The following is a 57,671-nucleotide window of genomic DNA, read 5'->3' as shown; positions in this document are numbered from 1 at the left end:
TAAAGTATTGGTCAGTGAGAAATCGGCAAGATTGGTGGCGCTCCAGGACGGAAATATCCAGCATATGCTTAACAATACAAATAGAGACTTAACCAACGAAAATCTTGCCATTACACGACCACTACTGACTTTTAGTATTGAATAAGTCTACCCGATATCCACAGATTTAACAGATCGTTTACGCCAAACTGGTAACTTAATTCTGAAGGATGCTGAATCTGCCACATGGCAATATCCGCTTTAGCACCGACTTTTAACACCCCTCTATCAGATAAACCCAATGCTTTAGCGGCGTGTCTAGTCACACCCAGCAATGATTCTTCTGGCGTCATTCTAAACAATGTGCACGCCATATTCAGCATCAAACGTAATGAGCAAAGCGGCGCGGTGCCTGGGTTAAAATCACTGGCAATGGCAATCGGTACTTTATGCTCACGCAATAAGTCAATTGGCGGATGCTGAGTTTCTCTTAGGAAGTAAAACGCTCCTGGTAAAATCACCGCAACCGTGCCCGATTTGGCCATAGCCATCACACCGCGCTCATCTAAATATTCGATATGATCTGCCGATAAACCACCAAACTCCGCAACTAACTCACTGCCGTGTTGGTTTGATAACTGCTCAGCATGACACTTCACTTTTAGACCTAATTCGGTAGCACGCTCAAACACACGTTTTGTTTGTGCATGACTAAAGCCGACATTTTCACAAAAAACATCCACTGCATCAGCTAAGCCTTGTTCTGCAACCAACGGGAGCATTTCATTGCATACTAGATCAATATACCCATCGCTATCTCCTTTGTACTCTGGAGGTAAAGCATGCGCACCGAGGAAAGTACTCTGGATCTGGATTGGATGATGCTCATTGAGTACTTGATTCACTTCAAGTAATTTAATTTCGCTGTCTGTATCTAAACCGTAACCAGATTTACTTTCAACTGTAGTTACCCCTTCCTTTAACAGTGCATTTAAACGTGACTTAGCAACCACAAACAACTCTTCTTTTGAAGCCTGACGAGTCGCTTTCACTGTTGTTGCAATGCCACCGCCCTGCTCTGCGATTTGCTGATAAGATACCCCATTCAAACGCTGCTCAAACTCTTGTGCACGAGAACCTGCAAATAAAATATGAGTGTGGCAATCAATCAGACCCGGCGTCAGCCACGCCCCTTTTGCAGATGTCACAGGGGTCGCTAAGACGTCAAACTCTGGCATTTCAGATGTTTTACCAAGCCAAATTATCGTATCGCCTTTTAACATGATCGCCGCATTTTCAATTACGCCATATGCGCCTGCGATCTGCTCATCCATTGTGGCAATATTTGCATCAGTTATTACTAAATCTACTTCAATCACTGTCTACACTCAGTTGGAGAAAATTAATACAAGTTTAGCAAGAATACTTGTATATACAAGATGACTATGCCACCTTTATGACTAACCTTTTATTACACGGTAGCAGACAGTGACTGAACAACCTAAATTTGCCCAGATCAAACAGCATATTATTGAGCAGATCCGAGCTGGAGTGTGGCTAGAACATCAACGCGTTCCTTCTGAAAATGAGCTATCTGATCAATTTAAGGTTAGCCGCATGACCGCGCGACGTGCACTGAGTGAGCTCACCGAAGTCGGCATACTCACCCGTAGCCAGGGCTTAGGTACTTTTGTCGCCAGTTTTAAATCGCAGTCTTCACTGTTAGAAATACGCAATATTGCAGACGAAGTCGCGGATCGCGGTGGTGACTATACGTGCGTGGTGCTCTCCCTAGAGTCAATCTCTGCGATTGCCCCGATAGCCATTGCACTTGGGGTTGAAATTGACAGTCAAGTGTATCGAAGTGTGATTGTCCATCACGAAAACGATGACCCTCTGCAGGTGGAAGAGCGCTTTGTCAATCCGGCTTTAGCGCCTGAGTACTTGCAACAAGACTTTACAACATTAACTCCGCACGAATACTTAACGCAAGTTGCACCATTGACCGAAGCGAGACATACAGTTGAAGCAATTATGCCCAATGCGGAAATATGCCAATGGCTAAATATGTTTAATGAAGAACCTTGCTTGCAAGTCATAAGACGGACTTGGTCATCTCAAGGTATCGTCAGTTTTGCTCGACTGATCTCTCCAGGCAGCAAGTACCGCCTCGGAGGTCACCTCACATTCAAAAAATAAAACGCTGCAGCTTAAATATCGTGACGATATTCAAAGCCCAATTCAGTGATTAGCGTGCCATCTATTACCCTTGCCACAGACTCGTCACTCGCAAAACTAGGGGGCTCACTGCCATATTGCGTACAATGCTTCTGATAATAATCTTGTTTAGTCGGATGCGCAGGGTGACATATATTGTAGACAGGCTTTGCTGACTGCCAATTGGATAGGATACCCAATAGCCCATTAACCACATCTTGCTGATCTACCATGTTAACCAGCGCCTGCGAGGAACTTGATAAGTGTTTACCTGAAATGAACCTGCCAGGCTCTCTACTTGGACCGACCAAGCCAGCTAAACGCGCCACTTTACCGTTTTGTTCGCGAACCATTTGCTCAGCAGTTTGCAATATCTGCTGACGTGTCGTGTCTTTTGGTGCCAGTGGCGATTGCTCATCAAAATGACCTGAGTCAGAGCCATAAACCGCAGTTGAAGAACATAGTAAAAAGCCTCGACACTTCAACGATGCTGCTGTTTCCAGCGCCAAGCGCAATGTTTCTAGGTACAAGGTTTCACTTTGACGCATGCGTGGTGGTATGGCACACACCCAATACGCCTCATCAAGTGTAATAGAATGATGAAGTACTGAGTCAGTCACGCAAAATGCTTTGATATCATCGTCTACATGCACTTCTCGGCGTGTCGCTTGAACCTGCCAACCGCTCGCTTTTGCATCACGAACCAGTGCGCCCCCGAGCCAACCCGCACCTAAAACGACTAACTTATTATTCATCATATTTTCTTAATTTTACCTAAATCAGGTCATAATGTTAGTACAGCATAATAAAAAATACCATCAACATTTCCTCAGCTTTTGGTTATAAAATAGTAACTGCAATATGATGATTCTTTACTATTTTTTTATTTTTTTAGGAACGATATGATGAAACCACTTATCTCATCTTGCACGTACCTTGCCCAAATTAGCTAGATATATCAAATGAGATATGGTTTATTACGTTAGCGCTGTCCCAATAAAAAGAATACGTCATGTTTGAAAACTTATCTCTTCGTAAAAAAATTCTCATACTGATCGGTGGCACTATTTCGGTGTTATTGATGCTGGCTTCCACTTATTTTGTTAATCATATCGCAACAATTTCACGTCAAGGTATTGAGCGTGAAGCACAGAGTTATATTTACTCTGAGAAATTATCCATGGAGTCATTTTTTGCTCAGTACGGCAGGGTTGTAGAAACCTTTGTCACCAACCCTCATAACGTCAATTGGTTTGATAACTATTCAGTTAGGGAGCAAAGTCTGACTGGCGATAAAGGGTATGACGAAGTCAATGAAGACTTTCAGCGCATCAGTAAAAGCGATGAAAACATCTTATCCGCATTTATGGCATCTGCCCGCACTGGTGAGTATTTCAAAGAAAATGAGCGTACATCAAACTTTTCTGATGGACGCCCTTATTACGCGTACAAGCGGCCGTGGTGGCAAGACGCGCTAAATCACGGCAAGCTTTATGTTGGTGCTCTATCTGTTGATATTAATACAGGGGATGTCTCTGCGGTTGTGCAACAGCCGGTTTATAACAAGCAAGGTGAACTCGTCGCTGTTGGCGGCGTTGATTTACAAATCAATAAAATCAATGAGATGGTCGAAGACATTCAGTTTGATGGTGAGGGCTACGGCTTCCTGCTTGATAACGAGCTCAAAGTAGTACATTTATCAAAGCGCACTGGACACAACCTATCTACCACTGATGCTGGGCCTCGCGGTAAAGAAGGCTTATCGGGACTTGAGCAGCAATTTCAAGATACACAGGGGTTTACTGAGTTAACGCGCTTAATTGACCGCCAAGACGCTGGCAATGCCACGGTTACACTTCAAGGGCAAGACTATTATGTTGTCTTTAACAGCGTAAAATTGGATACACCGGTACTAGATTGGCATGTGGGTATCCTTGTTCCGGTAAGCTTAATTGACGAGCCAGTCAATGAAGCAGTAATGAGTACAGTGACTGCGGTCATCGTGATCCTATCTATTATTGTCGCTATGATTTTACTTGCTGCGCAAATGATCACGCGTCCAATCATTACTTTAACAGACACCATGCGCGACATAGCCTCTGGCGAAGGAGACTTAACTCGACGCATTAATATTCAGAGCAAAGATGAAGTTGGTCAACTGGCCATGTACATGAACACCTTCATCGATAAATTACGTGCCATGATGATCGATACCGCAGCACAAGCAGAGCAGCTTAGTGGCGCCTCAGCACAGCTACGTGACGTATCTAACAATACCAATGACGAGATACAGCAAGAAAAAGAGCAGGTTGATAGCGTCTCTGCAGCGGTGACGGAAATGGCGGCAACGGTAACTGAAATCTCTCGTAATGCACATGAAACTAATCGAGCTTCAGACTTAGTACAAAGCATGACCAACGATGGTGCCCACCGCTCTAGTCAAGCTCAAGAAGTGATGACAGAACTCGCGAGTCATATTGGCGAGGCTGCCAAAGTAGTTGCAGGCTTAGAGCAAGAAACCAGTAATATCGGTGCGGTCATTGATGTGATTAATGGTATTGCCGAGCAAACTAATTTGTTGGCTTTAAATGCTGCAATTGAAGCAGCCCGTGCTGGCGAACAAGGCCGAGGATTCGCCGTGGTTGCAGATGAAGTCAGAAGCCTAGCGAGCCGTACACAAGAATCGACAGATGATATACGCAACATGATCTCTCGCTTACAGCAAATTGCACAACAAGCCTCAACCATGATGCAACAAGGCCAAGAGCGAGCGCAAAGTTCAGTAGAACAAACTCAAGAAGTCCTAGATGCATTGCATAATATCACCGAGTCGGTTAACACTGTACAAGACCAAAGCCACCAAATCGCGACCTCAACAGAGGAGCAAACGGTAGTAGCTGAAGATATAAACAATAGCCTCAACTCGATTAATGACTTGGTGAATAGCACAGCAAACCACGCACACCTATTAGCAGACGAAGCAAGGGATCTGAACGACCTTGCCAAAGCACTTAATGCTACGGTTAATCAGTTTAAACTATAACCAAATAAGGTACGGTGCATAAATCGCACCGTACTTTCCATACTTAAATTTTTTTCATGTTGCTTCCCCTTAATTACGTTCAAATAACATACATAATTGGGAAATTATCCCGACAAAAACAATTAAACCCATTACTTTTCAGTAATTAATAAATTAAGAACGATTGTTGATCACAATCAAACAATTTCACCATCAAGCCTTTACTTGGGTATTTTTTTTCTTCAAATTAATAATAAAATCTTAGAAAACCAAGTATATTAATGACAAGCACGAATAGATTTTGTGCAATTTAACTCATAGCTCAATGTAGCTTGTAGGGTGTTATATGATAAAAAACTGGCGGCTAAGCCAACAATTAAACAGCGCGTTTGGCGTTATGATATTGATGATAATCGTATTATCCATCACCGCGTTTTGGAGTTTGAGTAGTGGGTATAACAACTTCGTTGAATATCGAACTACGGCCAGAGACAGTAATTTGGCAGGACGAATTCAAGCAAACTTGCTAGAGGTAAGATTACAAGCGATAAAGTATCTAAAGCATCAAAGTGATGCCAATATAGCTCAATTTGACCAGCGCTTTGAGCTTCTTGAAACCCTGCTCGATAAGGCACAATCTCAGTATACCAACTCCTCCCAACTAAACATCATCACCGATAGCCAAAAACAAATGGAAAAATATGAAGCCAGTTTTAGGCAGGTGATCAGCTTATACGAGCGTCGCCACCAAATCGTCAATGATACGCTCAACAAGTATGGGCCAGAGCTTGACGGAAAGCTGCGCATTATGATGGACAACGCTCAATCTATTGAGGAGGTGAATAAGATCAGCGCACTAAGAAGCCATTTACAGCAAGGGCGCTTATCCACAAACCAATTTTTAGTCGCCAATGCTGAGCGTGACTATCAATTGGCCAAAGATACATTGAGCACTTTAAATAGCCAAGCTACGCAGTTTTTGAGGACATCTCAAACCAACCAGTTTCAAGGGTTTATCACACCGCTTCAGGCATACCAAGCAGGTTTAGAAGAAGTCTACCAAGTGATCATAAAGCGTAATACAGAAATCACCCAAGTACTTGATAAGATAGGGCCTCACGTTGCCACTAAAGTTGAGGACATCAAACTCGATATCAAAGCTTCTCAAGATGAGCTTGGGCCGGTTGTGCAGGCAGCCAGTGCCAATGCCAAGTTTATTGTGATCACGCTTGCCATTCTGATCATCGTCTGTGGTGTCTTTTTCAGTTGGTTCATTAGCAAAATCATCAAACAACCGATAGGTGGCGAACCACGTGAAATTGAGGCAATGGCGAGAAAAATTGCAGCGGGCGATCTTACCGTTCGGTTTGAGCAGCACGAAAACAGTAGCGGGATTTATCAAGCGATGTCAGAAATGGTCTCAAACCTCAGAGCCTTTATTGAACAGATCCATCAATCTACTGACACACTCACTGCCACTGCACACAACATGAGTGCCATCACAACGCAAGCCATGCAAGGTGCAGAGCAGCAAATGGCACAGTTAGAAAATACCGATAGAGCGATGGATGAGATGGCACAAACGGTAGCCGACATAACCCAAAGCACGCAATCTGCAGCTGATACCGCCACAACCGCAGAGGAGTCCTCACAACACGGGTTGAATGCAGTTGCGCAAACCACCACGTCAATCACAACGCTGAAAGCCGATATTGACAACGTCAGCCAAACAATTTCGAAACTGGCTGAAGAAACGCAGTCTGTTGGTTCTATTTTAGATGTGATCCGTGGTATTGCCGACCAAACCAACTTGCTTGCACTCAATGCTGCAATTGAAGCCGCTAGAGCAGGTGAACAGGGTCGAGGTTTTGCCGTTGTTGCTGATGAAGTAAGAAGCCTTGCCAGTCGCACACAGCAGAGTACCGAAGAGATCCAAGCGATGATTTCACGCTTGCAACAAGAGGCGCAACGCTCTGTTGAGCTGATGGGCAGCAATGTTGAAAATGCAGAAACCACCGCAGATCAAATTCACCAAGCTGGAGAAACGTTGCAACAGGTATCTGACTCTGTCATCGCGATCCGGGATATGAGTATCCAAATTGCCAGCGCGACAGAACAACAAAATGCAGTAACACAGCAGGTTTCTCAAGGCGTTCGTGATGTCACAGGTACAGCGAAAGAAACTGCACAAGGCGCTGAAAAAGCATCAAATGACGCTACGTTATTGGCCTCTTTAGCCGACGATCTGTCTACTACTGCAAAACGTTATCAATTATAGCGAATAATGAAGCAGTGCAGCCTAGTTGCACTGCCTAATAAACGCCCTATTGCGTCAGATCAAACTCTGCTTTTTAGCTAACACCTATACTTGTATCGTATAATTTTATGTGAGTGCGATCGTGATTAAACTACCTCATTGGGAAGACTCCCTGATCCAGAAATACAATATTTCTGGCCCGAGATATACTTCTTACCCCACAGCTCTGTCATTAACCTCTGGGTATACACAAAGTGATTTAACCAACGCCATTGCCAGTTCTACTAATCGTGCATTGTCGCTGTATATTCATATCCCCTTTTGCCATCAGCTATGCTATTACTGTGGCTGTAATAAAATCATTACGCGTCATCAGTCTAAAGCCGATGTTTACCTTGACCATCTGCTTCAAGAAATTGCCGCACAAGCCCCTTTGTTTAAAGAATACCAAGTTGAACAGTTGCACTTAGGAGGCGGCACACCAACGTTTTTAACCCCTGAACAAATGACGCGGCTCATCGAAGCCCTTGAGCAACATTTTAACTTTACTCATACTGCACAGCGCGGTATTGAGATAGACCCACGCTCTTTGGCTGATGGCATGCTGGAGTCGCTCAAAGTACTTGGCTTCAATCGCGTATCTTTTGGCGTGCAAGACTTTAATGACCAAGTACAGGCTGCGGTGAATCGCCCACAGCAACTAGATGAAGTACTCACGGTCTTACAAAAGGCAAGAGCTCTCGGGTTTAAGTCCATCAATATGGATATGATATACGGCTTGCCATACCAAACTCCCGAGACCTACCAAGCAACCATAAAGCAACTTATCGAGTTGGCGCCAGATCGGGTTTCGCTCTTCAATTACGCCCATTTACCAGACAGGTTTGCAGCCCAGCGCAAGCTCAAAGAACATGATATGCCCACGCCAGAACAAAAGTTGGCCATCTTTAAAGCGACACTTGAGCGCATGACACAGGCAGGATACCAATATATTGGTATGGATCACTTTGCAAAACAAGATGATGAGCTTGCAATTGCACAGCGCGAAGATCAACTACACAGGAACTTTCAAGGCTATACCACCCATGGTAACTGCGATTTATTAGGGTTAGGCGTGTCATCCATCTCTCAGATAGGCAATGCCATATTACAGAATGAAAAAGATCTTAAACCATACTATCAAGCAATATCTGAGCAAAAAAATGCCATCATCAAAGGCATATCTTTACATCAAGATGACCTCATACGTGCCGCCGTTATCAAGCAGCTAATTTGTCATTTCGACTTAGATAAAACAGCTATCAATGCCCAGTTTAACATCAATTTTGATGAATACTTTGCACAGGCATTGCAAGCTCTGGCGCCTTTGGAAACAGATGGCTTGGTGAACAATGACCAAAATACCATCACGGTCACAGCCAAAGGCACCTTGTTCATTCGAATCATTTGCATGTGCTTTGATGCTTATTTACAGCAACAAATCAAAAATACCCGCTTTTCACGCGTGATATAAAAAGACACGGCCTACAGTAACTGTGGGCCCCTTTTCCAATTCATAGCCTTGCGTTCAACCGAAAACGCTTGCCCTCACAGTCGCACTGTTTCACACTGACAAAAAGTGCAATACAAGGAAAAGTATGCTCAAACCTAAACACTATTTTGTGCTGTCTGTGATCTTTGCAATCATTGCAATTGCGCCAATTCTCTGTGCACTATTAGCACAAGGTTTATCCAACTCACTGACGTGTGTTGTCAATGAGCGGGGTGATACACCTTGCATACTTTTTAATTATGATATCACAATGATATTGGTGAGTTTTTATGTCAGTGGCTGGATAGCACTGCTCACGATCCCTATTGCTGGCGGGATGTCAGGCTGGTGTTATCTGCATTATCTCAAGTTAAGCTTAATACGCTAACACAAGCTCATTTAAGGTATTTATCCAGTGATTGCTTTAGCATCACTTCATTATTAGAAAGCTCGCCCGGACAAGGCCGACCTGAAGAGGAAGGCAGATCTGCTTGTGCCATCTCCATCGAATCATCAAATAAATAACACTTGCCTTTCCATTTCACCAAACGTCTATTTTGATTGCGATAAATCACTTCGCTTTCACCGGATAAAAACTGTGTGTGTGCTTTTGGCGTACGCATTCTTACTGCTGGCGCGCCAGCCTGTTTATCAAACTGACGGGAGCCAAAAAAAGCTTCTTGCTCTTTTTGCTGTAGCTGTTCAATACCTTTATAGGGGTTAACCTTAATCACTTTTACTTTATTAGCTGTAGCAGTATTTTGCTCATGATCTGGCTCAAGTACGGGTGGTTCTTGCACGCTCTTAGGCTGCGCGGATGTTTGCTCAGCAGTGACTTCTTCAGCTTGCTCAGGCTCGTTTATTTCCTCTTCAATAGGTGGTTTATCCACTGCTTCGACCACTTCAGCGTCAACTACCTCTTCTTCTATCGCTGATTGGTCCGGATCATCCATTGTAACCACATAAACTTTAAGCGATTTCTCATTTTTTACTACAGGCACTGTCGGGGCGACTAAAAATAACAACCCTCCAATAACACCATGTATAGTCAAAGAGCCCAACACAGCCACTCGCGTAGAGTGCATTACATAATCCTTTAATCTTTAATGTCATTTATGTTTGGAGGTTTATTTTCTTGAAAAGTTCAAAGCAATAGATTGAAACTAAGTGGGTATAAATTCAAGTCTTAAAAAGAAAAAACCCCGGCTAGAGCCGGGGTTTCTATAAGTCCACTTAATTAAAATTAAGCTTTCTTAGGACGTTCAATCACGTCAACTAGCGTCCAAGATTTTTTCTTAGAGATTGGCGCACATTCGCGAATAGTCACGACGTCACCTGCTAGTGCTGTGTTGTTCTCATCATGTGCATGCAACTTAGTTGTACGCTTGATGAATTTACCGTAGATCGGGTGCTTAACCTGACGCTCGATAGCAACAACGATTGACTTATCCATTTTGTCGCTAACTACACGACCTTGAAGAGTACGGATTTGATCGCTCATTATGCACCTGCCTTCTGGTTGATAACCGTTTTAACACGCGCAATACTGCGACGCACTTTTCTCAGCTCGTGAGTTTGAGCTAGCTGACCAGTGCTCGCTTGCATGCGCAGGTTGAACTGCTCACGAAGAAGCTCTAGAAGTTCAGCTTTAAGCTCTTCTACGCTTTTGTCTTTCAATTCGCTAGCTTTCATTACATTACCGTCCGAGTTACAAATGTTGTTTTGAAAGGTAATTTACGAGCAGCTAGGTCGAATGCTTCACGAGCAAGCTCTTCAGGAACACCTTCCATCTCATAAAGTACTTTGCCTGGCTGGATTTCAGCAACCCAGTACTCAACAGAGCCTTTACCTTTACCCATACGAACTTCAAGCGGTTTTTCTGTAATCGGCTTATCTGGGAACACACGGATCCAGATTTTACCCTGACGCTTTACGTGACGTGTCATAGCACGACGAGCTGCTTCGATTTGACGAGCAGTCATACGGCCACGGCCAGTCGCTTTCAAGCCGAAAGAACCGAAGCTAACTTTGTTACCGCTAGTAGCAAGACCACGGTTGCGGCCTTTGTGTACCTTGCGGAATTTTGTACGTTTTGGCTGTAACATTAGTCGCTACCTCTTACTTAGCACTTTTCTTAGCTTTCTTCGGTGCACGTTTAGCTGGCTTCTCTTGCTCTTGTTTCAGTGGAAGACCACCGATAACTTCGCCTTTGAAGATCCAAACTTTAACACCGATGATGCCGTAAGTAGTCAAAGCTTCTGAAGTAGCGTAATCGATATCAGCACGTAGAGTGTGTAGAGGTACACGACCTTCACGGTACCACTCTGAACGTGCGATTTCAGCGCCGCCTAAACGACCGCTAACTTCAACCTTGATACCTTTAGCACCTAGACGCATTGCATTTTGAACTGCGCGCTTCATAGCACGACGGAACATAACACGACGCTCTAGCTGTGAAGAGATACCGTCAGCAACCAATTGTGCATCTAGCTCAGGCTTACGTACTTCTGCAATGTTAATTTGTGCAGGTACACCAGCAAGCTTAGTTACAGCTTGGCGAAGCTTTTCAACGTCTTCACCTTTTTTACCGATAACAACACCAGGACGAGCTGTGTGAATTGTTACACGGATAGATTTAGCTGGACGCTCGATAACGATTTTAGACACAGAAGCGTTTTTCAATTCCTTAGTAAGGTATTGACGCACTTTGTGATCGCCAAAAAGCTGCTCAGAGAAATCTTTTGTATTCGCGTACCAAGTAGATACCCAAGGCTTTGAGATACCTAGGCGAATACCAGTAGGATGAACTTTTTGTCCCATTACTTATATCTCCTAGCTATCTGAAACCACAACAGTGATGTGGCTTGAACGCTTAAGGATGCGGTCTGCGCGTCCTTTAGCACGTGGCATAATACGTTTCATTGTAGGACCTTCGTCTACAAAAACTTTAGCCACTTTAAGCTCATCAATGTCAGCACCTTCGTTGTGCTCCGCGTTCGCGATAGCAGACTCAAGTACTTTTTTAACCAATACAGCCGCTTTCTTTGGGCTATACGCTAGGATTTCTAGCGCGCGATCAACCGGAAGTCCGCGGATCTGATCAGCAACTAGACGTGCTTTTTGCGCCGAACCAGAGGCGAATTTGTGTTTAGCTAATGCTTCCATCATACCCTCCGATTAACGCTTCTTAGCTTTCTTATCCGCAGCGTGACCGCGGTAAGTACGTGTAGGTGCAAATTCACCTAGTTTGTGACCGATCATTTCGTCTGTAACGAATACAGGTACGTGCTGACGACCATTATGGACAGCGATGGTCAATCCGATCATGTTAGGGATGATCATTGAACGACGGCTCCAAGTCTTTATAGGCTTCTTGTCACCGCTTTCCAACGCCTTCTCTACCTTCTTCAGCAAGTGTAGGTCAATGAATGGACCCTTCTTGAGAGAACGTGGCATGGCAATTCCTCAACTATTACTTAGTACGACGACGTACGATAAATTTATCAGTACGCTTGTTCTTACGTGTCTTAGCACCCTTAGTAGGCTTACCCCATGGAGACACAGGGTGACGACCACCAGATGTACGACCTTCACCACCACCGTGTGGGTGGTCAATCGGGTTCATGGCAACACCACGAACTGTAGGACGGATACCACGCCAACGATTAGCACCAGCTTTACCTAGTGAACGTAGCATGTGTTCAGCGTTACCTACTTCACCGATAGTTGCGCGGCAATCCGCTTCAACTTTACGCATTTCACCTGAACGTAGACGTAGAGTCACGTACTGGCCTTCACGCGCTAGGATCTGTACATATGCACCAGCAGAACGTGCAATCTGAGCACCTTTACCAGGCTTAAGCTCAACATTGTGTACTGTAGTACCTACTGGGATGTTACGCATTGGTAATGTGTTACCAGCTTTGATTGGTGCATCAACACCAGACTGGATTGCATCACCTGCTTTAACACCTTTAGGTGCGATGATGTAACGACGCTCACCGTCTGCATATAATACAAGAGCGATGTTTGCGCTACGGTTTGGATCATACTCTAGACGCTCAACAACAGCTGGAATGCCATCTTTAGTGCGTTTAAAGTCGATTACACGATAGTGATGCTTGTGACCACCACCGATGTGACGAACCGTGATACGACCGTTGTTGTTACGACCACCTGATTTAGAGTTCTTCTCTAGTAGCGGAGCGTATGGCTTACCCTTGTGTAGATCAGGGTTAACCACTTTAACGACGTGACGACGACCCGCAGAAGTTGGTTTACACTTTTGAAGTGCCATAATTCTAACTCCCCTTATTACTCGGCGCCGCCGACAAAGTCTAGCTCGCTGCCTTCTTTAAGAGTAACGTAGGCTTTCTTCCAGTCTGAACGACGGCCGAAACGCATGCCTGTACGCTTTGTTTTACCCTTAACATTTAGAGTGCGAACACCAGTTACTTCTACTTCAAAAAGCTTTTCAACAGCTGCTTTAACTTCAGCTTTGTTTGCATCTTTTGCTACTTTGAACACAATAGTGTTGTTCGCTTCAGCAGAGATTGTGCTTTTCTCAGAGATGTGTGGAGCAAGAATTACTTTTAAAAGACGTTCTTCACTGATCATGCTAATGACTCCTCAAGTTGCTTCACAGCACCTGCAGTAATTAGAACCTTATCGAAAGCGATTAGGCTTACTGGGTCGATGCCAGCTACGTCACGAGTATCAACCTTGTACAGGTTACGCGATGAAAGGAATAGATTCTCATCTACTTCTTCAGTCACAATTAATACGTCTTTTAGCTCAAGCTCTTTAAGCTTAGCTACTAGTTCTTTAGTCTTAGGTGCTTCTAAACCGAAGTTTTCAACAACAATAAGACGCTCTTGACGAACTAGTTCAGATAAGATGCTCTTGATCGCACCGCGATACATCTTACGGTTAACTTTTTGGCTGTGATCTTGCGGCTTAGCTGCAAAGCTCACACCACCGCTGCGCCAGATTGGGCTGCGGATTGTACCAGCACGTGCACGGCCAGTACCTTTTTGGCGGAATGGTTTCTTACCACCACCACGTACTTCAGAACGCGTCTTCTGAGCTTTAGTACCTTGACGAGCACCTGCTGCGTAAGCAACAACTACTTGGTGTACTAATGCTTCGTTAAACTCACGTCCAAAAGTAGCTTCGGAAACTTCAAGCGCACCAGCGCCTTTAATTGCTAATTCCATCACTAAATCTCCAGGACTTATGCTTTAACAGCAGGTTTAACGATAACGTCGCCGCCGATAGCGCCAGGTACTGCACCTTTAACTAAAAGCAGGTTACGCTCAGCGTCAACACGAACTAGTTCAAGGTTCTGTGTCGTAGAACGAACATTACCCATTTGACCGGCCATTTTCTTACCTTTGAAAACTTTACCAGGAGACTGGTTTTGACCGATTGAACCAGGAGCACGGTGAGATAGAGAGTTACCGTGTGTAGCGTCTTGCATGCTGAAGTTCCAGCGCTTAACACCACCTTGGAAACCTTTACCTTTTGAAGTACCAGTAACGTCTACTTTTTTCACTTCAGTGAAAAGTTCAACAGTTAGTTCTGAACCTACTTCAAACTCACCTTCTCCGCCGTTAAGACGGAATTCCCACAGGCCACGACCCGCTTCAACGCCAGCTTTTGCGAAGTGACCCGCTGCTGGTTTGTTTACACGGCTTGCTTTTTTCTCGCCTGCAGTAACTTGAAGCGCGTTATAACCGTCTGTAGCGTCAGATTTGATCTGAGTTACACGGTTAGGAGTCGCTTCGATAACTGTCACAGGGATAGATACACCATCTTCAGTGAAGATACGTGTCATACCCACTTTACGACCGACTAGACCTAATGCCATTTTCCTAAAACCTCTCTAATCTTTCGATTAACCCAGGCTGATTTGAACATCAACACCAGCAGCAAGGTCTAGGCGCATTAGAGCGTCTACAGTCTTGTCAGTTGGTTCTACGATGTCGATCAGACGTTTATGGGTGCGGATTTCATACTGATCACGCGCGTCTTTGTTTACGTGCGGAGAGATCAATACAGTGAAACGCTCAAAACGTGTAGGTAGTGGGATTGGACCACGTACCTGAGCACCAGTGCGCTTCGCAGTTTCCACGATTTCCGCCGTTGATTGGTCAATCAAACGGTGGTCAAAAGCTTTTAGGCGAATACGAATGCGTTGATTTGACATTCTTAAACCTCAATTAAAAGAGCATTTAAAAAGAGCATAAAAAAACCGCCGAAACTATCTTAAAATACCTAAGAAGTCGGTTGTTCTTTTATTTCTACCATCGAACTCCAAATCGGAGTTCCTGTTTAATAGTCTGAAATCCAGACTTTCATTTATACTTTCAACGGCCAGAAGCCGAGAAAGTTCGCACATTATAATGATACTGGTGATAAATGCAACAATTAAATACAATAAATTTGTCGCATTGCGATATCTGGTTTTTTCGCCAAACTCAGCACTATAACGACACCTAGACCAAGCCCCTAATTAAAGTTCACTCAAAGGCTAACGTCCTAATAAATAACTGTGTTTAAACCGGCCTTGGCTATACTAAAACAACGTGTAGCGTGCTTTGGTTTCATATTGGTGGCACCTCAAACATCATAACTTGGCTGTAGGCGACACCACGCAAGGACTCACTGGACCATGGTCAGTCCAGTGAATCCTTGATATTCTATTACAAAAATTATTATTTGGTACTGTATATGCGCTTCATATCCCAAAGTCTCAACGCGCTAGCGCGCTGGACTAATTGGCTTTTAGTTAAAAGTAAACTGTTGCCAGAAAACCCTATCGAGCAATTTGGGCTTGATCCAAACCTGCCAACTTTTTATGTGACGAGATTAAACTCCCACTCTGATCTTGCAGCCATATATCGCATGTGCCAACAGCTTGGCCTACCAAGCCCGATGCAATCGCAAAAAATAGGCAATACCGAGGTTCCGCGTTTTATTGCTATGCAAAACCCAACCCCATTATTTGCTAAGTCAGCCAAACCGAGTAACGCACTGCAACTGAGCAAAGATATATTTCACGCGCTTAAAGTCAATCCTGAAAGCAAAGCACAAATACTGCCGGTCTCCGTATTTTGGGGTCGAGATCCGGGTAAAGAAAAGCCTGGGCTTGGGACACTATTGAGTCACTCATTGACTCCAAGTTGGCTTCGCAAGGGCTTAGTCATCTTGTTTTCAGGTCGTGATAGCCTTGTGCGCTTTTCCGCCCCCATTGCCGTTGAGCAATTGATGAATGACAAAGCCGATGTCGAAGAGTTACCACAAAAGTTGCTGCGGGTAGCTCGAGTGCATTTTCGTCGTCAGCAACTTGCCGCAACAGGGCCTAAACTGCCATCCAGAGAAGCCCTATTTAACTCTATTCTCGCTGCGCCTAATATCAAAAAAGCCATCGCTGAAGAAGCTAAGGCAAAAGGCTTGAGTCATCATGAAGCAAGGCTCAACGCTCAAGAGTTACTGGATGAGATAGCCGCAAATTACTCTGATGCCATGGTACGTGTGGCGGATCGCGTACTGACTTGGCTCTGGAACAAGTTATATAACGGCATTGAAGTCAAAAATGCCGATGAAGTCAGGTCGCTGGCAGACAAGGGACATGAAATCATTTACGTACCTTGTCATCGCTCTCATATGGATTACTTATTACTGACCTATGTCATTTACCATCAAGGCTTAGTACCGCCGCATATTGCTGCGGGTGTCAATCTAAACTTTTTCCCTGCAGGTGGTATTTTCCGCCGCTCGGGCGCGTTTTTTATTCGCCGCTCATTTGCTGGTAATAAGCTCTATTCTGCGGTTTTCAAAGAATATCTAAGCCAGCTATTTATCAAAGGCTACTCTGTTAAGTTTTACACAGAAGGCGGCCGCAGCCGCACAGGTCGATTATTACCACCCAAAACCGGCATGTTGGCCATGACCATGCAATCAATGCTAAGAGGTATAGACAGACCAATTTCAATTGTGCCTGTTTATATCGGTTATGAACATGTGATGGAGATAAATACCTATCTCAAAGAGCTTGCTGGTAACAACAAGAAAAATGAGTCTGTATTGGGTGTATTCAAAGCCATTAAGAACCTACGTAACTACGGACGAGGTTATTTAAACTTTGGCCAACCCATAAACCTCAATCAGTACTTAAATGAACACCAGCCTGACTGGCGCCAAGCTATCACAGCTGAAGACGCACCAAAACCACAATGGCTTAACAATCAAGTCGCCAATGTCGCCGACCAAATCATGACGAACATCAACGCCAGTGCCGCTTTGAATGTTATTAATGTGCTTGCGACCATCCTGCTCAGTAATGAGCAATTTGCACTGAGCAAACAAAAGCTTCTGGAGCAACTGCGCTTTTATTTAGCACTGCAAAAGCACGCTAAGTACAATGCACATATTACTCAGCCTGATGAAGATGCAGAAGCTCTGTTGGCCCATGCACTTAAACTCGATAAATTTGAAGTACTACAAGATGGGTTAGGTGACATCATCACCATCAAAGAGAAAGAACGTACACTATTCAACTATTACCGTAATAATATTTTACACCTGTTTGCTGTCCCTAGTGTCCTCGCACAAATGCTATTCAATCGTTACAGTATGACGGTCGAGGAGTGTGAGCAAAAACTCGCAAGACTTTATCCATTGTTTGCCAAAGAGTGGTTTTTAACTCCGATGCCGAATGGCTATATTCAAGAGATTTTAACAAGCTTCGCACAGCATGAATTAATCACTTTTGATGGCAATAAGGCAGTTGCGAGTAAAGACAATCGCGCCCTTGCCAAGCTCGAAATGCTTGGCAAAGTATGTCACTTAACACTTGAGCGCTATGCAATAACCAGCAGTCTAGTGATCAATAATCAAGGGATTAAACGACCAGATTTGGAGAAAGAAAGCGACATTTTGGCCAATCGTTTAGGCACCCTTCACGGTATCAAGAGTCCTGAATTTTTTGACAAAAAAGTACTGAGTAACTTCATCAACGCATTACGTGAACAAGGCTTTATCAGTATTTCAGAGCAGCAGACCATCAATGCTGAATCTGAGCTCGAAGAGTTGCAAGCATTTTTGACTGAGTTGCTGCCAGCGCGTATCTGGCAATCAATCAACGATACTGTTTAGATTCGTAACCGATGCGCCAAACTAACGTTGGCGCATCACTCCTTCTTGTATCGTGGATGCCACTAGCTCACCCTGACGATTAAAAAATTGGCCGCGTACCAGACCACGACCATTGCTCGCACTTGGACTATCAACGCTGTACAGCATCCAATCGTCTAACCTAAATGGACGGTGAAACCACATTGCATGATCAATCGTTGCAACCTGCATATTTGGCTGCATAAAAGACAAACCATGGGGCTGTAAAGCGGTTGGTAAAAACTCAAAGTCAGACGCATAAGCCAGTAAGTAATTATGGATACGCCTTTCCTCTGGCATGGTGCCATTTGCTTTAAACCAAACATGGCGTTTAGCTGCCGCCTTTTGTGGTTGAAATGGGTTTTGGAAATTTACTGGACGCATATCCAAAGGCATCTCTTGAGTAAACTTAGGTCTTAGCGCCTTTGGGATCAACTCCGCATTATCTTGGTAAAACTGCAACGCAGATTTCAGTGTTTCTGGCTCTGGTACCGTTGGCATTTCAGACTGATGGGATAAACCTGGTTCATCACCTTGAAATGACGCCGTCATATAAAAAATCGGTTTCCCGTATTGGATTGCACTCACACGCCTTGTGCTGAAGCTACGTCCATCACGAATATTTTCAACATCATATACAATGGGTTTACTGGCATCGCCTGGGCGCAAGAAATAAGAATGCAGAGAGTTCACATAACGGCCCTCAGGCAGCGTGTATTTTGCCGCAGAAAGCGCTTGTCCCATTACCTGTCCACCAAAAACTTGTGGAAACCCTAAATCCTGACTTTGCCCGCGATAGATCCCCTGCTCAATTTCTTCCAAACTCAATAAATCAAGTAAATCCTGTAAAACCTGACTCATTAGCTACCTCACCATTGTAGTTACTGCGATTAGTGATAATAATACACTAATCTACCTTTAATTGAGCACTTATAATGGCTTATTGGTTATTCAAAACTGAACCTGATGCATACTCTCTCGAGGATTTAAAGAACGCGCCACAGCAAAGCACATTTTGGGAAGGGATCCGTAACTATCAAGCGCGCAACTTTATGCGCGACCAGATGCAAGTGGGCGATGAAGTCTTTATTTATCACTCAAGCTGTAAAGTACCAGCCGTTGTTGGCATCGCAAAAGTCACAAAAGGAGCGCAAACAGATCCTTACCAATTTGATGCCAGCAGTGATTATTACGACCCAAAATCAACCCCTGAGAATCCAAGGTGGATAGGCGTGACAGTCCAATATGTCGAACAATTGCCTTCTCAAGTGACCCTAAAAGCCATCAAAGCGGATGATGCGATCTGCGAACTGGCACTCAAAAAAGCCGGCAGGCTCTCCATTATGCCAGTCAATGAAACTGAATGGCTACACATCATCGCGATGTCAAAAAGGTAAGTTAACTATGCTTCTTGCGGCGAGTTTTCACTCGCCCAGTTTTTGGGATCATGGTAATGTACAGTAGTAATGCAACCCATGAAAAGAGCAAGGTGCCAATGAGCCAGCCGTTTTTTTCATGTCCTTTAGAACGCTTGCTACCAGCCACCATGGCAATAGGTGTCAAATAAAGACAAACGCCCCCAACCATTAACAGCAACTCATTCATAACTGCTCCCAAGCCACCTCTTTTTCTAATACTCGCTGTGGTGCAATGTAATGAATAAAATCACCGCCTTTTAATCTATAAGTTAATGGCGGATTCAAATCCATATCCTGACCACTTCGATCATGAGCGACCCCCAGTAAAGTGGCATTATGATGCTCTTTAAAAAACAGAAACAACTGGCCAAACTCGCATGCAGGTATAGACGTTGGAAGTTGCAAACTGAATTGGGTATCCCCCCGCAGTGTCGATAGCAATTCTTCTTGTATACGACTAGATCCAGGGTCCTGCATAGAACGCACCAATATTTCTGCAGACATGGCGGTTGAACACTCAACATTTGCACAATGTACACGCAGTAATTGCGCTTTGGTTTCATCAATGAAATGCGCACTAATGTGCGCCGCACTTTTTACCATCGGGCTCAATTTAAGCGCTGTTGTGAATGTATGATCATCGTCTTTACCATCCACAATGATTTTATCAGCCTCATCAATTGCAGTACGAGACAATTCAGCGTCATCTGTGAAGCTGGCTAAACGTACAAAATCTACTTGTGGATAACGTAACAATGGATGCTCCATCTCCTCTTGCACAGCAAGAATGATCCGCCGCTCAATACGTTTGTTATCAGCAAGAATAAATTCAATCATTTTTTCAGTTCTCGTTGAATGCCAACCGAAAATAATGATGTGGTCATGTAGATGTGAGAAGTCTTTATCGCCTTTCATCGCTTTCTTTACCCATAGTGTAATTTCTTGTCCAACTTTCCCTAATAAAACTCCAAAGAGCGCTAATCCAAATGGAATTTGTACCAATGCAACAGTCCACCGCCCAAACTCAGACGATGCGCTTAAGTCACCATATCCAACAGTCGATGTGGTCACGACATAGTAATAAACGAATGTACTAAAAGGTAACAGTGCCTGCTCTCGTGCCAGCCATAACAGCCCCCATGTCAATAACATGTGACTGATTGTCGCCAAGACTAAGACTTGCCAACTGGCTCGATTGATGTGGCTTTGGATTTGTAACAGCATGCGCTTCATGACGATAGGCATTGATTATCCTGATGTTTTATTTTTATCCCTATATAACATCATCTATTAGTAGATAAACAAGTCAATGCTTTGCAGGGAAAAAATTTATTTATCCTATATTTTTCAGTAAATACTGCATTTATACGCCGACTGATGTAAAGAACTCGTAATTTTTACTGTTATATGTGTATACTTTGAAAAGCAGCAAGATGATGAGGTGAAAGTATGGCGGGTGTGTTAGCTTCAGTCGATCAACGCACACAGTTGGTAGGTGAAAACCGGCTTGAATTATTGCTATTTCATTTACACAGTCGACACCTGTTCGCGCTTAATGTATTTAAAGTCAAAGAAGTAGTAAAACTACCTCACTTAAACAAAATGCCTAATGCCCACCCAAAAGTAGCAGGTGTTACTAATATTCGCGGTGAGTCCATCCCTGTTATCGATTTACGACAAGCGATCTGCATGCCCCCTACTGAGTACGACGATGATAGCAACCTCGTCATCACTGAATATAACCGTACCGTTCAAGCTTTTCTGGTGGGTAAAGTTGACCATATCGTCAATACAACATGGTCAGATATTATGCCTACGCCCAAAACAGTCGGCCGCAATCACTATTTAACAGCTTTGACAAAAGTACAGCGTGATGGTGTAGAGCACATTGTAGAAATTATCGATGTGGAAAAAGTACTCGCTGAGATCATTGACTATGACATTGAAATCCCTGAAGGCGTGCTCGATCAAAGCATCTTAAATCAATTTCAAGGTCGTAAAATTCTCCACGCGGATGACTCTGCCACTGCTCGCCGTCAAGTCTCTGATACCTTGGCACAAATTGGCATAGAGATCATTCCAGCAACGGATGGTCAGGAAGCACTTAACTTATTGAAGCACTGGGCCGATGAAGGCATTGATGTCAATAAAGAACTGATGGCCGTGATCACAGATGCTGAAATGCCCGTGATGGACGGCTATCGACTGACCTATGAAATACGTAATGACGATAGACTAAAGGACCTCTATGTCATACTCAATACGTCATTAAGCGGCAGTTTCAACCAAGCCATGGTTGAGAAAGTCGGGTGTAATGCATTTTTATCTAAATTTCAGCCCGACTTATTAGTTCAAGAAATGCAGAAGCGTTTAAAACAAATTTTAGGCTAAAAACTGTATAAAAAGACAGTAACAATAAAAATAAATATAATTTAATTTCAACAGCTTAATTTTAAGCACATCAAAATACACGCTGAAAACTGGGCTTTAAATGCCTCGCTAGGTATACTTTGGCCTTACTTTTCGAAATAGGCGCAAAGATGGACGTATCTGAATTACTTGACGGCTTGAATGACAAGCAACGTGAAGCGGTTGCTGCACCGCTCAGCAATATGCTTATTCTGGCTGGCGCAGGCTCTGGTAAAACCCGAGTACTCGTGCACCGTATTGCTTGGCTAATGCAGGTGGAGCACGCCTCTCCTTACAGTATTTTCGCTGTAACCTTTACCAATAAAGCTGCCAAAGAGATGCGTACGCGTGTTGAAGAAACACTGCAAAGTCCAGTAGGTGGTATGTGGATCGGCACCTTCCACGGCTTATCACATCGTATTTTGCGCGCCCATCACAGAGAAGCCAATTTACCTGAATCCTTTCAAATCTTGGACTCAGATGACCAACAACGCATGATCAGACGCCTGCTTAAGGCAATGAATATCGACGAGAAAAAGTGGCCAGCTAAGCAGCTTAGCTGGTATATCAGCGCTCGAAAAGATGAAGGTTTGCGACCCAAAGATATTCAAGCCTATGATGCCAGTGAGCAACTTATGCTCAACGTTTACACCGCTTACCAAGAAGCGTGTGATAGAGCTGGCCTAGTAGATTTTGCCGAAATACTGCTGCGTTGTTACGAACTACTTCAGCAACAACCTACGCTGCTGCGTCATTATCAACAGCGCTTCAGACATATGTTGGTAGACGAATTCCAAGATACCAACAGTATCCAGTACCAATGGTTACGCTTACTTGCCGGTGGCGATAACAACATTATGATTGTCGGTGACGATGATCAAAGCATCTACGGCTGGCGCGGTGCTAAAATTGAAAACATCAAACGCTTCTTAAAAGACTTTGATGCCGATACCATTCGCCTTGAGCAAAACTACCGCTCGACAGGCACCATTTTGAAAGCCTCCAATGCCCTCATTCAAAATAACTCAGAACGAATGGGTAAAAGCCTTTGGACAGATGGCACACAAGGGGAGCCAATCTCTATTTATGCCGCTTTCAATGAATTAGATGAAGCGCGTTTTACAATAGGCAAAATTAAATCTTGGCTACAAGATGGTAATGCGCTGACAGACTGCGCCATTTTATACAGGAACAATGCGCAATCTCGTGTATTAGAGGAAGCCCTTCTACAAGAAGGCCTTAAGTATCGTATTTATGGCGGCATGCGCTTCTTCGAACGCCAAGAGATTAAAGATGCGCTATCTTACTTACGTATTATCAGCAACCGTAATGATGATGCTGCTTTTGAGCGCGTGATCAATACGCCAGCACGCGGGATTGGTGACAAAACCCTGAGTCATATTCGTGATTGTGCACGAAACGAATCCCTGCCACTGTGGTATGCAGCCAAAGCCGTCATTGAGCAAAAACATTTGGCAGGACGCGCAGCCACCGCTGTCACCCGATTTATTGAATTAATCGAGCAGTTAGATGAAAACCTAGTTGAACTCGAACTTGCGGAACAAGCCAAAACCACAATTGAACACTCAGGCTTATTGGCCATGTATCAAGCTGAAAAAGGTGAGAAAGGCCGCGCCCGAGTAGAGAACTTAGAAGAATTAATCAATGCATGTGGCCAGTTTGAACTACCAATAGAGGAAGAGTTTAGCTCGCCATTGCAAGGCTTCTTAGCCTATACCTCACTCGAGTCTGGCGAAGGCCAAGCCGATGAGCACGAAGATGCAGTGCAAATGATGACGCTGCACTCGGCCAAAGGCCTAGAGTTTCCACTGGTCTTTATGGTGGGTGTAGAAGAAGGTATGTTCCCATCACAGCAAAGCCATGAAGAGTCTGGCCGCTTAGAAGAAGAGCGTCGACTGTGCTATGTCGGCATGACACGTGCCATGCAAAAACTCTATATCAGTCATGCAGAAAGCCGCCGTTTATATGGTCAAGAAAAGTACCATAGCCCGTCTCGATTTTTACGTGAACTCCCTGAAGATTGCACCGAAGAAATACGGATTAAAACCCAAGTTTCCAGACCTGCGACCACTAATCGCTTCAGTGCATCGGTTAGTCATGCAGCATTTGAAGACAGTGATTTTAACCTCGGGCAACGAGTATTACATGCAAAGTTTGGTGCCGGTACCGTGCTCAATTATGAAGGTGTCGGTGCGCAATCGCGCATTCAAGTCAACTTCGACGATATGGGCACCAAGTGGCTTGTAACGGCTTATGCAAAACTACAAGCACTATAACCTCAGTGCATTAAAGCTCGCATTAAAAGAGGCAAGACATCGCCAACTGCTACTGCTTTGCGGTAGCAGAAGCTGGGGTCATGCTTATTATCAGCAACTAGCCCAAAATGAAGAACAGCTTATTCTGAGTGATGGTAGCACCTTGGACAATGCCGTTTGGCCACAACATCTACACCAGATCTTAGGTCAGGAATTCAATTTTGTGCTGTACGATGGCTACAGCGGCCTCATCCCCAATAAACTCGCGGCGTGCACTGGCACAGTCAAATCTGGTGGCCTGTTAGTGCTATTGCTACCTGAATTATCAAGCCTACAGTTGTGGTGTGACCCAGCGCTTACGCGCTGGCTTTCTGAAGGCGATCGCGCCACGCATAGTCCTTTTTTAAAACGCTTAGCACACCAAGTAAGACAGCAAAACTACTGGGTAATTCATGAGTCAGGTGAGGTCAATCTCCCTACTCAATACTGCGCGAATAAATCCCCTTTAGACCTGCAATCACAAGCACATCTAGTCGCCCAAATCACAGCACATTTTCAACGCACATTGCACACACCGGTCTTACTCAGTGCCGATAGAGGACGAGGAAAATCAGCAACGCTTGGACTAATTGCCGCCGCATTCTCAGACAAACAGGTTGTGTTATGTGCTCAGCAACGCCGTGCAGTACAAAACGGGTTTAAACACTATGCACATACCCTTGAGCTCAAAGAGCCGGCGGTAAATCAAAACCAGTGCCAGTCACTATCTTACATGCCACCAGATATTGTGCTCGCAACTCAGCCTCGATGCGACATTTTGCTTATCGATGAGGCGGCGGCGATACCTGTACCAATTTTGAAAAAGTTACTCGCCTTATATCCTAGCGCCGTTTTTGCCAGTACCTTAGTTGGCTATGAGGGTAATGGTCGCGGCTATACTCTGCGATTTAAAACACATATCAAAGCCCAGCATCCGTACTTTTTAGATTTGCATCTAGCCGAGCCGATCCGTTATGCCAGTGGTGATCCATTAGAGCAGCATATGCGCCAACTACTGGCTCTGGACAGTCAGTATCCGGAAATCGTTCCTACATTGAGTGCGCTTGAATATAGTGAAATTAGTCGCGAAACGCTTATCCACGATGAAACCTTGTTGCGGCAAATCTTTGCATTGCTGGTTTTGGCGCACTATCAAACATCAGTCAACGACTTGAGGCAGCTTTTAGATAGTCCCAGTAATCGGCTATTTGTCGTCAGCCAAAATCAGCAACCTGTTGCTGTATGTTTAGTCAGTTTAGAGGGCAACTTAACGCCTGAATTAGCCAGTAAAATTGCACTCGGTGAGCGCCGGCCAGCCGGTCATTTAATGGCGCAACAACTCACTCAACTATTAGGCAACACCCAGTTTTGTACTTTACAAGGGGCGCGTATAATACGCATTGCGGTGGCTCCATCACACCAGAAGTTGGGGATTGGCAGTGAATTAATACGCTTTATCATGACACAGCTAGACAGCAGAGTGAGTTATTTTGGCAGCAGTTTTGGCGCACAATCCCAGCTTATGAATTACTGGAAAAAGCTCGGTTTTAAGCCCTTAAAATTAGGCTATAAACAAGATAAAGCCAGCGGTGAATACGCGGTATTAGTTGTGCACAAAAATAGTAAAATTATCATAGATGCAGAGCAAGATGCTTTTGCAGAGCAACTTCACTTCGCTCTGAGCGGTTTATACGCCAATTTGCCATGGGCATTAGTGTACACATTCCTAAGTACACTGCCCGATAAAGAATTATCTGATACATTGACTAAACAACTCAGTTACTTAGCCAGTAAAACGGCAACAGAACAACAAATTGCACCTGTAATACAGCAAGTTATAAAAAAGCAGCCCAGTATCATAAATTCGCTTTCAAGGATTGCCCAACAGCAGGTAATTCAACTATTATTACAAAGACATCAGCCAAAAGAATTAGCCAAATCACTAAAATTAGAGTCTAAAAAACAATTACAGCTGGCCTATCAGTCACTGTTATCGGAAGTTTATGCTGAAATTACTCGTAAAAACGGCCCTTATTAGCACGTTATTCACCTTGGCCGCACAGACTACGGCAGAGCCCAAAGAGCACATAAAATTAGGCATGAGCGTCGCATTAAGTGGGCCCGCTAGCCACATCGGCCAACAACTTGAACGCGGCCATGAACTTTACTTTAATTATGCTAATCAACAACAAGACGCTGAGCAACCACATATCCAGCTTATTGCGCTTGATGATGGCTACGAGCCTAGTCGCGCAGTTGACAATACGCAATACCTTATCAGACATCAGCGCATAGATGCCCTAATCGGCAATATGGGCACACCGACCACACATGCAATCAAAGAAATTTTAAAGCGCCATCAACTCCCTCTTTTGATGCCTTATACCGGCGCAACATTCTTGTATCAAAATCCAGGCTTTCCCATTTTTAAACTCAGAGCAAGCTATCTCGATGAAGCCAGGGAACAAATTCGTTATCTCGTAGATGAACTTGGGCATACGAAAATTGCGTTATTTATTCAAGCGGATGAATTTGGCCTTACACTTGAAAAAAGCCACCGCCAAGCACTCAAAGACAAAGGCATTGAGCCTGTTGTCATCGCTCGGTTTCGCCGCAATACCAATGATGTCGCAAAAGCACTAACGCAGATTTTAACCACACAGGCAACAGCCATTGCGATGATTGGCACCTACGAGCCACTTGCTGCATTTATTAATCAAGCACACAGGGGCGGATTTAGAGGCACCTACACCAGTGTTTCATTTGTATCCTCTACCTCTTTGTTTTCGAATATCATAGTGCCTGCACATGTTATGGTCACAGAAGTATTACCTGACCCCCACACTTGCCATGGACATATTTGCGATTTATTTCGCAACTTGTCCAAAACACATAAGCAAGCAATGACGCACCAGTCCTTTGAAGGATTTGTAAATGCTTACTTATTTTCTCAGTCTCTTAAACACTGTGACTACACCAAACTATCCGCATGTATCTCCACAGCTATGCCACACACTCTAAATACAGATCTCGCACTGCGAGCACTATTAAAGCAACAGCAAAAAAGTACCGCACAACGTCCGGTATTTAGGTCTTATTTAAAATATTGAACTATGCTTAGCCCAAGCAACTAATGTTTGAGGTAAACATGGACCTGATTAATTTTAGAGTAGGAAAAAAAACAATATCGCTCAAAATTTTAGACATCTTATTAACTGAACGCTATGAAGGAAACCTCACTTCATTGCCCAATGACAACCCAAGTTTCTTGGGGGTTAAAGATTACATGGGTACGCCCACCCCAATCTTTGATTTAGGGCTGATTTTAAACAACCAATCTTCGTACGATACCAACCAATCTTTGGTTGAACTATTACAGCAAAGAGAGCAAGACCAAAAAGCATGGCTTTCTGAGCTCGAGCTCAGTGTGCATAATGACGTCCCCTTCACTAAAGCCAGAGACCCCAAGCAATCAGAGTTTGGCAAATGGTTTTATAACTTCAAAACGGACAATGAAGACCTAAAAGCGATTTTAGCGCGCTTTGAAGAGCCACATACTCGCTTGCATGCTATCGCCGATGAGATATTGGTCTTTTCCAGTAAAAACCAAAAAGAACAAGCTATTGCCTTACTAGAAAAAGAAAAGCTCACAACCTTCACTAAACTAATACGACTGTTTGAGTCTGCCAGAGATCAAATCATTCTCGATCACAAACCCATTATCGTCTTTACCACGGAAAATGGTCAGCAACCACACATAGGGTTATTAGTAGATAAAGTGGAAGATAATATTCATTGTGATGAATCAGATATTAAACCGCTGCACGAGATGACCAATATCGGTTTTGATATTGACCCGCAAACCAAAAAAATGATGAAGGGGCTGATCAAGCAAGGCGATAATCACAGCTTAGTATTAGACCCAAGTGCCATTTTTAGGCCTGAGCACTTGAAAGACTATGCGCCAATAGAAACGGAAGAATATGGCTTATTTTAATAAAGCAACATAAATAAAAACGCCGCGTAGTACGCGGCGTTTTTGGTATTTGTAATGAAGTTTTATTTAGCTTGACGGCTTGCGCGCTTACGCTCACTTTCAGTCAATAGCTTCTTACGAATACGGATGCTTTCAGGCGTTACTTCTACCAGCTCGTCATCATCGATGAACTCAAGTGCTTGCTCAAGTGTCATTACGATTGGTGGCACAAGGTTTTGCGCTTCATCTGTACCTGATGCACGAACGTTTGTTAGCTGCTTACCTTTAAGCGCGTTAACTGTTAAGTCGTTATCACGTGCGTGAATACCGATGATCATACCTTCGTATACTTCAACACCATGACCGATGAATAGTTTACCACGGTCTTGTAGGTTGAATAGTGCGTTAGTCAGTGCTTTACCTGCCGCGTTTGCGATAAGTACACCGTTCTTACGCTGACCAATGTTACCGCCTTTGTGAGGGCCGTAGTGATCAAACGTGTGGTACATTAGACCAGAACCAGACGTTAGCGTCATAAAGTCAGTTTGGAAACCGATAAGACCACGTGAAGGCATCATGAAGTCCATACGGATACGGCCTTTACCATCTGGTGCCATGTCAGTCATTTCTGCTTTACGAAGACCAAGTTGCTCCATAATAGAACCTTGGTGCTCTTCTTCAACGTCAACCGTTACTGTTTCGTACGGTTCTTCTAACTGACCATCTACTTCACGAAGAATTACTTCTGGACGAGATACAGCTAGCTCGTAACCTTCACGACGCATGTTTTCGATTAGGATACCTAGGTGAAGTTCACCACGACCTGATACGCGGAAGCTATCTGGGTTATCAGTTTCTTCAACACGAAGTGCTACGTTGTGTACAAGCTCAGCTTGAAGACGCTCAAGGATGTTACGTGATGTCACGAACTTACCTTCTTGGCCTGAGAACGGTGATGTGTTTACAGAGAACGTCATTGTTACTGTTGGCTCATCAACAGACAGTGCCGGTAGTGCTTCAACTGCATTTACATCACATACTGTGTCAGAAATCTTCAGCTCGCCAAGGCCTGTGATCGCGATGATGTCGCCCGCTTGCGCTTCTTGCGCTTCGTGACGGTCTAGGCCTAAATAAGTCAGTACTTGACCAACTTTACCATTACGTGTTTTGCCATCCGCGCCAACAATTGTTACCTGCTGGTTTACTTTAACAGTACCGCGCTTGATACGACCAACACCGATTACACCAATGTAAGAGTTGTAGTCTAGCTGAGAGATCTGCATTTGGAAGTCGCCAGCTGGATCTGCGTCTGGCTGCTCTACCTGCTCTACAATCGCTTCAAACATAGGTTGCATGTTGTCAGACGGCTCGTCTAAATCAAGTGTAGCCCAACCGTTGATAGCAGATGCGTAGATAACTTGGAAATCAAGCTGCTCATCTGTCGCGCCTAGGTTATCGAATAGATCAAACACTTGATCCATAACCCAGTCAGGACGTGCGCCTGGCTTGTCAATTTTGTTGATAACTACGATAGGCTTAAGGCCAAGAGCAAACGCTTTTTGCGTTACAAAACGCGTTTGAGGCATTGGGCCTTCTTGCGCATCTACTAGTAGAAGTACAGAATCAACCATTGATAGTACACGTTCTACTTCACCACCAAAGTCGGCGTGTCCCGGGGTGTCTACGATATTGATGTGGTAGTCGTTCCACTCAATGGCGGTGTTTTTCGCCAAGATTGTGATACCACGCTCTTTTTCAATATCATTTGAATCCATTACACGCTCTTCGTTGCCACCGCGTGTCTCTAATGTGCCAGACTGTTCTAGCAGCTTATCGACTAGGGTAGTTTTACCATGGTCAACGTGTGCGATAATCGCAATATTTCTTAACTTTTCAATGCTCATTACTGTTACTCAGAGAAGTTGGCCTTCAGTGATCCTAGTCGATCCACGCAAAATTGCGCACCTAAGATACCGTTCCACAATTAAAGGTCGCGTATTATCCCCTAATAATGTGACAGATGAAAGTTTATCCAGAGGATTTTTTTCTTCTTTACTGTAATTTACTGCTTAAATCCGCTGATTTTTTGCCTGTTGTTTGTTCCTGTACAAAGTACTAAACTGCGTCACAAGCCCCTAGAAAAATGGGCAAAAAGAAAAACAAAGGAACGATATATGAAGTCACAGTCTCTGATTTTGATTGTGGAAGATAACCGAGAGGTGAGACTCGCGGCACGATTTGTACTGGAGGATTTCGGCTATCAAGTCGAAGAAGTCGAAAACCCCGTACAAGCACATGAACTTCTCTCCCATACCCACCCAGCTTTAATCATGCTAGACATGAACTTTGATCTCGACTCTACCTCAGGTGAAGAAGGACTCCGGTTTCTTCGAGGGCTCAAACGAGACGCCATCGACATTCCGGTGATCGCCATGACCGCGTGGTCAAACACGGATTTAGTGGTGCAGGCGATGCAGCTGGGCGCTGTCGATTTTATTGAAAAGCCTTGGCAAAACCAGCGCCTCGAGCAAGTAATTCAACAACAACTAAAAATATCAGGACTGCAAAAAAGTAATTCAGCTCTCAGCCAAGCTCTCACACCAAGTGAGGATGAACCCATCTGCCAAAGCGCGGTTATGCAGCAATTGATGGCTCAGCTCAGTGCCGTGGCGCAAACAGATGCCAACATCCTGATAACCGGTGAAAATGGTGTGGGGAAAAGCCACATTGCCACTTGGGTCCATAACCAATCTTTGCGAAATGCACAGCCGTTTATTTCACTCAATATGGCAGCCATTCCTGAACAGCTATTCGAAAGCGAGCTATTCGGCCATGTTAAAGGTGCATTTACAGATGCCAAGTCTGAGCGCGTTGGCCGTTTTGCACTAGCCGACAAAGGCACCTTATTTTTAGATGAGATAGGCACACTGCCTCTCACTCAGCAAGCCAAACTACTGCGAGTACTTGAAACTGGTGAATTTGAGATGGTGGGCTCCAGCAAAACCTTAACCAGTGATGTACGGCTTATCAGCGCAACCAATGCTGAATTTGAACAACTCATTACCAAAGGGGAATTCCGACAGGATTTATATTACCGTCTCAACACATTCGCGTTTACCATTCCTGCATTGCGAGAGCGTATCGATGACATTGTGCCACTCGCCCAGTACTTTTTAGCCAAGCATGGTAGTAAGTATCATAAGCAAAATGTCACTATAGGCCCTTGCGCGCAGCAAGCATTGATACAATACAGCTGGCCTGGTAATACACGTGAGCTAAGTCACTTAATGGAAAGAGCGGTCTTACTTTGCCAAGCCGGTATTATACTTGCCACTGACCTACATTTGCCGAATACACACTCTAGCAATGTTGTCAGCTCACTCCCTGAGATGACATTAGAACAAGCCGAAAAGCAATTAATTGAGCAAGCGCTGAATAAATTTGAAGGCAATAAAAACAAAGCAGCACAACAGCTCGGGATCACCAAACAAGCACTGTATCGACGGTTAGAAAAATATGCCTTTGCAGAATAATAGCTTAGAGAGCTTTTGGAAACGGCAGTGCCTACTGTTAATGCTCATTCAAATCAGCTTGCTTTTTGTTTGCTGGCAGTTTGGCTTTTCTCAGCCAAAGCCTATTTTTAACATAGTAACTCTCGGAAGTTTAGTCACGTGGATTATCACAACTATTTGGCTATTCCATCGAGTTATTGTACAGGTGAAGTCCTCATATTTACGCAGTACAACCCAGCTTGAGTCTTGCCAAAATCGAGATTTTAGCCAGCAAGCTAAAGCACGCTTTACCACAGGTGTGATTGGTGACTTTCATCACCAACTGAACAAACTAAGTAATGACTTACTCACTTCAAAAAACAATGAAGATAAGGACTCTTTCTTACTACTTCGTCTTGTTAAGCAATTGAACACGCCTATTTTAGTGTTTGACGAACGTCTACAACTGAGCTTTGGCAACCAAGCATGCACAACATTATTCAATCAACCTTGGCAAACCTTACGCTTTACCAGCGCTGCACGACTCGGTTTAGGCAACCAACCAGATTGGCATTTCACAGATGAAAAACGCCAACAACGCTGGCAAGTACGTCACAGTAACTTTAACCACAACGGCCATACCTATCATTTGTTGGTCATGACGGACATTCAAATTGCGTTGAGAGAGCAAGAGCTTAAAGCATGGCAGCGCTTGATAAGGGTCATTAGCCATGAGATACGCAATTCCTTAACCCCTGTCAGTACCATGCTAGAGAGACTTCGGCATAGGGCAAGCAATGAGCGAGATAGTGCTGCTTTTGATATTATAGTAGAGCGCTGTGAGCATCTGGCTGAGTTTGTTAAGCGCTATGCACAACTGCAACAAAGTGTCACGGTAAAGGCCACAGAGCAGCCTTTTTCGCAGCTTTGCATAGAACTCAGCGCCTTATTTCCACAGGCAAATTGGCAACTAGAGGGTCAACACCTCACGCTCAATTGCGATGTGACGTTACTCAAACAAGTGCTTATCAATTTAACTAAAAATGCACTGGAAGCCTGCTCAGACAGACCTCAACTCACGTTATCACTGAAACTCAAAAATCGCACTGCGACAATTTGTTTAACAGACAATGGTCATGGCCTCATTAACACCGATAACCTGTTTGTGCCTTTTTATTCAACTAAAGAACATGGTGAAGGTATCGGTTTAATGTTATGCCAGCACCTGACGGAGCAAATGAACGGTCAATTGCAATTAGTTAATCGTGCTGATGGCCAACGCGGCGCCAGCGCCTTTATCACATTAGTGCAACCCACTCACTAAGCGTCCGAATTTAATAAAGCAAAGTCCGGTTTCGGACCTTGCTTTGTTTTCTCAATCGCCCAAAAACATAAAAAACAAATAAAAACATACGGTTAAGTTTTGGCATATGGATTGCTCTATCCTTTGCATCATCAATAAATAATTAAAGATACATATGGACGTCGTAAAATCAAAAACAATCACACCAAAGCATTCTCTTAAGAGAAAAATCACGGCTATGATCGTTTGTGGCTCTGTGCTAGGCGGTGTATTTCATTTCACTTCATCACCTAGCTCCACCAGCTTGCAACAGAACAGCTTAATTGTCGCAAAAGTACAGAGGGGTGATTTAGCTATCCAAGTGGATGGATATGGCGTTCTACGCTCCAACCAACAAAAGCTGTTAACCGCACAAAGTAGTGCTACTGTCAGTGAAATACTGCTACGTCCAGGCGCAGTTGTTACTCCTGACTCGGTCATTCTAAGAATGCAAGATCCCGATCTAAAACAGTCCATTGAGACTGCACGTATGGCACTTGAAGAACAGGCGGCCAATTTGCGTCGTCAAAGACTTGCCAACCAGCGAGAGCGCTTGTCAGAAAAAGCGACGCAAGCTCAATTAGAGAGTGAATACCAATCACTAGTACTGCGTCGCCAAGCACAGCAAGTGCTTCGTGATCAAGGTGTTATCCCAGCAATAGATGTGCAAACTGCAGAGCTGGAAGAACAACAGCTAGGTGCGCGTTCTGAACTACAACGCCAACGGATCACCCAGTTAGCACAGTTACACCAAGAGGACATTGAAATATCTCAACAGCAGGTAAACCAAGCGCGCTCAAACTTAGCACGTCTAGAACAACGTGCTCAACAACTCGAAGTCACTGCTGGGATCAGCGGCACCATCCAGCGCCTAGCCGTTGAACTTGGGCAAAGCGTGTCGGCTGGCCAAGAACTAGCGCAGGTAGGTAGCAACTCGGACTTACAGGCCCTGATCCGTGTACCACAGTCGAAAGCAGAGCAAATCAAAGTCGGGCAAACAGCCGTCATTGATACTCGCCGTGAACGCGTACCCGCAGCCGTCACTCGGATCACACCACAAGTACAGGATGGCACCATCGAAGTGGAGCTGTCATTTACTGAAGGTGTACCTGAGTCTGCAAGGCCAGAATTAAGCGTAGAAGCTGAAATCCTCACGAATCAGTTAAACAACGCTTTATATGTAGAGCGTCCAGCAAATAAGCAAGCACATAGCGCAACCGAGCTTTACATCATCAAAGGGGAGCAAGCTGTTGCGACCACAGTACGATTCGGCGAAGACGCCGGGCGACATTTACAGATTCTGCAAGGCATACAAGAAAATCAAAGCGTTATCCTGTCTGACATGACGCAGCACAGTGAACATAAAACCATCACATTGCTTTGAACTCAATAATAAGAATTAAAGAAAGGAATTAAATATGAAAGAAAGCGTACTAACAATGTCTGGTGTGACTAAGGTATTCAGCACTGAAGAAATGGAAACACATGCACTAAGAGGTATAGATTTAACCATTTATCGCGGTGACTTTGTGTCAATTTGTGGCCCCTCTGGCTGCGGTAAGTCTACCTTGCTGTCCATTCTAGGACTATTAGATATGCCCAGTTCCGGACAGTATCAAATTGAAGGTGAAGAAGTCAGCCAGCTAACATTGGCGCAATCAGCATACATTCGCAATGAGAAAGTCGGCTTCATATTTCAATCATTTAATCTGATTGATGAACTGTCGGTCTATGACAACGTGGCACTGCCGCTGAGATATCGAAAAGATCCTATGCCCGAAGCGCAAATAAAACGGGCTGTGGAAACCTGCCTCGCCAAAGTAGATATGAGTCATCGTGCAAGCCACAAACCTAACCAACTTTCTGGTGGTCAACAACAACGAATTGCGATTGCCAGAGCACTCGTTGGCGAGCCTAGCATGTTGCTAGTTGATGAGCCGACTGGCAACCTAGATTCAATTAATGGTGATGCCGTAATGGCCATGTTGCAACAACTCAATGCAGAAGGCACCACCTTATGCATGGTGACACACGACCCACGCTATGCCGATATGGCCACTCGACAACTCCATTTGCTCGATGGCAAGATCATCGACAGTGAAGAGCATAGCGACCCTAAACATACATTTGAAGTTCCACTTGCACAGTAGGTAGGTGTCATTATGTTGAAACACAATTTATCAATCGCTCTAAAAAGCTTAGCAAAAGTAAAAAGCTATGCCCTCACCATTGTCATGACTTTAGGCATTACATTAGGCGTGATGGTGGCCATGTACAATTTAAACTACCAAATTATCGCAGCCCCACTGCCTTACCCAGATCAAGACAGGCTAGTCTTGGTGCAAGGCCAACTATTGGCAGCAGATGGAGAAGTAAAGCGTGAAAACTATTTACCCTTTTTAGGCGCTATAGAAGCTTACAAAGATCAGCACCCCGGCATAGAAACTTTAGCATTGCACAACATTAGCATTGATGTTGAGCAAAGTTTGCCAAACAGCCCTACTTTTAATACCGGAGCTATTACGCCTGAATTTATGCAAATTGTTGATGCTCCCCTCGCATTGGGACGTCACTTTAATGAAGATGAAGGGCTGAACAGCAATCAACCTGTTGCGATTATCTCTTACGATGTCTGGCAAACACATTTCAGTGGCAGCAGTGACGTACTTTATCGTTCTGTCACTTTTAAAGGCATCAGTTTCATTATCGTCGGGGTAACTGCTGAGCACTTTGCAGAGCCAGTATTAGCGACTCCCACTTGGCGCACCGATATTTGGTTGCCTTACGACTACCGAGATACACAGGAGCCATTATGGACCTTTTCTTCTAACCAAGTACATTTGGTGGGTAAATTATCGAAAGATGCGGATATCAACCGAACTCAGCTGGCACTCAACAACTGGGTAATGGCACGCTACCCTGCTGCTGTTGCAGATAGCCCCACCGTGGCAAATACTCGTGTTAAATGGCGCTTTACCACGTATCGCGACCGCATTATTGGCGACGCAGGCAATACTAGCGTGATGATGCTTGCGGGCAGTGTAGTCTTGCTACTTATCGCCCTCAGTAACATCGGTAACTTGGTATTATCTCGTGCGGTTGAACAGCAACGAGCGTTTGCTATTCAAGCTGCGTTAGGCGCACAGCCTCACCACTTATTTAAACAAGTCTTGGTCGAATTATCGATATTATTTGTTGCGGCACTTATCATCGCAACTGGTGTAGTAAGTATTATCTTAAGCTTATTAAAAGCAGGGTATGCGGGCCCACTTGCACGTTTAGACGAATTGAGCCTCAACCTAAATACCGTGCTATTCGCCATTGCATTGACCTTAATTTTGAATTTTACACTTGCTTGGGTCGTCAGTAAGCAGCTCAATTACAATGCCATTATTGGCGCATTGCAAAGTAGTGGTAAAGGGTCTGGCGTACAAGTTTCAAAACGCACACGTCAAGTATTGGTATCATTACAAGTGTTCTTTTGTATCTCACTGCTTGTATTATGTGTCAGCATTTTCAAACAAAGCTGGGCACAGCTCACCGCACCTACCCATATCAATACCGACAATACGTCGCAAATCGCGCTCAACCTAGGGACTTTACTCAATGAAATGTCTACACAGCAACGTGCAGCGCTCGTATTAGAAGCAACAGAGCGACTAAACCAACACAGTGACATAGTGCGTGCAGGTGTCGGCAGCTATCCACCCATCTCATACTGGTTAGAGCAATTCACGTCATATCACTCACAATTAGAGCCTGGTATGGATAAACCCATAGTGACGCACAAGCGAGTATGGGGCACTCGTGTCTATTTTGAAACATTCGGTTTGACCTTAACTCAAGGACGCCACTTTACCGATGCAGAAGCTAGAGATAGCGCACCGGTTGTGATTATCAACGAATTTATGGCCGATATAATCAAAGCTTCAGGACAAGCACCTATTGGCGCCAAATTGTATGCTCGAAATTCTAGCGACCCAATCACTGTGGTAGGTGTAGTAAATAATTTAAATCTGCCAAACCAGCAACCAATTTCTCGTATTTACCGACCCCGAGTGAATACCATGTACCCGATTATTGTTTTGGAAACAAAACCAAATGCACAGCTTTCTCGACAAGGTATTAATGACTTATTAGCACAAGTCCACTCACAGATCCGTGTCTATGATTTGCAAACTACGGAGCAAATTCTTTCGTCTCACCTCAAAGCTCAACGTGTCGCAAGTATTTTTACTATCGTACTGTCTTTAGTGGCAGTAGTACTTGCTGGTATCGGAATCTATGGGGTATTTAACTATGCGATTGCGCTAAGACGCTATGAACTAGGTATCAGAATGTCAATCGGTGCGACGCCCATGGCAATTTTCAAATTAGTACTGACTGAAAACATGCAACCGTTCTTTATCGCAGTCATCGCATCCACCAGCGTATTATTTATCGGCTATCTAAGTGCAGCTTCGACGCCAATGATGCAAATGATGAGTGTATGGAGCTGGCTAATCCCTGTTGCATTGATTGCTAGTCTTGTAGTTGCTATCACCATTTTGTCTGCATGGACAATCATACGCCAGCCAGCGCAATACGCGCTAAAAGGCGCCTAGCCATGTCTCAAACCAGCCGTCAACCAGAATGCAATATCATGATAATTTCCTTCCTGAGATGTTGCTTATGGCTTGCTGTGGCGGCTGGTTTATTTTTATTTTCCATAGGAAGTATAACTGGTCTATGCTTGGTTAATGAATGCTGCGAACTCTACCGACTAAACCATACTAGCCCTGCATTTTTATATGTACTTAACATACTAGAGTGGCTGCAATAAGCCACTCTCTTCACACTCTCAAACATTGCACCAAATTAGTGCAGAATGCGCTTTATTGGTGCACTGATTTAGGTCAATATGCGCTTAACCAACATCTAAAAACAAAATAACACATTAATTTCATAAACTTATATTTTTGGCACAGATCACGCTTAACAGGACACAGTTAAGCAAATCATTGCAGCAAAAAATAACCCACGAGTCGGAGGACACATGTCACAATCGGTTTTAGATTTTATTAAAGAGAATGAAGTAAAGTTTGTAGATTTACGTTTCACGGACACTAAAGGTAAAGAGCAACACGTTTCAATCCCTCATCATCAAGCCGATGAAGACTTCTTTGAAGACGGTAAAATGTTCGATGGTTCATCTATTGCTGGCTGGAAAGGTATTAATGAATCTGACATGGTATTAATGCCAGACGCAAGCACAGTTAAGCTTGACCCATTCGCTGAAGAAACAACCATGATTGTGCGTTGTGATGTATTAGAGCCTGCAACCATGCAAGGCTATGAACGTGACCCACGTTCAGTAGCTAAGCGCGCTGAAGACTACATGCGTTCAACAGGTATTGCTGATACTGTACTATTTGGTCCGGAGCCAGAGTTTTTCTTATTCGATGATGTTAAATACAAAACAGATATGTCGGGTTCTATGTACTCTATCGATGCAGAAGAAGCATCTTGGAACTCAGACAAGAGCTATGACGAAGGCAACACTGGCCACCGTCCTGGCGTTAAAGGCGGTTATTTCCCAGTAGCTCCTGTTGATTCTTCACAAGATTGGAGAAGTGCGACATGTCTAGTACTTGAAGAGTTTGGTCAAGTTGTTGAAGCACACCACCATGAAGTAGCAACAGCGGGTCAAAATGAAATCGCAACACGCTTCAATACCATGGTTATCAAAGCAGATGAAATCCAAGAGATGAAGTATGTTATCCACAACATGGCGCATCACTATGGTAAAACGGCAACATTCATGCCTAAGCCAGTTGTTGGCGATAACGGTTCTGGTATGCACTGTCACCAGTCACTAGGTAAAGATGGTCAAAACATCTTCGCAGGTGACAAGTATGGCGGTCTATCTGAAGATGCACTTTACTACATCGGCGGTATCATCAAGCATGCTAAAGCAATCAATGCATTTGCTAACGCGTCTACTAACTCATATAAGCGTCTAGTACCTGGCTTCGAAGCACCTGTTATGCTTGCTTACTCTGCACGTAACCGTTCGGCTTCAATCCGTATCCCAGTTGTTCCTTCAGAGAAAGCACGTCGTATCGAAGTACGTTTCCCTGACCCAACAGCCAACCCTTACCTTGCTTTCTCTGCAATGTTAATGGCGGGCCTTGACGGCATTAAAAATAAAATCCACCCTGGCGATGCAATGGATAAAGATCTTTACGATCTACCGGCTGAAGAAGCAGCAGAAATCCCAACTGTTGCAGCATCTCTAGAAGAAGCTTTGGCTTCACTTGACGCAGACCGCGAGTTCTTAACACAAGGTGGCGTATTCACTGACGACCTAATCGATGCATACATTGCACTTAAGTCTCAAGAAGTTGAAAAGCTTAACATGACAACTCACCCAGTTGAGTTTGAAATGTACTACAGCGTTTAATTCGCAAATTATTTACAGTGGATAGAGGTAGTTAAATACCAAAGCGCACTATTCACTGCACTTTATAGTGTAAATGCGCGCTTAAATCATATGTGTTCTCAAGCCCGCTTTAGCGGGCTTTTTTAATGGCAAAACCGTGTTAAAACCTCTACAGTTAATCTGTGCGTGTTAACACTGGCACAATGGTGGTGCACTTTTGTACTGAGCTATTTTGTAAAGTGAGGTTGCTGTGAGTCGACTCTGGTTAGTGATTATATTATGTGTAGCAAGCCATGCTGCCCATGCAGACAAAAAAGTGTATCGCTGGAAAGATGAAAACGGCAACTGGGTTTACTCAGATACCCCCAAAAAAGGCGCTGCTGAAGTTAAAATCAATACGCAATTTTTAACCATGCCTACAACGGATACAAGCATTTTAACTGGCAGTTCACAGAACCCTGCAGCCCCTAAGTACAAAGCTTCCATCATTGCACCGAATCACAAGCAAACATTGCGTGATAATACAGGCAGTGTTTATGTCAGTGGTCAAATCACACCAAGGTTCGCTAAGGATTTTACTGTACAACTTTTTTTAGACGGTAAGCCAACAGGCCCAAAACAGCATACCATTACGTTTGCGCTTCGAAATATAGAGCGCGGAGAGCATTCACTGCAACTGATGGTATTTGATTCAAAAGGCAAGGTGGTGACTAAAAGTGATGAAACTATTTTTTATCTGCACAAAGCGACAAGAGCCAACTAATCACCACATTCACAAACACCTATGGTGATAACAAGCATAACTACTGCAAACACATTTTTTGTGTTAGATTAATATGCACCAAATTGGTGCAAGGCGACCCACAATGGAACACCTCAACTCTTCGATATTGCCTGAACTTTGGCAAAACCTGTCAACCTCGATTATTTTACTCGATGAAGACTTTAAGATTCACTATGCCAATAGCAGTGCCAGCGAACTTTTAGGGCTAGGGCAAAAGCGACTGATTGAACAGCCATTTGAGAGTATTTTTCATCATCATTTAATCGACTTAAAAAGGTTAAAACGTTACGTATTAGAAGACGGTATCGACTGCCAACAACACAAGGTAGACGTTGTCTTTATTGATAACCGTGCCAGTACCATCAATTTATTTGCGCGTAAACTCAAACATAATCAACGTCAGTATATCCAGCTAGAATGTCGCCGAATTGATGAAGAATTGCGCTTTGATAAAGCCTTCAATCAAGCCCATCAATATCAAGCTGCGCGCAACCTTATCCGTGGTTTAGCCCATGAAATAAAAAATCCACTGGGCGGTATCCGCGGAGCGGCGCAATTATTGCAGTATGAAGTTGACCAACAGGAGCGCAATGAATGTGCGCAGCTAATCATCGAGCAAGCTGATCGCTTAAGAGAGCTCGTAGATAGGTTGCTGGGACCAAACGAATTACCCAAACGCACACTGTGTAATATCCATAAAGTACTTGAATCTATATTGAAACTCAGTGCGCTGGAGACAGAACATAAGATCACACTGCGCAAAGACTATGATCCAAGTATTCCGGATATTTGTGTTGATGAGTCAAAAATACAACAAGTGGTGCTCAATCTTGTCAGAAATGCCCAGCAAGCACTGAAAGGCCAAGGGGAGATCTGTGTCACCACCCGTATATGCCATCGAGTCAGACGCGGGAAGTTAATGTTGAGAAAAGCACTACTGATCAAAGTCGCTGACAATGGACCTGGGATAGATGAAGCAATAAAAGCCACACTCTTTTACCCTATGGTCACCAATAAAGAAGGCGGTTCGGGGCTTGGCTTATCAATCGCTCAAACTTTAATTGAACAGCACAATGGCTTTATCGAGTGTGACAGTTGGCCCGGACATACGGAATTTTGTATCTACTTACCCTTTGAAGAAAGCTAGGGAGCAAATAATGAAAAGTGTGTGGTTAGTCGACGATGACGCCTCTATCCGATTTGTACTGGAAAAAGCTTTATCCAGAGCAGGTTTTGCCACTGAAAGCTTTGCCAATGGACAAGATGTATTAACAGCACTTGAATACGGTCAGCCAGCAGTTTTGATGTCTGATGTGCGAATGCCTGGGTTGGATGGTATGGCATTGCTCGAGGAAGTAAATCGTTTATACCCCTCCCTGCCTGTTATTATCATGACCGCCCATTCAGACCTAGACTCTGCTGTAAACGCGTTTCAAAAGGGGGCATTTGAATACCTCGCCAAGCCATTTGATTTAGAGGAAGCGACATCACTTGCCGACAGAGCCTATCGTGCAGCGCAACAAAATGCCAAAAGTAAACCTCTAGATGCGACAGTTGATCAACCAGATATCATTGGTGAAGCGCCTGCCATGCAAGAAGTATTTAGAGCCATAGGTAAACTATCGGCTTCAAGTATGAGCGTGCTTATCAATGGTGAATCAGGTACAGGTAAAGAGCTCGTTGCAGGTGCATTACACAATCACAGCCCTCGTAAAGACAACACCTTTATCGCGCTAAATATGGCGGCCATTCCAAAAGATCTCGTTGAATCGGAGCTTTTTGGACATGAGAAAGGCGCATTCACAGGTGCAGACAGCGTGCGTCGAGGACGCTTTGAACAGGCTAACGGGGGGACGCTATTTTTAGATGAAATCGGTGATATGCCTCTGGATGTGCAAACTCGGCTGTTACGTGTGCTGGCCGATGGAGAATTTTATCGTGTAGGCGGTCACCAAAGTGTTAAAGTCGACGTCAGGATCCTAGCTGCGACGCATCAGGATTTAGAAAAGCTGGTCAGTGAAGGGAAGTTTAGAGAGGATTTGTTTCATCGCCTCAATGTCGTCAGGTTACGGATCCCACCACTTCGAGAAAGAAGTGTCGATATTGCAAAGTTGGCAGAATACTTTCTTGCAAAAAGTGCCAAAGAGCTCAAAGTCCCCAGCAAAATTCTGACTAACAAAGCGCTAGACCAGATGAGTGCCTTCCATTGGCCGGGCAATGTCAGACAGCTAGAAAATACCTGCCGCTGGTTAACCGTCATGGCACCAGGGGATATGGTTGGTCCGCAAGATTTACCTCCGGAGCTTGCACAGACAGGTAGTACAACTACGCTTGAAGAAAGTCATGACTGGCTTGATGCATTTCAGCTATGGCTTGACCAACAACTGAAGCTCGGTGAAGATCACATTTGGCCGCAAGTGCAAGCACAGTTAGAGACAAGGTTAATTAAATCTGCGCTCGCAGCATGCCATGGTCACAAACAAGATGCCGCTTTAAAAATAGGCTGGGGCCGTAATACGTTGACCAGAAAACTGAAAGAGCGCAATATGCTAGAAAATGACTAAATGATTGGCCGAGCATGAAGCTGCTAGAAAATATCACGACGATAAAACAACTTGAGATCATTAACCGCTTAGACTTTTTCTCTGAGTTTACACTGGCTGAGCGACAGGTTTTATTAGAGTCGTTTAGCCATTTATATTTAATCAGCAAAGATCGCTATGCATTCAAGCGTTTTGAGCAAGACAGCCGTTTATACATTATTTTAACTGGTGAGCTACGGATTTTCGCAGAGAAAAGTCATATAGATATCGGCCATGTGGGGCCCGGTGAGTTTGTCGGTGAAGGCGCATTTATATCGAATCGAGAACGTAGCACCAGTGCTCAGGCCATATCAGATACCATTGTATTGGCCATCACTTCTGAAGCACTAACCAAATTACCGGCGGTTATAAGAGAAAAAATCAAAGACAAAATCATTGCTGGCATGAGTGAGCGCATTCATAAGCTCAATCACTTTATCGAAGAGAAACTATAAGCTTCTCATAATGACTACAGCGCTCACTAAAGCCCTGTAGTCAATAACTGCTTAACAGTTATACATAGAGTTACATCCCCAACCGTTATAAGAAATACAACCTGGCACATGTGGTGAGCTTGCGTACATACCACCCGCTACATTGGGTGTTTGCGCAGGGTTTAATGCTTTTTTATTGGTAGATAATTTCTTAACCGAACGTTTATTCAATGTGATTTTCATCATTATTTCCTTTTTTATGTTGTATTTATTTTATAGGGTGATCACTGTTCCCTGAATAATAAATAACCACCAACACAGTTTAAAATCAATGATTTCAATCCGTACATTATTTCATTACACACGGTCCGCTAGATATGACATAGTAAAATGTTTTGCTGTTAAACATTGAAATTGGTCATATCCAACAAAAAAAGGATGCTGACGCATCCTTTTTTATTGAGTTTAATTGAGCAGTTCACTAAACAACTCGAAAAGCCTATCTAGCTCTTCAATGGTGTTGTAATGCATACAGCCAATGCGCACTACACCACCTTTATCCATTACACCTAATTGCTCACACAAGCCCTGCGCATAAAAATTACCGTCCCATACACACACATGGTGCTTACCTAGGAACTCTGACACCTTGCGAGGCTCTATGCCTTCAAACGTCAATGCGAATGTCGGTGTACGTTCGGTCAGGCGAGACAAATCATCAATGCCGAAAAGTTTAATCTGCGGAAATTCGCCAAGTCGTGTTAAGAAATGCTGACTCAACGCCATTTCATGGGCTTTTGAATTCGCAAATGCTTGCTCTAATCTTGCTCGTAATGGCTTTGATTCCGGCAAGTCACTTAACGAGGCAATATATTCAATCGCAGCGATAACACCTGCCAAACCTTCAAAGCTCTGTGTGCCCGTTTCCCAACGTCCAGGGATCACATCTTTTGCAGGCTCTACTTTATAGGGTGTAAAACCTTCGAGATGTTCACGCTTACCATAAACAATACCAACATGTGGACCAAAGAATTTATAAGCAGAACACGCTAAGAAGTCACAATCTAATGCTTGTACATCAATCAGCTCATGCGGTGCAAAATGCACGGCATCCACATATACCAGAGCACCCACTTCGTGCGCCATAGCAATGATCTTCTTAATGTCGTTAATAGAGCCCGTGGTATTTGATGCATACGTCACAGCCACAAGCTTGGTGTTGCTGTTAAGCAACGACGCATAGTGTTCAAGATCCAGCGTGCAATCTGATTCATTGATTCGTAAAGCATGCACTTTGGCACCTTTGTCTTCAGCCGCTTGGCGCCAAGAAGATACATTTGAATAGTGATCTGCGTTGGTCACAATTACTTCATCTTCAGCTTGCCACTGCCTTGATATTGCACGACTAAAACTGAACGTTAAGCTCGTCATATTTGCACCAAAGACAATTTGCTCACTACTTGGCGCATTAAGCAGTTGTGCGACCGACTGCCTTGCACGGCTCATTAGCTCAACGGTTTTATCACTCGAAAAAAACGCACCACCTAAATTTGAATTAAAGTAACCCAGATAAGCAGACATTGCACTGAGCACCGACTGTGGCACTTGTGAGCCACCTGGGCCATCTAAAAATACCGGTGCAACACCTGAGATTTCTTGCATCAAGGCAGGAAACTGACGACGGATTGGCATTAAGTTCATGTAGTCCTCTTTATGCTGTAAATACAAAACAATCTAAATAGCCAATTTCATCGGCATTGAGCTTATTCATCGGCGTTGCGTTGTGCCACACTTCACGGTCATTAACAAGCGCAAATAGGCCATCTTTAATTTCCATTTTAAAACAAGGCTCAGCTTCTTTGTTCTCGTATACTAGCAACTCGCCACCAGCGATGTTTTCATGAGAAACGCCGCAAACACACACATGATCAAAACCGTCTTGGTGAACGCCTTCGGGAGCAGGCGGCGTATCACTTTCGATTGCCAACATTCTGAATTGATGCACTTCAATGTCGGTATCATCTGCAATACCCGTCATTGCTTTGAATTCAGCTAGCAAGTGCTTAAATCCATTGCTGTGTAACAACTCTGATTCTAAATTTTCATATACACGCTCAACATTGCCTTGAAAGTGATTAATTGAATCATCTTGCACAAATGCTTTAGTTGGCTGTATCGACACATTGCCCTCAGAAAACTTCAGTACAGAATAACGACGTTTACGAAACGCACCATCAGCATAAGGGTTATCTGGCAAACGCGAAAAAAACGGTTTAACTGAATCAATATGTGATTGTTGAATAAAACGAAGTTGAAGCAAATTCTGGTTGTTTACTGCTGTCATGCTTACTCTTGCCTGTGGATGTAAAATTGGCAGAGATCTTAATCTATTTAGATGGAAATTTTGATTTTGAATAACTTGTTTTTATCAAAAAACAAGAATAAATATACCCTATAAAAATATATGTTAGATTAAAAATACCATTTGTTTTAAATTTGGTAACTGAGGCATCTAAACCTCAGCCACTCTGTATTGCGTAATCAAGCATTAGTGGTGCATGATTATTTATTGCAAAAAAGGTCAAAAATCAGAATAAACAACATTACTCCCTCTCACATATCATGCCTTATAATCTAAAACTGACCTTTCACCGCAGCCAACTGCTCAGCAAAACTAAGATGACGTAAATCGCCCAACCCCGCCTTTTCGGTCAGCGCCAATAATTGACTTTCAAACGTCAAGAGCTGCGCTTCCACCTGATTATCTTTTAATGCATTTTTACGCACTATGTGCTCTTGATAGAGGCTTTCCACTCTCAATATTTGCAATTTAGCCAAACGTACTTTGTCTTCTATTTGCTCGTAATCACGCATATTATTCTGAATATATGCTGTGGCGTATTCACTGGTATTAGCCGCATCTAGTACAACGCTTGGTAGCACTTTCGCTTTGAGGGATGTTTTGATAGCGCGCAATTGCAACTTAATCTCACCTAAATAATGAAGCTCAACTGCGCTCACCTCTAATGCGCTCAATTGTGCATTAAATTCATCTAAGCGGGCTTCCACTTCCGGCTGTTTACCATTAACCAGCATACCCCTAAATTTTCTATGAGTGTCACTCAACTTACGGTAGCGTTTAGGGAAATTCTCTTGAGCAGCAAACTTGTCTAACACTGCAAAATGGGAGCGCACAGGCTCTAATACTGACAATATCAATTGCTTTGCCGCTTGAGCACCAGCAACCAGCGCTAACACCTCTTGACTAAGCTCAATGATCTCACCACTCACCGTTTGAGAAGAGAAAAAAGATGCGCTATCAAGCGCTTCAAATGGCTTTGCCTTTAAGTCTGCGAAATTTTTTTCAAGCTCCCGCCACTCCTTTTGCGCTTTTTCAATGCGTACACGATCATACTCTAGCAGCGATTCTGTATTCGCTAAATACATTGCCTGTTGCGCTTCCTGATATGCGGCATCGGCACGATCATACGCTGCTTGTACTTGTTCATGAGAGGGTGAAGAGCCCCCTAATGTTTGAACCGAATCTAACGTTTTACACCCTGTAATGTTTAAAAGCAAAGCCCCAAAGACAATGCCAAACTTCATACGCATCAATAGCTCCATTGTAGTCCTGCGGTCAAAGAGACATTAGTATACTCTATTTCAGGAACACGCAAACGCCGGCCATTCACTTCTTCTGTCACTGTATCTCTTTCTTTATAATAGGCATCTACCCCAAACATAACCGCAATATGCTCAACCAGCTGATATCTAACACCTGTTCTAGCCATCACACCCCAACCATTAAAACTGTCAGTCAATGTCGTTGTTTCAAACTGCGTATTCTGAATTCGGCTATATACAGGTGTACTTAACTCGCCTTCAATATACCAACTTAACTTTTCTGCTGGATAACTCAGTTTACTGTCATACCGCGCACCTAATGTTGCCAGCAAACCCATTTGATCTTCTGTGACTGATATGACGGGTACTAGAGATGCGGGATTGTCTTGCAGCGCGTCATCGCCATCTTTTGATTGCCCGGGCAAATCAAAACGAGGAACAGGATCTCCCTCCTCTCGCGGAAGCGCCTTTAACGCATCATCGAATCTCGTTGCCCCTGGGTTTACAAACTTAAAGTTGGAACGCGTAAAGCTAGAAGTAAAAATTTTCATGCCGAAGGTCAGTTGCACTGCACGCTGGTAATTATATGCCGCAGTAAAGGCCAGCTCATTAGCTTTGACTTTAAAATCATTTTGCTGAATCGCACCAAAGTCTTTTAAAGACCAGGTTTCTTGGTCTATTTCAGTTGAGATAGTCGCAGCACTGCCAATGTAGAACCCCCAATCATCATCGATTCCCGTGTAAGAAAGCTGGCGTACTGCCGGATTGGATACAGATATGGACTGAGACAATTGACCAAACCCAGCGACATCTGCCAACGACTCACTGTAGTCAATACTCTCAAACCCCAAACGAACTTCACTAAAAGAGGGTAAAGGCGCAGCCGCCAACGAATAGCTGCTAAACATACCCAGTAAGGCAAGTGTGTATTTCATGGCTTTCCCCGATAATGTTATTGTCTTGTATCACAAGGCACAACATTACTACCCCTTGCTTACAGGCCGATAGAGACGTGTTTACACTGACGACACACATCAATGAATGATATAAACACTAGTACAGATGTCTTTATAGTCAAGGACATAGACAGAAGTTTACCGTAAAAACAACATGAATTGAGGTATAGAAATTGAGCTAAAAAAGCTCGCAAATTACGAGCTTTTTTAAGTAATTAGACCGCTTGCTGAATGATGACACTATCCGCTTTTTTGGTGTAATGTGGCATCTTATGAAAATTCAAATAACGATAAGTATCTGCAGCAGTTGCATTGATCTTTGCAGCATAACTTTGATACTCATCAGGCGTTGGTAGTCTGCCAATAATAGCAGCAACGGCAGCAAGCTCTGCTGACGCTAAAAAGACATTTGCGCCTGTACCTAAGCGGTTTGGAAAATTACGTGTCGAGGTAGATACTACAGTTGCCTTGTCTGCAACTCTTGCCTGATTCCCCATACATAGGGAGCAACCCGGTGTCTCTATTCGAGCACCTACCCTACCATAGATCCCATAATATCCCTCATCTATGAGCTGATCTCTGTCCATTTTGGTCGGTGGTGCTATCCACATCCGCGTTGGTATCTGGCCACTAAAGTTATCGAGCAATTTACCTGCTGCACGAAAATGACCTATATTGGTCATGCAAGATCCAATAAATACTTCGTTAATTGCTTCATTTTGCACTGTCGATAATAACCTAGCATCATCGGGATCGTTTGGCGCACATAAAATTGGCTCTTTAATATCATTTAAATCAATTTCAAGCACATGCGCATATTCAGCATCGCTATCAGCCTCCATTAAATGTGGGCTGTCTAACCATGCCTGCATTTTAGAAATGCGACGCTCTATGGTTCGAACTTCACCATACCCTTCTGAGATCATCCACTTCAACATGACAATGTTGGAATGCAAGTATTCTTCAACAGACCTCTGTGACAATTTGACTGTACACCCAGCAGCAGAACGCTCAGCTGAAGCATCGGACAACTCAAAAGCTTGCTCGACAGTTAAATGCTCCACTCCTTCAATCTCAAGAATTCGGCCTGAGAACTCATTGACTTTACCTTTTTTCTCAACCGTCAGTAAGCCCTGCTTAATCGCATAATAAGGTATCGCATGCACCAAGTCTCGTAACGTGATCCCCGTTTGCATCTTACCTTTAAAACGCACCAAAACAGACTCAGGCATATCCAATGGCATTACACCTGTGGCTGCAGCAAATGCGACTGCACCAGAACCAGCCGGAAAAGAAATCCCTAACGGGAAACGAGTATGAGAATCGCCGCCTGTACCTACCGTATCAGGTAACAACATGCGATTAATCCAAGAGTGGATCACACCATCTCCCGGACGTAATGACACCCCGCCACGATTCATCATAAAATCCGGTAAAGTATGATGAGTATTAACATCTATAGGCTTTGGATACGCTGATGTATGACAAAAGGATTGCATAGTTAAATCCGCTGAAAAGCCCAAACAAGCAAGATCTTTTAGTTCATCCCGCGTCATCGGCCCTGTGGTGTCTTGCGACCCAACCGTGGTCATAGTCGGTTCACAGTATTGTCCTGGTCTAACCCCAATAACTCTACACGCTTTGCCCACCATTTTCTGTGCCAGCGTGTAGCCTTTGCCTGTGTCACCCGCTTGCGCTGGCTTTTTAAAAATAGTCTCTGCTTCCAGACCAAGCGAAGCACGCGCTTTATCTGTTAAGCCCCTGCCAATGATCAAGGGAATACGACCACCCGCTTGAACTTCATCTAAGATAACTTCTGATTTTAAGGTAAATTGTGAAAGAACTTCATCCGTACCAAAACGTTTAACCACACCTTGATAGGGATAAATATCAATTTGGTCACCCATATTGAGCTTTTCAACTGGCAACTCGATAGGGAGCGCACCAGAGTCTTCCATCGTATTAAAGAAAATGGGCGCGATTTTCCCCCCCAAGCAAACACCGCCGACCCGCTTATTTGGTACATAAGGAATGTCCTCCCCCATAAACCACAGCACCGAGTTGGTTGCAGATTTTCTCGACGATCCTGTACCAACTACATCCCCCACATAAGCCAACGGAAGACCTTTACTTTTCAGTGTCTCAAGTTGAGATACAGGCCCTATCTCACCACTCTTGTCCGGTGAGATACCATCTCGCTCAAGCTTCAACATGGCGAGTGCATGTAGTGGAATATCTGGACGGGACCAAGCGTCAGGTGCGGGTGATAAGTCATCGGTGTTGGTCTCGCCTGTAACCTTAAAAACAGTGACAGAAATTCTTTCTGGTACCGCAGGCTTTCGAGTAAACCACTCTGCATTGGCCCATGATTCAAGCACCTGCTGAGCAAATTGATTGCCACCTTTTGCTTTTTCCTCTACATCATAAAATGCATCAAACATTAATAATGTGTTTGATAACCCTTCAACAGCAATGGGGGCAAGTTCAGGCTCATCTAACAAGTCCACCAAAGGCGCAATGTTGTAACCCCCTAGCATGGTGCCTAATAATTCAACAGCATAGGCTTTAGAAATGAGTGGTGATGACGCTTCCCCTTTCGCCACTGCAGCTAAAAAGCCTGCCTTGATGTATGCGGCATCATCTACGCCTGGGGGAACTCGATTAACTAATAAATCTAAAGTAAATGCCTCTTCTCCTGCAGGTGGAGCTTTAATTAAATCAATTAGATCAGCTGTTTGCTGTGCATCTAACGGCTTAGGAACGATCCCTTTTGCCGCGCGCTCTTCAATATGATTTCGATATTCTTGAAGCACGGTTATATCCTCTTGGTGACGTGTTTTAATAAGCATTTTAGTCGTTTTGTTTATAGCTGCTTATCTTTTAATCTAGCCATTTGATTATAAGAACTTTCCAAGAGTATGAAAATATTGCAAGTTGAGAGAGTAAAAAATACCGATTATTTATTTTATGAATATTGAGTAGATGTATATATAGATAGGTGAATTATTATTGATATATATTAAATTATGGCTGGACAACAAGGTATCATCCAGCCAATAAAAGCACTATCTCTTCACTTTTACTCTTTCTACAGATATGACCTTCGCTTCTACACGACGATTTGCAGTATGTGCCTCTTGTGTATCTCTACTATCCATTAAACGTTCTTCACCGTACCCAACAGTTGAAATACGTGACTGAGCTATTCCTTTTTCAACTAACTGTGCAGCAACTGCATCAGCACGTTTTTTAGATAACCACATATTATAATCGGCCTTACCTAAGCTTGATGTATGACCTTCAAGTACCACCGTTGTTTCTGGGTGTGCGCGCAAGAACTCAACAACCGCATTGATATCATCTAAATACTGTTGAGATACTTGCGAGTTGTTATTCGGGAAGCGCACGAGTAAGCTGACTGTCACTTCCTTATTTTCATATAAGCTACACCCAGCCGCATCTACTGCATCACTCATTGGAGTATTTGCACAGCGATCCTTTCTGTCTAACACACCGTCGCCATCACTGTCTTTAGGCTGTTCAGCCACGACAGGCTGAGGCGAAGGCTGTGGCGCAGGTTCTACTTTAGCTGGACGACTCTGAGCAGCACCAAACATGTAATTGATACCCAGCTTAGCACCTACATCGGTATAACCGCGCTCTAGACCTTGATAAATCGCCGTCTCAAAGTTAGCAGCAAAATTATCAGTAAAGTGATGGCGATAACCAACACCGGCATTTGCAAATAAGTTACTATCAAATATGTCTATCGACTTAAGACCAGCCAAGGCATAAAAAGGACCACCATTAAAGTGATACAAGCCATCAATACCTAATCGGTCACCGTCTTGAGAACCAGTGCCAGCTCCCTCTAAATCGAAATCCATATCCGCATACTCGATACGCGCACTCCAGTATTTATTAAAGCGGTATCCAAGTTCAGCACCCCACCCTGTGGAGTCATCAATGCCTACACCACCGTTGCCAACACCTCTGATATTTTCCCAATCCGCATTGTAATAATCACCAAATACACCAAGGTAAACACCCTCTTCAGCTTCTTTCGCATGTAAAGAAGCAGCCGCAGTCATTGCTACAATTACGCTTAGCATTTTAAGTTTCATCGTTTTTTCCCTCTAAAATCCAGACTTAATAACTTTGATAGCAAGATAATAGTAGTCGATGTCTTAATAATTACTTAACACAAAATAAGTATTTTTAATTAAGAATAAAAGCTGAACCTAGCCTTGATGTCCGAATAAAACTTGATATAAGCCATCTTCTTCCAGCAAGGTACGATGATCGCCTGATTGAGTAACGTATCCATCATCCAATACGTAAATGACATCCGCTTGACGAATTGCACTGAGTCTATGTGCAATAATCAAGGTAGTTCGTCCACTTAAAAATTGATTTAAATTTTTATGAATGCGTGCTTCTGTTTCAACATCCAGTGCCGAGGTCGCCTCATCCAATATCACCACTTTCGGATCTGCCGCAACCATGCGAGCAATCGCCAATCGCTGCTTTTGACCGCCTGACAGTTTTACCCCATTGCGACCAACAATTGCATCAAGTTGTCCATCCATCATTCTTACATTATCTGCAAGCTCCGCAATTTCAAGCGCATGCCACAGCTGCTCATCGGTACACAATTTACCTAAACTTAAATTCTCTCGAATAGAAGAATTAAATAAGATTGGCTGTTGCAGCACCGTGACAGCATGCTCTCTTATTAAGTCATACCCAACCTCTTCGGAAGCGACACCATTAATAAGGATCTCCCCTGCAGACTTTTCATAAAGTCCAAGCAATAATTGAACTAACGTCGATTTACCGCCACCAGACACCGCAACCAATGCAACTTTTTTCCCTTTTGGAATATGCATACTGACATCATGTAAAATAGGCTGACCTTCGTTATATTCAAAGGTCACATGTTTGAACTCGATGCCAATTTTGTCTGCACCGAATACCTCTGAAGCTATTTTTGTAGTGCTGCTATTCGCTGTTTCAGTATCAAAATCCAACACTTGATTGAGCCTTTGCAATGCCGCTGAAGCACTATAATAGGAGTATTGAATGCTCAGGATTTCTTGAACCGGTCCCATCATAAACCACAGATAGCCAAATACGGCAAAAATTTGTCCAACTGACAAACCAGAAAAAACGACCATTAACATTGCAATGGCCCTAAAAACTTCAAACCCAAGCAAAAATACCGTAAAGCTTAATCGATTGACGGCATCTGTTTTCCACTGGGACTGAACAGAGTGATGCCTTAAATCTTTTGCAGCATTAAGGACATTGTCAAAATAACCATGCTCACGGCGCATTGCTTTGAGCTGTGCAATGGCGTCCAGCGTTTCAACCAGCGCTGTTTGAAACGCCTCAAATGCATTATTCTTCTCTTTAGTTAGATGTTTAACTTGCTTGCCAAATTGCCTAGAGAAATAAATTACAGCGGGGTTTAAAGTTAAAATAATTAACCCCAGCGTAAAGTCGATCCATAACAGCACAATCGCAGTGCCAATTATTGTTAATAAACCAATCAGAAAACGAGACATTGTTTGACTAATAAAACCATCTAACGTCTCTATATCGGTTACACAGCGAGAGCTAATCGCAGCACCGCCCTGTGTTTCAAACTCTTTCAATCTCACTTGAGATAAATGCCCAAGCAATCGCTGGCGAATATTTAGAGAAACATCTTTACCTATAATTGTGAATTGACGAGATTGCGCGACACCAAGTAATAGGGCACCGATACGCATGAACATAACGGCAACTAAAATCGCCAGTATATAACCGGTTGGGCCATGCCATTTATCAGGTAATAACCCATTCATAAATTCTACCGCAACATCTGGTTTTGCAAGCAAAACTTCATCCACAAGGAGTGGCATCATCAAAGGTATCGGCACACTCACCAGTGCCGCAAGCAGCGCAATTATATGTGCGTAGACAAGTGGTTTTTTATGCTTAAGTACCTGCCTCTGAATTTCTTTCCACGTCAATGGCCCTGTCATCTCAGTGTTCTGCATTTAAGTACCACAAAAAGTTTGATAGCGATTAGGATCAGATTGTGATTTTAACCATTTTTCAGGATAAACCGTATACTGATATGGTGTGCTTAACGCTTCTAACCATGTATCGAGAAGCGTACTATTACCTTGTTGATAATAGTCGTTAATTACCTCTTCAACTAAGTCATTGCGAGGAATAATGGCAGGATTATGACTTACCATCATGGCTGCAACTTGACCATCGTCGTATTGCTCAGTGATTGCTTGCCACTTAACAAGCCACGGCTTTAATGCTTCAGCAACCGGAAACTGATCTTGTAGTTGATGCAATTTCAGCGCAGTTAAAGAGGCAAACGTATTTGTATAATCAAGCTCATGCTTAGTCATTAACTCCAGCAATTCGGTGACCAATGCTTGATCGTCAATGTGTACTTGAAGTAAACCTAGTTTATTGCGCCATAGCTGCTGATAACCATCATTAAAACGCTCAGAAAAATTCACTAGTATCGCTGAAAATCGTTCAATAGCAGGCTGCTCTTCAGAAAATAAAAGCAACAATGACTCAGCTAAGCGACCACAGTTCCAGCTTGCCATATTAGGCTGTTGGCCAAACGCGTAACGTCCTTGCCTATCAATTGAGCTAAATACCCGACTAAATGAAAAAGCCTCCATCATGGCACATGGACCGTAGTCTATAGTTTCTCCGTTAATTAAAGTATTGTCAGTATTCATCACCCCATGGATGAAACCGACCTGTAACCACTTCAGCATCAAATCGCACTGGGCTTCACAAACAGATTGGAAGAATAAAAATATACTTTCGTCACGGCGCTCATCATCAAACTTTAAGCCCATATCTTTCATTGCCATTTCCAGCAACAGGGTCATTGCTTTTTCATCTTGCTGTAAAGCAAGGTACTGAAAGGAACCGACTCGTATATGACTGCGCGCCGTTCTAGCAACGACAGCGCCAGAAAGCATCCCTTGACGATAAACCGATTGGCCTGTTGATAATACGGCGAGACAGCCTGTTGAGGGAACGCCCAAGCTCGACAATGCGTGGCTCATAACAAACTCTCTCACGGCAGGACCTAATGCACATAAACCGTCCCCACCACGGGAAAACACTGTTGCACCTGAGCCCTTTAACTGAAGATCAATAATATCCCCGGTGGACGCCGTAAATGACCCGATTAGATGTGCTCGACCATCACCAAGAGTCGGATTAAATTGACCAAATTGATGCCCTGAGTAAGCCAAACATACACTGTGTGAATCAGGTAACGGCTGCTGACCTGATAAATATAACCGCGCTGATTCAGCATCCCAATTTAAACCAAACTGAGTGTTTAACGATGAATTAAATAGCACTAACTCTGCATCTTTAAAAACAGTCGGTGCAGCAGGAACAGCAAACTGCTCACCAATCGGTGTATACCTTGAATAAAACATAAATTAAGTACTCTGAATTGCGTTATCACCGACACTATAAGCAATTAGCTGACTAAGCGCCGTCATTGAGAAGCCACTGAGTTGTTGCAGCTCATTGAAATGTTGCTGTGCCGCTTTCAATGACTTTAGTGACTGCAACCCCCCATCAATAATGCCATGTGCCCTTAGGTAGGCTTCCACGTCTTTTGTTAGTAAGAAAGTATCTTTACCAAGTGCACGCAATGCAAATGGTCCCGTATTACCTCCTAATCGGTTACCTTTCTTTTTAAGTAATAGCCATAAGTTAATAATGTCGTCACTTGGCCATTTTGCAACAAGCTTACTGAATGAACCATACTCTTGCTGAAGCTCATAAATCATATGACAGTTAGAAGCGATGCTTTGCACCTTCTTATAATTACGAATAATGCGTTCATCTTGTGCCCGTTGCTCATACATTTCGGGAGACATATATAGTAACTTTTCTACTGAGAAATCCCAGAAAACCTCTCTAAATCCATCCCACTTCGCATTGACTACAGACCAATAGAATCCAGATTGAAAAATTTTTCTAGTAAACTCTTCCAACCATAAATCATCACTATATGTACAAAGCACACTTTCTTTCAGAGGCTCATTCAGTAAAACACGTAAATTGGCCTCACCACCTTTACGTTCACATGCTCTATCATAAATATCGTTAAATCGAGTCAATGGTGCTCCACTATCACATTAATTCAAATATCATTCTTAATAATAGTCTCACATATTATGTCTACTAAACACACTCAAGTTATAAGGACATTTAACGATAGGGGTAAGGTACGACTTACATAGCCCGGCAAGGTGATTATCGTGCAAAAGGCTAGCGACAACGAACGCAGTGAGTACGCTCTTTTTGCGCAAGGTGATTATCGTGCAAAAGGTTAGCGACAACGAACGCAGTGAGAGCGCTCTTTTTGCGCAAGGTGAAGTAACCCATTTTAACAAGAGATAATCAATACACCCCTATCAGCGTAGCAACCGATTAAAAACCAACAAAGTCTGGATCCTGAAACGAGTTCAGGACGACATAGTGAAAAAGGTGAATGACAACGAACGAAGTGAGAGCGCTCTTTTTGCGCAAGATGATTATCGTGCAAAAGGTTAGCGACAGCGAACGCAGTGAGAGCGCTCTTTTTGCGCAAGGTGAAATAAGCCGTTTTAGCTGTTGACGAGGGACTTAAACGCAAAAAACCCGCTGCATTTCTGCAACGGGTTTCTTTAATTGGGCCCTGGCAATGTCCTACTTTCACATGGGAAACCCCACACTATCATCGGCGCTATTTCGTTTCACTACTGAGTTCGGCATGGGGTCAGGTGGTTCCAAAATGCTATGTTTACCAGGAAATTCTGTGTGCAAGATGTTTAAAACACCTTACTAAAATCTGGAAGCGTAATTAAATTCTTATCGTCTACTTTCTATTCTTAACTTCTAACAAGCTTAAAACCACTTTGGCGTTGTATGGTTAAGCCTCACGGGTAATTAGTACGAGTTAGCTCAATGCCTCACAGCACTTCCACATCTCGCCTATCAACGTTGTAGTCTTCAACGGCCCTTCAGTTAACTCTAAGTTAAAGTGAGAACTCATCTCGAGGCTCGCTTCCCGCTTAGATGCTTTCAGCGGTTATCGATTCCGAACGTAGCTACCGGGCAATGCTATTGGCATAACAACCCGAACACCAGCGGTTCGTCCACTCCGGTCCTCTCGTACTAGGAGCAGCCCCTCTCAATTCTCAAACGCCCACGGCAGATAGGGACCGAACTGTCTCACGACGTTCTAAACCCAGCTCGCGTACCACTTTAAATGGCGAACAGCCATACCCTTGGGACCGACTTCAGCCCCAGGATGTGATGAGCCGACATCGAGGTGCCAAACACCGCCGTCGATATGAACTCTTGGGCGGTATCAGCCTGTTATCCCCGGAGTACCTTTTATCCGTTGAGCGATGGCCCTTCCATTCAGAACCACCGGATCACTATGACCTACTTTCGTACCTGCTCGACGTGTCTGTCTCGCAGTTAAGCTGGCTTCTACCATTACACTAACCGTACGATGTCCGACCGTACTTAGCCAACCTTCGTGCTCCTCCGTTACTCTTTGGGAGGAGACCGCCCCAGTCAAACTACCCACCAGGCACTGTCCTCAATCCCGATTAGGGACCTAAGTTAGAACATCAACACTACAAGGGTGGTATTTCAAGGTCGGCTCCACACAATCTAGCGACTGTGCTTCAAA

General features: G+C 43.8%; 51 protein-coding genes and 2 rRNA genes (2 of these 53 running past the window's edge). 22 read left to right on the top strand and 31 right to left on the bottom strand.

Going from position 1 to position 57,671, the window contains the following annotated elements; all coding sequences use genetic code 11:
• Together S4054249_RS01265 and hutI are read right to left on the bottom strand one after the other, a co-directional pair.
• Nucleotides 1-111, bottom strand: the 5' end (the start) of a protein-coding gene (locus S4054249_RS01265) for a GGDEF domain-containing phosphodiesterase (RefSeq protein WP_052961173.1). 1,734 nt of this gene lie to the left of the window's left edge; 111 of the gene's 1,845 nt are visible here — the first part of the coding sequence; its start codon is at nucleotides 109-111; the stop codon falls past the left edge of the window.
• 20 nt (nucleotides 112-131) lie between these two features.
• Nucleotides 132-1,313: an imidazolonepropionase gene (hutI, locus tag S4054249_RS01260; RefSeq protein ID WP_230851901.1), complete on the bottom strand. Its 1,182-nt coding sequence runs from the start codon at nucleotides 1,311-1,313 to the stop codon at nucleotides 132-134.
• A gap of 154 nt (nucleotides 1,314-1,467) precedes the next feature.
• On the opposite strand from hutI, the gene hutC reads away from it, so the two are divergent.
• Nucleotides 1,468-2,178, top strand: coding sequence for a histidine utilization repressor (gene hutC, locus S4054249_RS01255; RefSeq protein WP_046358398.1), 711 nt, complete (start codon nucleotides 1,468-1,470; stop codon nucleotides 2,176-2,178).
• 11 nt (nucleotides 2,179-2,189) lie between these two features.
• Here hutC and S4054249_RS01250 read toward each other — a convergent pair whose 3' ends face one another.
• On the bottom strand, nucleotides 2,190-2,954 hold the full coding sequence (locus S4054249_RS01250) for an NAD-dependent epimerase/dehydratase family protein (protein WP_046358399.1): 765 nt from the start codon (nucleotides 2,952-2,954) through the stop codon (nucleotides 2,190-2,192).
• A 254-nt stretch (nucleotides 2,955-3,208) separates the two neighbouring features.
• Here S4054249_RS01250 and S4054249_RS01245 point away from each other — a divergent pair, with 254 nt between their 5' ends.
• The 4 genes from S4054249_RS01245 (at nucleotide 3,209) to S4054249_RS01230 (ending at nucleotide 9,394) form a co-directional block, all read left to right on the top strand.
• Nucleotides 3,209-5,239 carry a methyl-accepting chemotaxis protein gene (locus S4054249_RS01245; RefSeq protein ID WP_046358400.1) on the top strand — a complete coding sequence of 677 codons (2,031 nt, stop codon included), beginning with the start codon at nucleotides 3,209-3,211 and terminating at the stop codon, nucleotides 5,237-5,239.
• Nucleotides 5,240-5,564: 325 nt separating this feature from the next.
• Complete coding sequence (locus S4054249_RS01240; RefSeq protein WP_046358401.1) at nucleotides 5,565-7,496, top strand: HAMP domain-containing methyl-accepting chemotaxis protein; 1,932 nt, start codon at nucleotides 5,565-5,567, stop codon at nucleotides 7,494-7,496.
• Nucleotides 7,497-7,617: 121 nt separating this feature from the next.
• On the top strand, nucleotides 7,618-8,988 hold the full coding sequence (hemN, locus tag S4054249_RS01235) for an oxygen-independent coproporphyrinogen III oxidase (protein ID WP_046358402.1): 1,371 nt from the start codon (nucleotides 7,618-7,620) through the stop codon (nucleotides 8,986-8,988).
• A gap of 124 nt (nucleotides 8,989-9,112) precedes the next feature.
• On the top strand, nucleotides 9,113-9,394 hold the full coding sequence (locus tag S4054249_RS01230; RefSeq protein ID WP_046358403.1) for a hypothetical protein: 282 nt from the start codon (nucleotides 9,113-9,115) through the stop codon (nucleotides 9,392-9,394).
• Between the two features lie 7 nt (nucleotides 9,395-9,401).
• Here the strand turns inward: S4054249_RS01230 and S4054249_RS01225 are convergent, their stop codons facing one another.
• From S4054249_RS01225 to rpsJ, 12 genes are all read right to left on the bottom strand, one after another.
• Nucleotides 9,402-10,091, bottom strand: coding sequence for a hypothetical protein (locus S4054249_RS01225; RefSeq protein ID WP_046358404.1), 690 nt, complete (start codon nucleotides 10,089-10,091; stop codon nucleotides 9,402-9,404).
• Between the two features lie 158 nt (nucleotides 10,092-10,249).
• Nucleotides 10,250-10,507: a 30S ribosomal protein S17 gene (rpsQ, locus tag S4054249_RS01220; RefSeq protein WP_046358405.1), complete on the bottom strand. Its 258-nt coding sequence runs from the start codon at nucleotides 10,505-10,507 to the stop codon at nucleotides 10,250-10,252.
• Nucleotides 10,507-10,698, bottom strand: coding sequence for a 50S ribosomal protein L29 (gene rpmC, locus S4054249_RS01215; protein ID WP_046358406.1), 192 nt, complete (start codon nucleotides 10,696-10,698; stop codon nucleotides 10,507-10,509). The genes rpsQ and rpmC overlap by 1 nt, the downstream gene beginning before the upstream one ends.
• Nucleotides 10,698-11,111, bottom strand: coding sequence for a 50S ribosomal protein L16 (rplP, locus tag S4054249_RS01210; protein WP_046358407.1), 414 nt, complete (start codon nucleotides 11,109-11,111; stop codon nucleotides 10,698-10,700). The genes rpmC and rplP overlap by 1 nt, the downstream gene beginning before the upstream one ends.
• 13 nt (nucleotides 11,112-11,124) lie before the next feature.
• Entirely contained in the window at nucleotides 11,125-11,826 is a 702-nt protein-coding gene (gene rpsC / locus S4054249_RS01205) for a 30S ribosomal protein S3 (protein ID WP_023398455.1), read from the bottom strand.
• A 12-nt stretch (nucleotides 11,827-11,838) separates the two neighbouring features.
• Complete coding sequence (gene rplV / locus S4054249_RS01200) at nucleotides 11,839-12,171, bottom strand: 50S ribosomal protein L22 (protein WP_010386167.1); 333 nt, start codon at nucleotides 12,169-12,171, stop codon at nucleotides 11,839-11,841.
• Nucleotides 12,172-12,183: 12 nt separating this feature from the next.
• Nucleotides 12,184-12,462 carry a 30S ribosomal protein S19 gene (gene rpsS / locus S4054249_RS01195; RefSeq protein ID WP_010367084.1) on the bottom strand — a complete coding sequence of 93 codons (279 nt, stop codon included), beginning with the start codon at nucleotides 12,460-12,462 and terminating at the stop codon, nucleotides 12,184-12,186.
• Nucleotides 12,463-12,478: 16 nt separating this feature from the next.
• The gene (gene rplB, locus S4054249_RS01190; protein ID WP_023398456.1) at nucleotides 12,479-13,303 is read right to left on the bottom strand and encodes a 50S ribosomal protein L2; all 825 of its coding nucleotides are present in this window, start codon (nucleotides 13,301-13,303) and stop codon (nucleotides 12,479-12,481) included.
• Between the two features lie 17 nt (nucleotides 13,304-13,320).
• Nucleotides 13,321-13,623, bottom strand: coding sequence for a 50S ribosomal protein L23 (gene rplW, locus S4054249_RS01185; protein WP_023398457.1), 303 nt, complete (start codon nucleotides 13,621-13,623; stop codon nucleotides 13,321-13,323).
• Nucleotides 13,620-14,222, bottom strand: a complete 603-nt coding sequence (gene rplD, locus S4054249_RS01180) for a 50S ribosomal protein L4 (protein ID WP_039607537.1) — start codon at nucleotides 14,220-14,222, stop codon at nucleotides 13,620-13,622. The genes rplW and rplD overlap by 4 nt, the downstream gene beginning before the upstream one ends.
• A 17-nt stretch (nucleotides 14,223-14,239) precedes the next feature.
• Nucleotides 14,240-14,875 carry a 50S ribosomal protein L3 gene (gene rplC, locus S4054249_RS01175; RefSeq protein WP_010376387.1) on the bottom strand — a complete coding sequence of 212 codons (636 nt, stop codon included), beginning with the start codon at nucleotides 14,873-14,875 and terminating at the stop codon, nucleotides 14,240-14,242.
• Between the two features lie 27 nt (nucleotides 14,876-14,902).
• Nucleotides 14,903-15,214: a 30S ribosomal protein S10 gene (rpsJ, locus tag S4054249_RS01170; protein WP_005495349.1), complete on the bottom strand. Its 312-nt coding sequence runs from the start codon at nucleotides 15,212-15,214 to the stop codon at nucleotides 14,903-14,905.
• 524 nt (nucleotides 15,215-15,738) lie between these two features.
• Between rpsJ and plsB the strand changes: the two genes are divergently transcribed.
• On the top strand, nucleotides 15,739-18,165 hold the full coding sequence (gene plsB / locus S4054249_RS01165; protein WP_046358408.1) for a glycerol-3-phosphate 1-O-acyltransferase PlsB: 2,427 nt from the start codon (nucleotides 15,739-15,741) through the stop codon (nucleotides 18,163-18,165).
• 21 nt (nucleotides 18,166-18,186) lie between these two features.
• On the opposite strand, the gene tesB is transcribed toward plsB, so the two are convergent.
• Complete coding sequence (tesB, locus tag S4054249_RS01160) at nucleotides 18,187-19,044, bottom strand: acyl-CoA thioesterase II (RefSeq protein WP_046358409.1); 858 nt, start codon at nucleotides 19,042-19,044, stop codon at nucleotides 18,187-18,189.
• 74 nt (nucleotides 19,045-19,118) lie between these two features.
• On the opposite strand from tesB, the gene S4054249_RS01155 reads away from it, so the two are divergent.
• Nucleotides 19,119-19,580 (top strand): EVE domain-containing protein, encoded by a 462-nt coding sequence (locus S4054249_RS01155; protein WP_046358410.1) that lies wholly within the window; start codon nucleotides 19,119-19,121, stop codon nucleotides 19,578-19,580.
• 1 nt (nucleotide 19,581) lies between these two features.
• Here the strand turns inward: S4054249_RS01155 and S4054249_RS01150 are convergent, their stop codons facing one another.
• On the bottom strand, nucleotides 19,582-19,788 hold the full coding sequence (locus S4054249_RS01150) for a hypothetical protein (protein WP_230851777.1): 207 nt from the start codon (nucleotides 19,786-19,788) through the stop codon (nucleotides 19,582-19,584).
• Entirely contained in the window at nucleotides 19,785-20,846 is a 1,062-nt protein-coding gene (locus tag S4054249_RS01145) for a potassium channel family protein (protein WP_046358411.1), read from the bottom strand. Before S4054249_RS01145 ends, S4054249_RS01150 begins: the two co-directional genes overlap by 4 nt.
• Before the next feature lie 204 nt (nucleotides 20,847-21,050).
• Here S4054249_RS01145 and S4054249_RS01140 point away from each other — a divergent pair, with 204 nt between their 5' ends.
• The 5 genes from S4054249_RS01140 to S4054249_RS01120 all read left to right on the top strand — a co-directional run bounded on the left by S4054249_RS01140 (nucleotide 21,051) and on the right by S4054249_RS01120 (nucleotide 28,322).
• Nucleotides 21,051-21,992: a chemotaxis protein CheV gene (locus S4054249_RS01140; RefSeq protein WP_046358412.1), complete on the top strand. Its 942-nt coding sequence runs from the start codon at nucleotides 21,051-21,053 to the stop codon at nucleotides 21,990-21,992.
• A 149-nt stretch (nucleotides 21,993-22,141) separates the two neighbouring features.
• On the top strand, nucleotides 22,142-24,307 hold the full coding sequence (gene uvrD, locus S4054249_RS01135) for a DNA helicase II (protein WP_046358413.1): 2,166 nt from the start codon (nucleotides 22,142-22,144) through the stop codon (nucleotides 24,305-24,307).
• Nucleotides 24,285-26,363, top strand: a complete 2,079-nt coding sequence (locus tag S4054249_RS01130) for a GNAT family N-acetyltransferase (protein WP_046358414.1) — start codon at nucleotides 24,285-24,287, stop codon at nucleotides 26,361-26,363. Before uvrD ends, S4054249_RS01130 begins: the two co-directional genes overlap by 23 nt.
• Entirely contained in the window at nucleotides 26,329-27,435 is a 1,107-nt protein-coding gene (locus S4054249_RS01125; protein ID WP_046358415.1) for an ABC transporter substrate-binding protein, read from the top strand. The genes S4054249_RS01130 and S4054249_RS01125 overlap by 35 nt, the downstream gene beginning before the upstream one ends.
• 38 nt (nucleotides 27,436-27,473) lie before the next feature.
• Nucleotides 27,474-28,322, top strand: a complete 849-nt coding sequence (locus tag S4054249_RS01120; RefSeq protein ID WP_046358416.1) for a chemotaxis protein CheW — start codon at nucleotides 27,474-27,476, stop codon at nucleotides 28,320-28,322.
• Between the two features lie 62 nt (nucleotides 28,323-28,384).
• Here S4054249_RS01120 and typA read toward each other — a convergent pair whose 3' ends face one another.
• Nucleotides 28,385-30,205: a translational GTPase TypA gene (gene typA / locus S4054249_RS01115; RefSeq protein WP_039607527.1), complete on the bottom strand. Its 1,821-nt coding sequence runs from the start codon at nucleotides 30,203-30,205 to the stop codon at nucleotides 28,385-28,387.
• A gap of 270 nt (nucleotides 30,206-30,475) precedes the next feature.
• Here typA and S4054249_RS01110 point away from each other — a divergent pair, with 270 nt between their 5' ends.
• From S4054249_RS01110 to S4054249_RS01065, 10 genes are all read left to right on the top strand, one after another.
• Nucleotides 30,476-31,834, top strand: coding sequence for a sigma-54-dependent transcriptional regulator (locus S4054249_RS01110; protein WP_046358417.1), 1,359 nt, complete (start codon nucleotides 30,476-30,478; stop codon nucleotides 31,832-31,834).
• A 184-nt stretch (nucleotides 31,835-32,018) separates the two neighbouring features.
• Nucleotides 32,019-33,116: a sensor histidine kinase gene (locus S4054249_RS01105; RefSeq protein WP_235611262.1), complete on the top strand. Its 1,098-nt coding sequence runs from the start codon at nucleotides 32,019-32,021 to the stop codon at nucleotides 33,114-33,116.
• A 154-nt stretch (nucleotides 33,117-33,270) separates the two neighbouring features.
• Nucleotides 33,271-34,518 carry an HlyD family secretion protein gene (locus S4054249_RS01100; RefSeq protein WP_046358419.1) on the top strand — a complete coding sequence of 416 codons (1,248 nt, stop codon included), beginning with the start codon at nucleotides 33,271-33,273 and terminating at the stop codon, nucleotides 34,516-34,518.
• Between the two features lie 34 nt (nucleotides 34,519-34,552).
• Nucleotides 34,553-35,284: an ABC transporter ATP-binding protein gene (locus S4054249_RS01095; RefSeq protein ID WP_046358420.1), complete on the top strand. Its 732-nt coding sequence runs from the start codon at nucleotides 34,553-34,555 to the stop codon at nucleotides 35,282-35,284.
• Nucleotides 35,285-35,296: 12 nt separating this feature from the next.
• Entirely contained in the window at nucleotides 35,297-37,738 is a 2,442-nt protein-coding gene (locus S4054249_RS01090; RefSeq protein ID WP_046358421.1) for an ABC transporter permease, read from the top strand.
• A 431-nt stretch (nucleotides 37,739-38,169) separates the two neighbouring features.
• Nucleotides 38,170-39,576, top strand: a complete 1,407-nt coding sequence (glnA, locus tag S4054249_RS01085) for a glutamate--ammonia ligase (RefSeq protein WP_039607522.1) — start codon at nucleotides 38,170-38,172, stop codon at nucleotides 39,574-39,576.
• 247 nt (nucleotides 39,577-39,823) lie between these two features.
• A complete protein-coding gene (locus S4054249_RS01080; RefSeq protein ID WP_145925063.1) occupies nucleotides 39,824-40,318 on the top strand; it encodes a DUF4124 domain-containing protein in 495 nt (164 codons plus the stop codon).
• Between the two features lie 103 nt (nucleotides 40,319-40,421).
• A complete protein-coding gene (gene glnL / locus S4054249_RS01075; RefSeq protein ID WP_046358423.1) occupies nucleotides 40,422-41,486 on the top strand; it encodes a nitrogen regulation protein NR(II) in 1,065 nt (354 codons plus the stop codon).
• A 10-nt stretch (nucleotides 41,487-41,496) separates the two neighbouring features.
• Complete coding sequence (ntrC, locus tag S4054249_RS01070) at nucleotides 41,497-42,903, top strand: nitrogen regulation protein NR(I) (RefSeq protein ID WP_046358424.1); 1,407 nt, start codon at nucleotides 41,497-41,499, stop codon at nucleotides 42,901-42,903.
• A gap of 14 nt (nucleotides 42,904-42,917) precedes the next feature.
• Entirely contained in the window at nucleotides 42,918-43,376 is a 459-nt protein-coding gene (locus S4054249_RS01065) for a Crp/Fnr family transcriptional regulator (RefSeq protein WP_046358425.1), read from the top strand.
• A 51-nt stretch (nucleotides 43,377-43,427) separates the two neighbouring features.
• On the opposite strand, the gene S4054249_RS26450 is transcribed toward S4054249_RS01065, so the two are convergent.
• From S4054249_RS26450 to S4054249_RS01010, 12 genes are all read right to left on the bottom strand, one after another.
• A complete protein-coding gene (locus tag S4054249_RS26450; protein WP_155401422.1) occupies nucleotides 43,428-43,601 on the bottom strand; it encodes a hypothetical protein in 174 nt (57 codons plus the stop codon).
• Nucleotides 43,602-43,820: 219 nt separating this feature from the next.
• A complete protein-coding gene (locus S4054249_RS01060; protein WP_046358426.1) occupies nucleotides 43,821-45,056 on the bottom strand; it encodes a cysteine desulfurase-like protein in 1,236 nt (411 codons plus the stop codon).
• Between the two features lie 10 nt (nucleotides 45,057-45,066).
• On the bottom strand, nucleotides 45,067-45,699 hold the full coding sequence (locus S4054249_RS01055) for a 2OG-Fe dioxygenase family protein (protein ID WP_046358427.1): 633 nt from the start codon (nucleotides 45,697-45,699) through the stop codon (nucleotides 45,067-45,069).
• Nucleotides 45,700-45,989: 290 nt separating this feature from the next.
• Nucleotides 45,990-46,967 carry a hypothetical protein gene (locus tag S4054249_RS01050; RefSeq protein ID WP_046358428.1) on the bottom strand — a complete coding sequence of 326 codons (978 nt, stop codon included), beginning with the start codon at nucleotides 46,965-46,967 and terminating at the stop codon, nucleotides 45,990-45,992.
• Nucleotides 46,967-47,914, bottom strand: a complete 948-nt coding sequence (locus S4054249_RS01045) for a hypothetical protein (protein ID WP_046358429.1) — start codon at nucleotides 47,912-47,914, stop codon at nucleotides 46,967-46,969. Before S4054249_RS01045 ends, S4054249_RS01050 begins: the two co-directional genes overlap by 1 nt.
• Before the next feature lie 236 nt (nucleotides 47,915-48,150).
• Nucleotides 48,151-50,748, bottom strand: a complete 2,598-nt coding sequence (gene acnB / locus S4054249_RS01040) for a bifunctional aconitate hydratase 2/2-methylisocitrate dehydratase (RefSeq protein ID WP_046358436.1) — start codon at nucleotides 50,746-50,748, stop codon at nucleotides 48,151-48,153.
• A gap of 252 nt (nucleotides 50,749-51,000) precedes the next feature.
• Nucleotides 51,001-52,059: an OmpA family protein gene (locus tag S4054249_RS01035; RefSeq protein ID WP_046358430.1), complete on the bottom strand. Its 1,059-nt coding sequence runs from the start codon at nucleotides 52,057-52,059 to the stop codon at nucleotides 51,001-51,003.
• A gap of 117 nt (nucleotides 52,060-52,176) precedes the next feature.
• On the bottom strand, nucleotides 52,177-53,979 hold the full coding sequence (locus tag S4054249_RS01030) for an ABC transporter ATP-binding protein (RefSeq protein ID WP_046358431.1): 1,803 nt from the start codon (nucleotides 53,977-53,979) through the stop codon (nucleotides 52,177-52,179).
• On the bottom strand, nucleotides 53,980-55,413 hold the full coding sequence (locus S4054249_RS01025; protein ID WP_052961174.1) for a protein adenylyltransferase SelO: 1,434 nt from the start codon (nucleotides 55,411-55,413) through the stop codon (nucleotides 53,980-53,982).
• A gap of 3 nt (nucleotides 55,414-55,416) precedes the next feature.
• Nucleotides 55,417-56,106, bottom strand: a complete 690-nt coding sequence (locus S4054249_RS01020; RefSeq protein WP_046358432.1) for a DNA-3-methyladenine glycosylase I — start codon at nucleotides 56,104-56,106, stop codon at nucleotides 55,417-55,419.
• Nucleotides 56,107-56,664: 558 nt separating this feature from the next.
• A 5S ribosomal RNA gene (gene rrf, locus S4054249_RS01015) occupies nucleotides 56,665-56,779 on the bottom strand.
• A 117-nt stretch (nucleotides 56,780-56,896) separates the two neighbouring features.
• Nucleotides 56,897-57,671, bottom strand: a 23S ribosomal RNA gene (locus S4054249_RS01010); it runs 2,107 nt beyond the window's last position.

The sequence above is a fragment of the Pseudoalteromonas luteoviolacea genome (assembly GCF_001750165.1).
Taxonomy (GTDB): Bacteria; Pseudomonadota; Gammaproteobacteria; order Enterobacterales; family Alteromonadaceae; genus Pseudoalteromonas; species Pseudoalteromonas luteoviolacea_G.
The sequence above is the reverse complement of the archived record's forward strand: the minus strand, read 5'-3'. Positions and strand labels throughout refer to the sequence as shown.

What these genes read in the sequence shown, in the direction of transcription:
- hutI (WP_230851901.1), bottom strand. Translation starts at nt 1,313, where the DNA reads ATGGATGAGCAGATCGCAGGCGCATATGGCGTAATTGAAAATGCGGCG.
- S4054249_RS01250 (WP_046358399.1), bottom strand. Translation starts at nt 2,954, where the DNA reads ATGATGAATAATAAGTTAGTCGTTTTAGGTGCGGGTTGGCTCGGGGGC.
- S4054249_RS01245 (WP_046358400.1), top strand. Translation starts at nt 3,209, where the DNA reads ATGTTTGAAAACTTATCTCTTCGTAAAAAAATTCTCATACTGATCGGT.
- S4054249_RS01240 (WP_046358401.1), top strand. Translation starts at nt 5,565, where the DNA reads ATGATAAAAAACTGGCGGCTAAGCCAACAATTAAACAGCGCGTTTGGC.
- S4054249_RS01230 (WP_046358403.1), top strand. Translation starts at nt 9,113, where the DNA reads ATGCTCAAACCTAAACACTATTTTGTGCTGTCTGTGATCTTTGCAATC.
- S4054249_RS01225 (WP_046358404.1), bottom strand. Translation starts at nt 10,091, where the DNA reads ATGCACTCTACGCGAGTGGCTGTGTTGGGCTCTTTGACTATACATGGT.
- rpsQ (WP_046358405.1), bottom strand. Translation starts at nt 10,507, where the DNA reads ATGAGCGATCAAATCCGTACTCTTCAAGGTCGTGTAGTTAGCGACAAA.
- rpmC (WP_046358406.1), bottom strand. Translation starts at nt 10,698, where the DNA reads ATGAAAGCTAGCGAATTGAAAGACAAAAGCGTAGAAGAGCTTAAAGCT.
- rplP (WP_046358407.1), bottom strand. Translation starts at nt 11,111, where the DNA reads ATGTTACAGCCAAAACGTACAAAATTCCGCAAGGTACACAAAGGCCGC.
- rpsC (WP_023398455.1), bottom strand. Translation starts at nt 11,826, where the DNA reads ATGGGACAAAAAGTTCATCCTACTGGTATTCGCCTAGGTATCTCAAAG.
- rplV (WP_010386167.1), bottom strand. Translation starts at nt 12,171, where the DNA reads ATGGAAGCATTAGCTAAACACAAATTCGCCTCTGGTTCGGCGCAAAAA.
- rpsS (WP_010367084.1), bottom strand. Translation starts at nt 12,462, where the DNA reads ATGCCACGTTCTCTCAAGAAGGGTCCATTCATTGACCTACACTTGCTG.
- rplB (WP_023398456.1), bottom strand. Translation starts at nt 13,303, where the DNA reads ATGGCACTTCAAAAGTGTAAACCAACTTCTGCGGGTCGTCGTCACGTC.
- rplW (WP_023398457.1), bottom strand. Translation starts at nt 13,623, where the DNA reads ATGATCAGTGAAGAACGTCTTTTAAAAGTAATTCTTGCTCCACACATC.
- rplD (WP_039607537.1), bottom strand. Translation starts at nt 14,222, where the DNA reads ATGGAATTAGCAATTAAAGGCGCTGGTGCGCTTGAAGTTTCCGAAGCT.
- rplC (WP_010376387.1), bottom strand. Translation starts at nt 14,875, where the DNA reads ATGGCATTAGGTCTAGTCGGTCGTAAAGTGGGTATGACACGTATCTTC.
- rpsJ (WP_005495349.1), bottom strand. Translation starts at nt 15,214, where the DNA reads ATGTCAAATCAACGCATTCGTATTCGCCTAAAAGCTTTTGACCACCGT.
- plsB (WP_046358408.1), top strand. Translation starts at nt 15,739, where the DNA reads ATGCGCTTCATATCCCAAAGTCTCAACGCGCTAGCGCGCTGGACTAAT.
- tesB (WP_046358409.1), bottom strand. Translation starts at nt 19,044, where the DNA reads ATGAGTCAGGTTTTACAGGATTTACTTGATTTATTGAGTTTGGAAGAA.
- S4054249_RS01155 (WP_046358410.1), top strand. Translation starts at nt 19,119, where the DNA reads ATGGCTTATTGGTTATTCAAAACTGAACCTGATGCATACTCTCTCGAG.
- S4054249_RS01150 (WP_230851777.1), bottom strand. Translation starts at nt 19,788, where the DNA reads ATGAATGAGTTGCTGTTAATGGTTGGGGGCGTTTGTCTTTATTTGACA.
- S4054249_RS01145 (WP_046358411.1), bottom strand. Translation starts at nt 20,846, where the DNA reads ATGCCTATCGTCATGAAGCGCATGCTGTTACAAATCCAAAGCCACATC.
- S4054249_RS01140 (WP_046358412.1), top strand. Translation starts at nt 21,051, where the DNA reads ATGGCGGGTGTGTTAGCTTCAGTCGATCAACGCACACAGTTGGTAGGT.
- uvrD (WP_046358413.1), top strand. Translation starts at nt 22,142, where the DNA reads ATGGACGTATCTGAATTACTTGACGGCTTGAATGACAAGCAACGTGAA.
- S4054249_RS01130 (WP_046358414.1), top strand. Translation starts at nt 24,285, where the DNA reads ATGCAAAACTACAAGCACTATAACCTCAGTGCATTAAAGCTCGCATTA.
- S4054249_RS01125 (WP_046358415.1), top strand. Translation starts at nt 26,329, where the DNA reads ATGCTGAAATTACTCGTAAAAACGGCCCTTATTAGCACGTTATTCACC.
- S4054249_RS01120 (WP_046358416.1), top strand. Translation starts at nt 27,474, where the DNA reads ATGGACCTGATTAATTTTAGAGTAGGAAAAAAAACAATATCGCTCAAA.
- typA (WP_039607527.1), bottom strand. Translation starts at nt 30,205, where the DNA reads ATGAGCATTGAAAAGTTAAGAAATATTGCGATTATCGCACACGTTGAC.
- S4054249_RS01110 (WP_046358417.1), top strand. Translation starts at nt 30,476, where the DNA reads ATGAAGTCACAGTCTCTGATTTTGATTGTGGAAGATAACCGAGAGGTG.
- S4054249_RS01100 (WP_046358419.1), top strand. Translation starts at nt 33,271, where the DNA reads ATGGACGTCGTAAAATCAAAAACAATCACACCAAAGCATTCTCTTAAG.
- S4054249_RS01095 (WP_046358420.1), top strand. Translation starts at nt 34,553, where the DNA reads ATGAAAGAAAGCGTACTAACAATGTCTGGTGTGACTAAGGTATTCAGC.
- S4054249_RS01090 (WP_046358421.1), top strand. Translation starts at nt 35,297, where the DNA reads ATGTTGAAACACAATTTATCAATCGCTCTAAAAAGCTTAGCAAAAGTA.
- glnA (WP_039607522.1), top strand. Translation starts at nt 38,170, where the DNA reads ATGTCACAATCGGTTTTAGATTTTATTAAAGAGAATGAAGTAAAGTTT.
- glnL (WP_046358423.1), top strand. Translation starts at nt 40,422, where the DNA reads ATGGAACACCTCAACTCTTCGATATTGCCTGAACTTTGGCAAAACCTG.
- ntrC (WP_046358424.1), top strand. Translation starts at nt 41,497, where the DNA reads ATGAAAAGTGTGTGGTTAGTCGACGATGACGCCTCTATCCGATTTGTA.
- S4054249_RS01065 (WP_046358425.1), top strand. Translation starts at nt 42,918, where the DNA reads ATGAAGCTGCTAGAAAATATCACGACGATAAAACAACTTGAGATCATT.
- S4054249_RS26450 (WP_155401422.1), bottom strand. Translation starts at nt 43,601, where the DNA reads ATGATGAAAATCACATTGAATAAACGTTCGGTTAAGAAATTATCTACC.
- S4054249_RS01060 (WP_046358426.1), bottom strand. Translation starts at nt 45,056, where the DNA reads ATGAACTTAATGCCAATCCGTCGTCAGTTTCCTGCCTTGATGCAAGAA.
- S4054249_RS01055 (WP_046358427.1), bottom strand. Translation starts at nt 45,699, where the DNA reads ATGACAGCAGTAAACAACCAGAATTTGCTTCAACTTCGTTTTATTCAA.
- S4054249_RS01050 (WP_046358428.1), bottom strand. Translation starts at nt 46,967, where the DNA reads ATGCGTATGAAGTTTGGCATTGTCTTTGGGGCTTTGCTTTTAAACATT.
- S4054249_RS01045 (WP_046358429.1), bottom strand. Translation starts at nt 47,914, where the DNA reads ATGAAATACACACTTGCCTTACTGGGTATGTTTAGCAGCTATTCGTTG.
- S4054249_RS01035 (WP_046358430.1), bottom strand. Translation starts at nt 52,059, where the DNA reads ATGAAACTTAAAATGCTAAGCGTAATTGTAGCAATGACTGCGGCTGCT.
- S4054249_RS01030 (WP_046358431.1), bottom strand. Translation starts at nt 53,979, where the DNA reads ATGCAGAACACTGAGATGACAGGGCCATTGACGTGGAAAGAAATTCAG.
- S4054249_RS01025 (WP_052961174.1), bottom strand. Translation starts at nt 55,413, where the DNA reads ATGTTTTATTCAAGGTATACACCGATTGGTGAGCAGTTTGCTGTTCCT.